Genomic DNA, 50,998 nt, shown 5'->3' with positions numbered 1-50,998 from the left:
TGTGAGAGTAGGTCATCGTCAAGATTAAATTCCGAAACCCCTATCTGCACATGCAGGTAGGGGTTTTGTCTTTTCCGACACTGATAAAGCCTCCCTTCCTACCGGTTCTATTGCAGAGCCTGTCTGCATGAAATTAGCAGGGCCATGGTATGGTTTCCCTCTGCCCGCACTGCCTCAAGGACGTCCCATGCCGCACGTTAACCCACTCCTTCCAGGATTCATGGTGGTACATGGCAATCGCCTGGATGAACTTCGCAGCCTGGTCGTGAGCTGGATGCGCCGCTACCCGCTGGCACCCTTGGAAAACGAGATCGTTCTGGTACAGAGCAACGGTATTGCCCAGTGGCTCAAACTGGCATTGGCGGAAGATCCCGAGGAGGATGACCTGGGTGGCTGCGGAATTGCGGCAGCCATCGAGGTGCAGCTACCTGGTAGCTTTATGTGGCAACTGTACCGACGTGTTCTTGGGCGTGATGAAATTCCGGAAGTTTCCCTGCTGGACAAGGCCCCACTGACCTGGCGGTTGATGCGGCTGTTGCCCGAGCTCATCGATAAACCACATTTCGAACCTCTGCAACGCTTTCTCACTGACGACAGTGACTTGCGCAAGCGCTACCAACTGGCCGAACGCTTGGCTGACCTGTTTGACCAATACCAGGTCTACCGTGCCGACTGGCTCAAGGACTGGGCTGCCGGGCGGCACGTGTTGAACACTGCTCGGGGTGAAACCAGGCCTTTGCCGGCTGCCAACTGTTGGCAAGCCGAGTTGTGGCGTGCGCTGTTGCTCGATGTCGGAGAAGAAGGCATGGCCCAAAGCCGGGCCGGTGTGCATCAACGTTTTATCGAGCGCATCAACAGCATTGAGCAAGCACCGGCAGGACTCCCTTCGCGGGTAATCGTCTTCGGTATTTCCTCCTTGCCGGCCCAGGCCCTGGAGGCCCTGGCTGGCCTGGCGCGCTTCAGCCAGGTCCTGCTCTGCGTGCATAACCCCTGCCGTCACCACTGGGCGGATATCGTCGCTGACAAAGATCTGCTGCGCCACCAGTACAAGCGCCAGCAACGCAAGCAGGGCATGCCCAACCTGATCGATGCCCAGTCCTTGCATCAGCATGCTCACCCATTGCTGGCTGCCTGGGGCAAACAAGGGAGGGACTACATCAACTTGCTGGACAGCTATGACAATCCAGCGAGTTACCGCACGGCTTTCAGTGACGGGCGCATTGACCTTTTCAGTGAGAGTCAGCCGGGTACTTTGCTCAATCAATTGCAGGATGACATTCTTGAGCTGCGCCCCTTGGCCGAGACCCGCGAGTTGTGGCCTGCAGTCAATCCGGTGAAGGATCGCTCGGTCCGCTTCCAGATCGCGCACAGTCCACAACGCGAAGTGGAAATACTTCATGACCAGCTACTCGCCCGCTTCAGCAGCGATCCGGAGCTGCGTCCCCGTGACGTGATTGTCATGCTGCCGGATATCGACACCTACGCTGCGCATATACGCGCGGTGTTCGGTCAGTTGGGCCGTGACGACTCACGGTTCATTCCGTTTACCCTGACCGATCAGGGCCAGCGCGGTCGTGACCCGCTGCTGATTGCTTTAGAGCATCTGCTGAAATTGCCGGACAGTCGCTTTGCCGTCAGCGAGGTGCTTGATTTGCTTGATGTGCCGGCTCTGCGCGCCCGTTTCGCCATCAAGGAAAGCGATTTACCGACCCTGCATCGCTGGATTGAAGGCGCCGGTATTCGTTGGGGCTTGAATGCCGAGCAGCGAGAAAGCCTGGGCTTGCCCGGGGGTTTGGAGCAGAACAGTTGGCGGTTCGGCTTGCGACGCATGTTACTCGGCTATGCCGTAGGCGTCGGTGAAGGCTGCGAAGGGATCGAGCCGTTTGATGAAATCGGCGGACTGGATGCTGCATTGATAGGCCCGTTGGTGGCTTTGCTCGATGCCCTGGAAATTGCCTATCAACAGTTGTCCGAGCCTGCGCCTGCCGCGCAGTGGGGCGAGCGTCTGCATGCCCTGTTGCAGGTGTTTTTCCTGGCAGAAACCGAGCACGACGAATACATGCTGGTGCAGTTGCAGACGTTGCGCGAGACCTGGTTGCAGACCTGTGAGTCAGTGGGCCTTGAAGACTTGCTGCCGTTGACTGTGGTCCGCGAGGCCTGGCTGGCCGGACTCGACCAAGGCCGCCTGTCTCAACGTTTCCTGGCTGGCTCGGTGAACTTCTGCACGCTCATGCCCATGCGTGCTATCCCATTCAAAGTGGTGTGTCTGCTCGGTATGAATGACGGTGATTATCCGCGCGCGCAACCGCCACTGGATTTCGACCTTATGGGCAGTGACTACCGTCCTGGCGATCGCTCGCGTCGCGAGGACGACCGCTATCTATTGCTTGAGGCCTTGCTCTCTGCGCGAGACCAGTTGTACGTGAGCTGGGTCGGACGCAGCATCCGTGACAACAGCGAGCGCCCAGCCTCGGTACTGATCGGACAACTGCGCGATCATATCGCAGCAGGTTGGCAACTGTTCGGCGCCAAGGAAGACAGCAAACTCGATGGTGGTGAACAACTGTTGCATGCCTTGACCGTTGAGCACCCGTTGCAGCCTTTCAGCGCCCGATACTTTTACAAGGGTAACAATCTGTTCAGCTACGCGCGGGAGTGGCAGGCGTTGCACCTGGCAAGCGAGGGGCAGGCCAAGGCAGAGGACGAACTGCTGCCTTACGAAAACGATGAAGCGCTGAGCCTGCCCTTGCTGCAGGACTTCTTGCGTCATCCGGTGCGGCACTTTTTCAGCCAGCGCTTGAACGTCTTTTTCGAGTCGCTGCAAGCGCCGCTGGCAGATGAAGAACCCTTTGTCCTCGATGCGTTGCAGCGTTACAACCTCAGTGAAAGTATGTTGGCCGCGGCGCTGGCTACACCGCAGGAAGTCGACCAGGCACTTGAGCGTCAGGCGCGTCGCCTGCAGGGCTGCGGCATGCTGCCATTGGCCGGTTTCGGTCAAAGCCTGCAAGCTGAGCTGATTGAACCATTGCCAGATCTTTTGCAGCGTCACCAACAACTGCTGCGGCAGTGGCCCACTACGTTGGACAGCGCTTTGCCGATCCGCTTCGAATTTCGCAAGCTCAAACTCGAAGGCTGGCTGGGCCGGGTGTACCAGGGCAACGATAACTCCTTGCTCAGCATCATCACGTTGCCCAATAGCATCAGCAGCGGCCGTTCGCTCAAATGGCATCGGCTTACCTCAACCTGGGTCATGCACCTTGCCGCCTGTGCTGTAGGCCTGCGTTTGCACAGTGCCGTGGTTGCGACTGATATCACGTTGTTGCTCGCGCCCATTGAACAGGCTCGGGCTGCCGATGTGCTTGGTGATCTGTTGCTCGCCCGCCACGCCGGGATGTGCGCACCGCTACCGATCGCAGTCAAGACGGCCTTTGCCTGGCTGGGCCAAGGCGACCCAGACAAGGCCTTGGTCGCTGCTGCCAAGGCGTATGAAGGAGATGGCCAGAACAGTTTTGGAGAACGCAGTGAAAGCACCGCATTGGCACGTCAGTTCACCGACTTCGCGGCCCTGACGGCTAGCGAAGAGTTCGAGGGCTGGTGCGAAGCCTTGTACCGACCGATGTTCGATGCGCCCTGGCAGACCTTGGGCAACGAGGAGAATGCTCAATGAGTCGCAACACGCCACTGGCACTGACCTTCCCACTGCACGGCAGTCAGCTGATCGAGGCCAGCGCCGGTACCGGAAAGACATTTACCATTTCTGCACTCTATTTGCGCCTGGTGCTAGGCCATGGCGGCGAGCAGGGTTTCGGGCGCGAATTGTTACCGCCGCAAATTCTGGTAGTGACCTTTACCGACGCGGCGACCAAGGAGCTGCGTGAGCGAATTCGTACCCGTCTGGCTGAAGCTGCGCGTTTCTTCCGCGGCGAATTGACGGCGGTCGACCCTTTGCTGCAATTGTTGCGTGACGACTACCAAGCGGACCTGTGGCCTGCGTGTGCCAATCGTCTTGATGTAGCCGCGCAGTGGATGGACGAGGCTGCAGTCTCAACCATTCACAGTTGGTGTCAGCGCATGTTGCGCGAACATGCTTTCGACAGCGGCAGCCTGTTCACGCAAACACTGGAAACCGACCACAGCGAGTTGCTCGGACAGGTCATGCGCGATTACTGGCGGCGCTTTTGCTACTGCATGCAAGGTGATGCGCTGGCCTGGGTGCGGAGCAACTGGGTGAGTCCCGATGCTTTACTGCCCCGGGTGCGTGCCCTTTTTGGTCGCCAACGTATCGAGAGCACCACAGAAGAACCGCAGGCATTGATCGAGGCGGTGTTGCAGCAGCGGGCAGAGCAATTGCGCAAGCTCAAGGCTCCATGGGGGCAGTGGTCCGGCGAATTGCTGCAGATTTGTCGAGACGGCTTGGCTGCCAAGCAAGTCGACGGTCGCAAGATGCAGGCGCGTTACTTCGAGCCCTGGTGCGAGAAGCTTGCCCAATGGGCGGCCGACGAACAGGCACTGGAACTTGATCTGGGCACCGGTTTCACTCGCCTTACGCGCTTCGGCATGGCCGAAGCGTGGAAGGGCGAACCGCCAAGTCATCCGGCACTGCAGGCCATGGAAAGCCTGAAAAAGGAACTCACGGCGCTGCCTACTCCCGATGCCTGTCTGCTGGAACACGCTGCCGCCTGGGTCGGCGCGCGCTTCGAGCAGGAAAAGCGTCGTCGTGCAGAGATGGGCTTCGACGATATGCTGGTACGCCTCGATCACGCCTTGCAAGGCGATACGGGTGAGCGTCTGGCGGGTTTGATCCGCGAGCAGTTTCCTGTGGCCTTGATCGATGAGTTTCAGGACACCGACCCTGTCCAGTACCGGATCTTCCAACGTATCTACCGTATCGAAGACAACGTCCGCGATACTGGTTTGTTCATGATCGGTGACCCTAAACAGGCAATCTATGCCTTTCGTGGTGCCGATATCTTTACCTACCTGGGCGCCCGTCGTGCTACCACCGGCCGCTTGCATAGCCTGGACACCAATTACCGTTCCAGTGCGTCTATGGTCGGTGCTGTCAACCATGTGTTCATGCGCGCCGAACTGAGTGAACGTGGCCGTGGCGCTTTTTTGTTCCGCGAGGGCGAAGACAACCCAGTGCCCTTTGTCGAGGTCAAGGCCCAAGGTCGCAGTGAACAGTTTCAGGTTAATGGACAAACACTAGCTGCTTTGAATCTGTGGCAGTTACCCAGCGAGGAACCCGTTTCCGGCGCGGTCTATCGACAGCAATTGGCTGCCAGCTGCGCCAGCCAGGTTGTTGCGCTGCTCAACGGTGGGCAGCAGGGCCATAGTGGATTTCTCCAGGCCGACCAGTCGCTACGTGGCTGCCTGCCTTCAGATATCGCCATCCTGGTGCGCGATGGTCGTGAGGCGCAGTTGATTCGGGCTGAACTGGCCGCTCGCGATGTACGCAGTGTGTACCTCTCAGACAAGGATTCGGTTTTCGCCGCGCAGGAAGCCCAAGACCTGCTGGCCTGGCTCAAGGCTTGTGCCGAGCCGGATGTCGAGCGCCTGCTGAAGGCTGCACTGGCCAGCATCACGTTGAATCTGCCGCTGGCGGATCTGGAGCAATTGAACCAGAACGAGCGGGTGTGGGAGCGCTGGGTCATGCAATTCCGCCAGTACCGGTTGATCTGGCGAACCCAGGGCGTATTGCCGATGCTGCGACGATTGCTGCATGACTTCCAACTGCCGCAGGTGTTGATCGCTCGCAGCGATGGCGAGCGAGTGTTGACCAACCTGTTGCACCTGGCCGAGCTGCTGCAGCAGGCGGCCACGGAGCTGGATGGCGAGCAAGCTTTGATTCGCCACCTGGGCGAGCACTTGGCCAGCGTCGGACAGGCGGGAGAAGATCAGATCTTGCGTTTGGAAAGCGATGAGCAACTGGTCAAAGTGGTGACTATCCACAAGTCCAAAGGGCTGGAGTACCCGCTGGTATTTCTGCCGTTCATCTGTACCAGCAAACCGGTAGATGGCCAGCGCTTGCCGTTGGCCTGGCACGACAGCGACGGGCACGCGCATCTCACCCTGACCCCGGACGCGGAGCAAATCGCCCTGGCCGACGATGAGCGGCTGGCTGAAGATCTGCGTCTGCTCTACGTCGCCCTGACCCGTGCCCAGCACGCGTGCTGGCTAGGCGTTGCAGACCTCAAGCGCGGCGCTGGCAAAACCTCGTTGTTACACCGTTCGGCGCTGGGCTATTTGCTGGGCGGGGGTGCCCCACTGGCAAACTCCAATCAACTCAATGACTGGTTGCAGGCATTGCAAGCCGACTGTTCGGCGATTGCTTGCAGCGCCATGCCCGAGCCAGATGAGCAGGCCTATAGCGCGCCACTCAATCACTCGGAGCTTTTGCCCGTACGTGAGCCCAAGCGTCGTGCTGCCGAGAACTGGTGGATTGCCTCCTACAGTGCCTTACGAATAGGCGAGGACGCGATGACCCTGGCAGCAGACAGCTCTCAGGCTCAACAACTACTGGATGACGAACGACCCGATCCGCAGCAGCTGCGCGAAGTTGCGCCCGGCAGCGGTGATATCCATCGCTTCCCGCGCGGCCCGAATCCCGGGACGTTCCTTCACGGCTTGCTCGAATGGGCGGGGCTCGAAGGCTTTGCGCAGGTGACGGCCAACGACGCAGCGCTCAAGCGTACGGTCGGCCAGCGCTGCAACCGTCGTGACTGGGAGGGCTGGATCAACACCCTCAGCGACTGGCTCAAACAACTGTTACTGCAGCCCATGGCGCTGGAACCGGCCAGTCCGATGCTCGCCTTGAACCAGCTGAGCCAGTACCAGATCGAGATGGAGTTCTGGTTTGCCAGCCATAGGGTCGACGTCGGTCAACTGGATCGCCTGGTGTGTGAGCACACCCATCAGGGCGCGAGCCGAATCGCGGCTCAGCCGGCCCAGCTCAACGGTATGTTCAAGGGCTTTATCGACTTGGCTTTCGAACATGATGGGCGCTTCTATGTGGCCGATTACAAGTCCAACTGGCTGGGCCCCGATGATCTGGCCTACAGCGAGCTGGCCATGGAGTCGGCGATTCTAAGTCACCGCTACGATCTGCAATATGTGCTGTATCTGCTGGCCTTGCACCGTCAGTTGCGTGCGAGGCTGCCGGACTACGACTACGACCGGCATGTGGGCGGTGCACTGTTCATCTTCTTGCGTGGCGTGCACTCGGCGAGCGGTGGCGTGTATTTCGTCAAGCCGCCACGGGAACTGATCGAGCGCCTCGATGCTTTGTTCCGCGGTGTCAGTAAACCGCAGCAACATGACCTGTTCCTGGGAGATGCACCATGAGCCGTACGCTCGATGATCTGCTGCCGACACCGCTGGATGCCCGGCATTTGGCGGCACTTGAGCCATTGAATAACAGTGCCGATCTGCTCGCGCTGCTTGATCGCTGGGTTGAGCGCAATTGGCTGCGCGCCCTGGACCGGGCTTTTGTCGGATTCCTCGAGGAGTTGGACCCGCAAGGTGATTCCCTGGTCCTGCTCGCCGCAGCGCTTGCCAGCCATCAGTTGGGGCATGGCCATGTTTGCCTGGACCTGGGCGAAACGTTGGCCGAGCCTGACTTTGCCCTGTCGTTGCCGCCGGAGGGTGATGCCCTGGCCGGCCCCTTGTTGCTACCGTCGCAATTGCTTGAGCAACTGACCTTGGCAACCTGGTTGCAGCGTCTGGCCGACAGCCGTCTGGTTGCCAATGGTGCCCGGAAGGAAGATGCCGCTCGGCCCTTGGTGCTGAGTGGCCAGCGCTTGTATTTGCGCCGTTACTGGACCTATGAACGACAGATCGACGGCGCCTTGCGCCAGCGCCTTGAACAGGTCGAAGCCATTCCATCCGATTTGCCAGCGCGCTTGGCGCAGTTGTTTGCCACGGGCAGTCAGGCAGGGCAGGTGGACTGGCAAAAGCTGGCCTGCGCCTTGGCCACACGCGGTGGCTTCAGCATCATCACCGGCGGTCCTGGTACCGGTAAGACCACCACTGTGGTGCGTTTGCTGGCCTTGCTTCAGGCGCCAGCGGTAGAGGCCGGACGGCCGCTGCGTATACGGCTGGCAGCACCTACAGGCAAGGCGGCGGCGCGTTTGACCGAGTCGATTGGCCAGCAGGTCGAACGTCTGTCGGTTGACGCCCAGGTGCGGGAAAACATTCCTACCGATGTCTCGACCGTGCACCGCTTGTTGGGCAGTCGCCCCGGATCGCGGCATTTTCGTCATCACGCGGGCAACCCTTTGCCGTTGGATGTATTGGTGGTCGACGAAGCCTCGATGATCGATCTGGAAATGATGGCCAATCTGCTTGCCGCGCTACCCGCTCATGCCCGTCTGGTGTTGTTGGGCGACAAGGATCAATTGGCATCGGTGGAAGCCGGCGCCGTGCTTGGCGATCTGTGCCGCGATGCCGAGGCCGGACGCTACAGCCCCCAGACGCAGGCCTGGCTTGAACAGATCAGTGGTGAGTCATTGGCGGGCAGTGAACTGCAACCTGGCAGCCGTGAGCAATTCCCACTGGCGCAGCAGGTGGTGATGTTGCGCTTTTCCCGACGCTTTGGTGAGAGCAGTGGTATTGGCCGGCTGGCACGCCTGGTCAATTTGCAAGACGCTGAACAGGCCCGGGCATTGCTCAAGCAAACTCAAGATGATGTGTACGGTTTGACCCTGCGCGGCGAACAGGACCGCGCCCTCGACCGTCTGCTGCTTGATGGTCTGGGTAGCAGCGATGGGCCGCAGGGCTATCGCAGCTATTTGCAGGCAATTGGACGCCAGCGCCCTTCACTGGCCACGCCAGCGCTAGACCCACGCTGGGAAGCCTGGGCGATGGCGGTGTTGCAGGGATTTGAAACGTTCCAGCTGCTGTGCGCCGTTCGTAAGGGGCCGTGGGGCGTCGAAGGGTTGAACCAGCGTGTTGCTCGGGTATTGGGTGCCGCCGGATTGATCGATGTCGATCAGCCTTGGTATGAGGGGCGCCCCGTACTCATGACGCGCAACGACTATGGCCTCGGCTTGATGAATGGCGACATCGGCATAGCCTTGCGCCTGCCGGATGAGCAACAGCCTGGTCAGCAGGTGCTGCGGGTAGCCTTTGCTCGAAATGACGGCCGCGGCGGCGTACGGTTTGTACTGCCTAGTCGCCTGAACGATGTGGAAACCGTGTACGCAATGACCGTGCACAAATCCCAGGGCTCCGAGTTCGACCATACTGCCCTGGTGCTGCCTGATGTTCTCAATCCGGTGTTGACCAAGGAGTTGATTTACACCGGTATTACCCGGGCAAAAAGCTGTTTTACTTTAATCGAGCCGCGTCAGGGAGTGTTTGAAGACGCAGTGCGTCGCAAGGTCAAACGTATCTCCGGACTCATGCTGGAGCAGGTATGAACAGGGTGAATCGGACTTTGAGCGGATTTTCAGGAGGGCGTTCCCTCACTGGGAATATGGCCATTGTGCTATCGTTGCGACATGATTTTCTAGCGTTCTGAGATTTCCTTCATGAAAGTGGCCGCCTCGACATCGGGACGTGTAACGAGTCCTGGGCGCTCGCTGGTGGCCGCTTTTTCCTTGCTGTTTGCCACCCTGGCCTGCGCCGAATCAACGCAGACTTCAAGTATGGCCGAGCAACGTGCTTCTGCCGTAACTCAGGTAGTGCTGGGCATACTCAGCTACGCGCGCTGGCCGGTGGAGCCGACGCAGCTGCGTTTGTGTCTGGTTGGCCCCACCGAGTACACCGACGACCTGGTAAAGGGCACCACGCAGGCTACAGGCCGTGCATTGGTGGTAAGGCGCTTGCTGGCCGGGGATCCGCGCATTGCCAATGAATGCGACGCGGTTTATCTCGGCCAGATGAGCGAGGATGAACGACACCAGTTGTTCAGTGCCATTGCTGGTCATCCGGTCTTGAGCATCAGTGAGGCCGACGACCTTTGCACCGTCGGCAGTGTGTTTTGCCTGCGTGTTAGCGACCAGCAGGTGGCGTTCGACGTCAATCTTGATTCAGTCTCGCGTAGCGGCGTACGCATCCACCCCTCTGTGTTGCAATTGTCGCGTCGGCGGGCGGCAGATCCATGATCGGTTTTGGCTGGGGAAACCAGCGTCCGACCTTACGTGCGGTGCTTGGGCGTCGCCATTTGAGCGTGGCCTTGCTGGCCGTCGGCTTGGCGGGTATTTCCCTGACGTTGCTCGGGGTGCTGGCGTTACGTTCATATGCTAACCACAACCTGCACTTGATCGCGCGCTCGATCAATTACACGGTCGAAGCTGCCGTGGTGTTCAATGACAGCAGCGCGGCCAATGAAGCTCTGGCCTTGATCGCGTCCACCGAAGAGCTGGCCGACGTCAAGGTGTTCGATGACAGCAACGATCTGATGGCGAGCTGGCATCGCAGTGAAGACAGCCTGTTGGCGCGGATGGAACAACAAGTTGCGCATATGTTGCTGGATGAGCCGGTCACTTTGCCGGTAATGCATCAGGGACAGCAGGTCGGTCGCATCGAATTGATCGGGCAGGGCGGGAGCTTGATGCGCTTTCTGCTCAGTGGCTTGGCCGGCATCATTTTTTGCACAGCGCTCAGTGTTGGGGGGGCGTTGTACCTGTCGCGGCGCATGTTCGGCGATATCGTCGGGCCTTTGCGCAGCCTGGCAACGGTGGCCCACGCTGCGCGCCGCGAGCGCAGTTTCGACCGCCGCGTACCGTCAGCACAGATTGCCGAACTCAATGAGTTGGGCAACGACTTCAATGCTCTGCTCGACGAACTGGAAAGCTGGCAGAACCACCTGCAGCGCGAGAACCAGAGCCTGGCGCACAAGGCCAGTCACGACAGTCTGACCGGTTTGCCCAATCGAGCCTTTTTCGAAGGCAGGCTCAGCCGCACGTTGCGCAATGCCAACAAGTACCAGGAGAACATGGCGCTGCTGTTTCTCGACAGCGACAACTTTAAGGACATCAATGACAGCCATGGCCATGCCGCGGGCGATGAAGTACTGGTGAGTGTTGCCAACCGGGTGCGCTCACAACTGCGCGAGAGTGACCTGGTGGCCCGTTTGGGGGGCGACGAGTTTGCCGTGCTGCTGGCGCCGCTGCACAGTCGTGAAGATGCCATGCGCATCGCCGAGAAAATCATTGCCAGCATGTATGTGCCGATTCACCTGTCGGCAGGACAAAGTATTGTCACCTCGTTGAGTGTCGGTATTGCCTATTTCCCGGATGATAGTCTGACGCCATCGGACTTGCTTCAAGCCGCCGATGCGGCGATGTACCAGGCCAAACGCAACACCCGAGGCCAGTGGCAAACGGCAGAGACGGAGCACTCTGCCAATCAAGTAAAAAACAGGAGCTGAACCGTGACACACCTGAGTCAATATCTACGTTCTCACTTTATCTGGCTGGCCCTGATGCTGCTGGCCCTGGCGGGTTGCCAGAGCACACCACCCAAAGGCCTGACTGCTGAGCAGATCGCCATGCTCAAGCAACAAGGATTTCAATTGACCGATGAAGGCTGGGAGTTCGGCTTGTCGGGTAAAGTATTGTTCGGTAGTGACCTGGACTCACTCAACAGCGAGAGCCGAGCCATCGTCGAGCGTATTGGTACGTCGCTGTTGTCAGTGGGCATCCAGCGCGTGCGCGTTGATGGTCACACCGATTCTTCCGGCAAGGCGGCCTATAACGAGCAGCTGTCGCTGCGTCGAGCCAAGAGCGTCGCCAACGTGCTCACCGCCATTGGCATGCGCGCGGAAAACGTCGAAACCCGAGGCTTGGGCAGTCGCGTACCGGTGGCCAGCAATGACACCCGCGCCGGCCGAATGGAAAACCGCCGGGTCGCCATCATTGTCGCCTCCGACTAATCGGCGAAGCTCATCGTGCGCGACTCGCCCATCAACAGTGGCGCGTTGCGCTCCGTCACCCCGCGGATGTAATCCCGCAACAGGGTAATCCGCTTCTAAGTCCTATCACTACAGACGCAATGGCAGATCGTGTTTCTCATGGGCTCTACGAATTTTTCAGTGAGTTCCATGCATTCGCTCACAATCCATTCGTTAGTCTTTGAATCCCGGCAGGCCCTGAGCAGCACGCCATTCCTTCACCACCCGCGTGACGTCTTGCGCCGATCCGCTTGATCCATTTTCTGGGTAGTAAATGAGGTCGGTACCATCTGGATGACCGGTAACTTCACAAAATTGGTCCAGCAGAACATCTAACACGTCATCAGTTGCTGATTTGTTTTCAGCCAGCAGCTTGAGCATGAAGCTGATGAATTCGTCTTCGGTGCAGTCGCTGATATCTTTTTTCATTATCAGTGTTAACCGTTTCTATAAATATCGATGTGGTGTTTGGGGGTTACGACGTTCGTGTTGTTTGATTACACCTCCAGCCGTGCGCACGACGCACCGTTGCGCTTGCTGGAACGCTATCGCGGGTATGTCAGGACCGACGATTACACAGGCATAATGTGTTGGCGTTGCCCCCGCGTCCCGCGACTCGCCCATCAGCAATGGCGTGATGCGCTCCGTCACCCCGCGGATGTAATCCCGCAACAGGGTAATCCGCTTCCAAGTCCTATCACTACAGACGCAATGGCAGAGTGTGTTTCTCATAGGCTCTACCAATTTTCAGTGAGTTCCATGCGCTCGCTCGCAATCCATTCGTCAGTCTTTGAATCCCGGCAGGCCCTGAGTAGCACGCCATTCTTTCACCGTTTGCGTAATGCCAGCCGCTGAATCATCGGCATCGTCTTCTGGGTAGAAAATCAAATCAGACCCAGCAGGGTGCTCGCTCACCTCTTCAAAGTGGAACACTAGCTTGTCCACTTCCGGCTGCGTGTCATCGTGACTAATGATGCGCTGTAGCAGGTCTACAAATTCGTTTTCTGTGTAGTCGCTGATTGTGTTTTTCATGGTTTCTACCAATTAATTCAGCGAGTTCCATGCGCTCACTTACAATCATTCGTTAGTCTTTGAATCCCGGCAGGCCCTGAGCAGCACGCCATTCCTTCACAATCTGTGCCACGCCTTTAGGGGAGTTGTCTGCACCGCTACCTGATTTGTTGAAGAGCTATCAGTCGGCGAAGCTCATCGTGCGCGACTCGCCCATCAACAGCGGTGCGTTGCGCTCGGTCACCCCACGGATGTAATCCCACAACAGGGTAATCCGCTTCAACTTGCGCAAGTCCTCGCGGCAGTACATCCAGAACGACAAAGAGGGAAAGGGTTAACCCAGTGATTACAAGGGCTTAACCACCATGAACACCCTTCCACAGGAGCACCCTGTCACAAGTGCTGTCACAAACCGGACGTTGTCCTTGAAACCACTTTGCCGGTTGGCGAGTCCCTATCATTACCGACGACACGGTATCTACTACCTACGCCTTCGCATGACTGGCAGTGTGAATCGCACGGTATCTGTCTCTCTGAAGACTACTGATCGCAGATGGGCTATGCAGACATCTGGTCATCTCACGTCATCGATACAGGCATTCCACTTGGATCATCCTAATGCCTCATGGAACGATCTTCGGGAGCATCTGCTGACGTTGGTGAGTAGTACGCTGATGTCTGCTGATGACGGCCAACCATTACGCCATTGGGGTGACATGTACCGGAACGTTGGTGTTACCCCCTCGCCGGTGTTCGCACTGTATGGGGAGGTTACGAACGCGGCAGCAGAACCAGTGATTGCCCCGATGCCTTTCAAGGTGCTTTCACAGCTTTACATGGCTGATCGTGGCGGGGAGCAGAAGCCCACGACCTTGAAAGAGACGACCCTGTGCCACAAGGTTATCTCTGAACATCTGGACGGATTGGATTTGAGAAACCATTCCAGAGAAGACCTTGTGGCATTCCGGGAACGTTTGTCAGAAGGTCGTATGCCCTCGACTGTGAACAAACTGATTGTGAAACTTTCGGCTGTACTCGCGTGGGCGGTAGAGAATGGACACCTAACCAAAACCTATGACAAAAAGCTGAAGCTGACCAAGGGTCTTGAATCTACGCGCAAAGCCTTCTCTCAGGCTCAGGTGATGGAGCTTGTCGGATATGCCAACAAGTTGCTTGAGTCATCATGGAAGCGTTGGCTGCTCACCCTTGGGGCTGTGACTGGTGCAAGGTTGAACGAGGTTTCTCAACTTACTACTTCTGACATACTGACACTTGAATCGGGGATCGTTGCCATCCACATCAACGAGAACGGTGAAGGTAAGTCGATTAAGAACAAACAAAGCGAGCGTATAGTGCCTCTGATTGATGGTGCATACGGGTTTAATCTTGGAGCATTCCTGCGATATGTCGAAACTTGTAAGAGTAACCAAGTAAAGGCACTTGCACAGATTGGGTACAGAGCAGGTGGTGAATGGGCAAACCAGCATGCGATCCCTGAAGCTCTTGGTGCTACGCACAAGGCTGGCTTGACATATCATTCAATGCGACATTCTTTGGCAACCCTTATGCAGGTAAAGGGAGTGCCAGTACTCCATGCCCAAGCATTACTGGGACACGCTTCAGGGACGATCACCTTTGACACCTATGGGGCTGGGGTTCCTGTAGAAGTGATTGAGAAAATGTTGAGGGTGGTGTTGTGCCCAAGCTGATCTGGATTATCTCTTGGTAAAAAAGTTGGTGGAAAGTGCAAGAACATATGTAACAGGTGTTGACAAATGAGAATCATTATCGTATAATGTCGGTATTGGTAGTGGAAAAAGCCTACACTTTCGGGTGTAGACTTATTGGAAGTCGGACACCTGCTTTTCTTACCAACTCAAATCCTCGCATCGTACCCTCGATGCTGTGAGTGGTTGTATTGTGCCTTCCTTCACCGTGCAACCACTCACCGTCACCGGTCCTCTCTAAGCCGGTGACATTTATTCTCTCCTTGCTCTCGCACATCTCATCAGGTGGGCGAGAGCTTTCTTATGTCTACAGATAAATCTGTTCAAATAAATAAACAATTAATACCGTGGAGGTGCCAATGGTACAAAATCGGCTGTGCGCAATTTGTAATTCTTCAATCAACAATCTTCGACGGGACGCAAAAACATGCAGCAGCAGCTGTCGCGGTAAACTCTTTAGAGCCAATCAGGCAAAGTATGTAGTTGTACGTTTCAATGTGCCGCAATCTGCTTACACTGATTTAATTATCAAGGTGTTTACCGCAGACAAGACAATTGATTCTTACCTCTGTGACTTGGTGATGAAGGCATGAGTGATACATTTATTCGTGGTTTCAATCTCGCCATTGCTCGGAGCAAAAAGAAGAACCAGCAACGACACCATGTCACCAGCATCAAACCAAGACAAGCCAAAGCAACCGAACAAGTCACCGCTGACTTCAATGAGAGCGCATATCGAACAATGATCATCAGCAAAATGATCAACCTTATCATCAGTCGAAAGGAAATAATTAAATGAACGAGAAGAAAATTTCCATAAAAGGAACTCCACCAGCATGGGATCAAGCAGAGTTTGAGAGGCGGGTCGCTGATTGGATTAATGTGTATCGTGGTACCGAACAATCAATGGAGTTGGTGAAAGCAAACTTTGAACATGAGCTGCTGCTTGCAGTGATTGACAAGTCGATACAGGGATACACCGTTTCCACTAGCAAGCGTGTGTACCATGCCGAACTTGATCATTCGGTTTGGATGGTGAAACCAGAGTCTCAGCAAGCTGATGACATTGCAGCTATCAAAGTCAAAGTTAAAGCTGAGTATATTACATGGTTGCAATCCGAACGCGCTCGGTACCAAGACCTGTTGCGTGAGCAACTGATCCAAGCGCAAAAGGAAAAGGAACTGAAAGCTCAGCGTGAAAAAGAAGAGAAACAACTCGTTGAAATTGAAAGGCAAGTCCAAGGTTGTTACAAGTCGCTAGTGATTCCAGGCTAATTACATCAAGAGTTAAACATGAAAATAACAGGCGGCTCCCATTGATTAATCTCAGTGGGAGCTTTTTTCTTGTCTACAGAAAGCTAGCTGATGATCCGATTTTCATTGGGTATGGCTGGTGTTGGTGCTAAACACAACTTTCTGTTCCGACAAGAAACTATTCTAATTGAACTGTTTGAACAGTTATTTTTTGATAAAGAGTCTAGCATTACTTCCATCGCGGTTTTGGGAGGCTCTGCAGGCGCGTTTCTGGGCGTTTTCTTGGTCTCGACATGAAATTATGGCGGGTAATGATGGTCATCGCTGTAATCGCTTCTTATGACACCAGGGATGGTTGGGGATTTCTTGCGGAGAAATGTACTTTTACGACTTCTCTAAGCGATTTCGTTTAGACAATCTGTCAAGACGTTTTCATGTTTTGGAATTGCTGTATGATTCGCACCCTCATCCAGTACGCCACCTTCCACACGACCGCTTTTGTAAATGAATTGCGCATCGTAGGGGGCTTCGTCGTGTCTACGGTTTGAGAAGTTACACCACACTGAAATGGCACCACCGAGAGGAAATGCCTATGAATTGAACTGACACAGGAGAATTAAGTAATGGCAAATATTGGTGCTACATATGGGGTCGAGCTTGAGAATGAAGTAGTACGACTGTACGAACTGAACGGCTTGTCGATTGCAAAGATCGTAAGCACTACTGGAGTACGGGAACGCCGCGTCAAGCAACTAATCAATGGTAAGATTAAAGGTGCTGGCGTGCTGACCAATTTGGACAAGGCATCTGCTGCTGTCTATGATAATGCAGTTTCAAGTTGCGGCATTTCAAATGATGAAGTCAGAACCATTTGCCATGGTGTCTACGGAGTAACTTGGAACTCCAATACTGGGAAGTATGATTCCAACCTGACTCAAACTGATATTGATAAAGTGAAACGTAAGGTTAGAGACTTGGCAGGTGCGAACAGTGAAGTGGCGACATTTCGACCAAGTTGGATGAACCCTCTACACGCCACTGACTGCTGGAAGTGGATGGAGTCTTTTGCTCTCGAAATGCGAGCCCGCTATGAAGAGGGTATGAACGAGTTTATGGAGCGGTTTGCAGTTCCTGTTGTAGACTCGGTCGAAGGCGACCTGCTGCGAAAAAAGCAATATTACAGCGGGATGCGTCATATTGCTTATTTAAGTACCGGCCTTGGGTCAGAGCCTGTTGAGACACTACTAAGTCGAACAAAGGGTATTGCTGATCGAATCGACGGTACGGAAGATTTGCCAGCACCGGCTAGGCCGCAGGGAAAGCTGCGACAACTGATTCCTGAGCCAAAGCGGGAATGCTATGATCCATTCTTTGAGGAGATTGATCGGATGTAGCTCAGCAGTACACCGTCTGTACAAACGTCCCGTCCTGTTGACCTTATTAGGAGTCGGACGGCTCGGACGACGAATAATAAGGGCTCTGCCTTCTGTGGAGATTCTCCACAGGATAGGTTTTCTTCAAGGTGAAACCTTGGATAGGTTACTAGAGAAATTGGAGGGAGAAGGGACAAAGCTCCCTTCAAAACCCAAGGAAGTGTAATGTCCTGTGCTATGCACAGAATAGTAATGATATCTTGAATAACTATTCCTGAGCTAAGCTCAGAATACATTGCTCAAGATAATCAAGATCAAGAGCGGGTCGGACTGTCTGTCCTGTACCCCAAAGGCATTCACTCACTCCGTTCGCTCACCTGCGATCACTGATGTATATGAGAGTGATGATGTTCTGATTGTCAATCAGTGATCGCCAAGGAAACCGGTAGGTTGACGTTCTTGAGGATTCATCCTCGATAATCATTCTTCAGCGTCAACGCTGAATAGGGTAATCATAGATCATCCGAAAGTGAGGAAGAGGAACGAACCCACAAACACCGTGTCATCATCTTCACCGTCGAACGGTGATAACTACAACTTCCCTTACGCGTCCAAAAAATTCGTCAGTAAGACGATGGACGAATGTCCAACATTGGTTGGAATGCAATGCGGAATGTTTGGCTTTCACCAACTTCAATCCATGTCGCCACTTCTCTCTTGTAGCGACTGTTACCGGAGCAATTTCCTGCTCCTTGCGGATCAGAGCCCACACCTACAAGCCTTCTGCCGGGCTTCACATGGAAGGTGGCTTTCTCATTATTATCCAGTCGGGCTACAAGCTTTCCGTCCAAGTAGATACCAAAGAAGCAGTGACCAGCTTGTATTGCACTTTCCCGCACGACGGTCACGGTAGCATCTTTGCCATGTTCCTCGGCTTGAAGTGCCAGCAATCGGTTGTCTGGAGCAGGTACAGCCTCGCCAACAGTTGGTGGTGCAGCGCAGCCGGCCAGCATCGCAATTGCTGCAACGGCAAACAGTGGTCGCATCAGTTTCGTCCTTGGTGTCATGAAAGCATAAAGCTATCATCGCACTTTTCACACGCCAAGCGCAGACCTGACTATCAAATGACTCTACTCAAACGGGAGTGGCAGTCCTATTTGATAGTCACTATCAAAATACCTATTGAAGATAGCTATATGATTGATTATCATAGGTCCATCGATTTGCTAGGTAAAGGATAGTGAGTATGAAAGCCCATCTGTATCTCCGTGCTTCCACCAAGGATCAGGACGCCAACCGAGCACGCCAGATGCTTGAGGCTTTCGCCAGTGATCATAGCCTGACCATTGCAGACGTATACGCTGAGAACATCTCAGGAACCAAGCTGGAGCGTCCTGAGCTTTCCCGTTTGCTTGATGCTGCTCAAGCGGGTGACGTGCTGGTAGTGGAATCGGTAGACCGCCTCTCACGCTTGACCAGTTCTGAGTGGGACTCGCTGAAGAGTACTATCGAGGGCAAAGGACTTCGTTTGGTCGTGATCGATCTACCCACCTCTCACCAGTTGGTTGACGGTAACGGCATCACAGGTGCGATCATGAAAGTGATTAACAACATGCTCCTAGACCTCATGGCAACCATGGCACGGCTCGATCAAGAGAAACGTGTGGAGCGTATCAAGCAGGGTATCGAGAATAAGAAGGCCGCTAACCCTGAATGGAAACCAGCGGGCAAAGGTAAGAATGCTGCGATGTGGGAGAAGGTGACTAACATCATGGCCAAACACCCAACCATGACCGCCGACGATGTAGCCAAGCTGGCAGAGTGCGGAGTTGCCACGGTCTACAGAATCAAGAAGGAACTGAAAGCAGGTGGTTAAAACTAGTCCCATACAGCCGTTTACAGCCTTGCCCGTGGGGTAGGGTGGACATGCACTCAAAAGCCTTGCTGTGAGCCCAATCTGAGCTTGTGGCAAGGCTTTTTGTTTGTATCTGCACGGATTTTGAAATCATAAAGTTTTTCCACCCGTTCTGTGGTCTGGCCCTACTGAACATGGGTGCCCTACCTCAGGGGATTTTCACTTACAACTTGGTCGGATTCCATCACCAATTGGGATTTTGATTTGGGGGATGGTAAATTGAACTGAGGTAGTAGCAGCTCGATGTAGCAACTCCTTACCAAGTAGCGTCACTTTTGATAATGTCGGCAAGAACATCATCCATTCCGAATACCTTTTCTTTAACGACTGTATAGAGCTCTCTAAGAGAGTCTTTAGCTTCCTTGGTTCCTAAATCTTTTGAGTTGTAGGAAACCATTCCCCTAAATTCATGCCAAGCCTCTTCGGGCCACGAGGCTAAATCCTCAACTTTATACTTCGCTGGATAATAGTGGAGATAAAAATCGCCAGCATCATTTCTCAGAATTGACCAATTATGTTTCTTGTCGTATCTAAAGAAAACCTCGGGTTCATAAATGCCTTGGTATGTCGAATCTATCTTGTCTTGATTCGAAATCATCACATTCACAGCTTCAACGATTTTGCTCATGCCCTTTCGTCTCCAATCAAACTATCGATATTTGCGACATTTAAATTTCTGAGCCTTTCACGTAGTTCGCTTACTACTGCTCGCTTCTTCGGCTCAGTGAGCTTCTTCCTATTAGAGGCAAGCTCTTCCATTCTATCTGTCAGCTCAGAGAAATGGCCGCGAAGCTTATCATTTCCGCGAATTTGCCCAATTATTTCATGAAAGATGTTTTCTATTATTTCGCAGCTTTCCTGATCCTTTGCATTGTAGTCGTTTAAACGCTCAAGCTTTTCTTTAATTTCAGAAAGAGACATTTGAAAGGTGTAGTTTACCAAAAGCGAAAATACTGAGGATATTTCTTTGCGCTTGGCAAAAAACAAGTAAATCGCAATAGATGATGCTGCGATGGTTAGCAAATTAGAGCCAAATGATGCAGCATCTATAATGAATTTCACACAACATTCTCCGACACCGGTTGCCTCCGAACTCTTTAATTCTATTCGAGTTCTATTGGGGTGTTATGATTATATGGCAATCAAATAGGCGCTGACGCCGTACTATCGCCACCCGAACCAAAAGCTATTCCCGCTGCAAAAGCTTGTTGCGAGCGTCATTATACTCTTGCTCGCTAATATGGCCATCCTCTTTCAGTTTTGCCCATTTAATCAATTCATCAGCTACAGAAAATGATTTCATTCTCTCGCCCTTGATGATATCTATATCAGATGAGTGCGTATTTGTCTTAGGCTTGTTGCTGAATATGCCATTATCAGCAACCCATGTTTTATGCTGGAGAAGAGGTTTGTAGAAAAGCGCGTTCAAGATAAACAAGTAGAAGAGTACTATGCCAACTGCAAAGCATGAGACTATAAACTCTTCTCCCTGTCGATCCCAGCGATTATAAGCACCCAGCGTAGTAGCGAACCACGCAGTACAGACTCCAGCGATGGCTAATGCGATATACAGGTAGATTTTGGCATTCCTGACAGCTGTGGAAATATGAGAGAAGTCATTGTTCTTCTTCATCATAAATACACCAAACAGCAGGAATACAGCTGGTGCAACACCAACAAAGAAACCAATGATTGGCAGCATGAGTAAGGCAAAGACAAGAATCTTACTATGGTCAGAACTGGTTAAGGGTGTATTTTCCATGTGGCAAGCACCTTACAAGGATTTAATGACAATCAATTGAAGAGTAATCACAACCACAGACCATACAATGAATATGCGGCGGCGCGAAGTAGAGTTCCGCTTTGATTTGAATAAGGAAGCAACCAATACATGAATAGCAGGAAGCCCGATGCTACCGCCCAATGCTTGAAATATGTAGCTTTGGAATACTACAGGCTCACCTATTACCGATGAGATGCCCGACATTCCATAATCTTTACCAATAGTGGCAATAAAAACAAGAACAGTAGATGCAATTGTTAAAGCAGAAGCCCACAAAAGCAATGATGTTTTCGCTTGATGAATTTTTGGTCTTTGGCTTGCAGCAACTTCCATATCCAATCCTTATGGTGTTCAACAGACCGTAGGTGACGGACAACCCCAATATCGGTTGCCTACTCGCGGTGGCTGTAGATTCTACACTCAGATAGGTGGCTTATGGCCAGTGATCAGTAGGTTGGTCACACATGCCGACGGCTGATGCTCATTGAAGTGATACTGCTCAGCCGGTCACCGAGCAGCAGGGCGATAAACTGTCACAAGCGGTGTTACAAATCCTGTCACAACCCTTGTCACAAGTGGTGTTACAAGGCGTTGCTTTCAGCCCCTTGCGGTAGGTAGGATGAGCAACCCTTACTCCTTGTCGATCTACCCCTCGTTGAACCGCATCTCCCGGGTTTCGCCCATCAACAGTGGCGCGTTGCGCTCGGTCACCCCACGGATGTAATCCCACAACAGGGTAATCCGCTTCAACTTGCGCAAGTCCTCGCGGCAGTACATCCAGAATTGCCGGGTAATCTCCACCTCATCGGGCAGTATCGCTACCAGGCGTGGGTCTTGTGCGGCCAGAAAGCAGGGCAGGATCGCCAGCCCACGGCCCTGTTGAGCCGCCACGTACTGGGCGATCACGCTGGTGCTGCGCAGATTGGCACTGGCGGAGGGAATCAGGTTGGCCAGGTACAGCAACTCCGAGCTGAAGGCCAGGTCGTCGACGTAGCTGATGAATTGATGACGCGCCAGGTCGCTGCTGCGGGTGATTGGTTCATGGCTGTCCAGATATTCCTGGGTGGCGTATAGGCGCAGGCGGTAGTCGCACAATTTGCAGCATACGTAGGGACCGTGCTCTGGTCGTTCCAGGGCGATGACGATGTCTGCTTCGCGCTTGGACAGGCTGATGAAGTGCGGCAGTGGCAGGATGTCCACCGAGATAGCCGGGTAGGCATCGACGAAGTGGCTCAACTGCGGTGTAACAAAAAAACTGCCAAAGCCTTCGGTGCAGCCCATGCGCACATGCCCGGACAGCGCCACGCCGGACCCCGATACCTGTTCGCAGGCCATGTGCAGGGTGCTTTCGATCGACTCGGCGTAGCTGAGCAGGCGCTGGCCTTCAGCGGTCAGGACAAAGCCGTTGGTCCGCGATTTCTCGAAGAGCAGGGTGCCCAGTGCGCTTTCCAGCGAACTGATGCGTCGGGACACCGTGGTGTAGTCCACCCCGAGGCGCTTGGCCGCGCTGCTGGCCTTGCGGGTACGGGCTACCTCCAGAAAAAACTTCAGGTCGTCCCAGTTCAAAGCGCCTAGCGAAGTGATGTTTTTTTGCATGTTGGTCCGGCTTTTATGTGCGTTTTTATTGGATCTTTGCACATCTATACTCCAAAACAAGCCCTAGACCCAAGCGCCCGTCGTGGTTGTCCCGGCGGCGTCGATCTCTCCCTAACAACAATTTCAGGAGAACGCACATGAACGCATCCCTTACTCCCGGCCAAACCAAGGTCGAGCAGGTCAAGCTGCTGATCGACGGCCAATGGGTCGAATCGAAGACCAGCGAATGGCGCGACGTGGTCAATCCGGCCACGCAACAAGTGCTCGCCCGGGTGCCGTTCGCCACTGTCGAAGAAGTTGATGCAGCCATCGCTGCCGGCCAGCGTGCTTTCAAGACCTGGCGCGACACGCCGATCGGCGCACGCATGCGCATCATGCTCAAGCTCCAGGCGCTTATCCGTGAGCATTCCAAGCGTATCGCTGTGGTACTGAGCGCCGAGCAAGGCAAGACCATCGCCGATGCGGAAGGCGATATTTTCCGCGGCCTGGAAGTGGTCGAGCATGCGTGCAGCATCGGCAGCCTGCAAATGGGCGAGTTCGCTGAGAACGTCGCTGGTGGTGTCGATACCTATACTCTACGTCAGCCAATTGGGGTGTGCGCGGGCATTACGCCGTTCAACTTCCCGGCGATGATTCCGCTGTGGATGTTCCCGATGGCCATCGTCTGCGGTAATACCTTCGTCCTGAAACCGTCCGAGCAGGATCCGCTGTCGACCATGATGCTGGTGGAGCTGGCTCTGGAAGCCGGTGTTCCGGCCGGTGTGCTGAACGTGGTACATGGCGGCAAGCAGGTGGTCGACGCCCTGTGCACTCACACTGACATCAAGGCCATTTCCTTTGTCGGTTCCACCGAGGTGGGCACCCACGTCTACAACCTCGCAGGCCAGCACGGCAAACGCGTGCAGTCGATGATGGGCGCGAAGAACCACGCCGTGGTGCTGCCGGACGCCAACCGTACGCAAACCCTGAACGCCCTGGTCGGTGCCGGTTTCGGCGCGGCTGGCCAGCGCTGCATGGCGACTTCGGTGGCGGTCTTGGTCGGCAAGGCGCGTGAGTGGCTGCCTGATCTCAAGGCGCTGGCTGCCAACCTTAAGGTCAACGCCGGTAGCGAACCTGGCACCGACGTCGGCCCGCTGATTTCCAAGCGTGCCAAGGAGCGTGTGCTGGGCCTGATCGAAAGCGGCATCAAGGAAGGCGCCAAGCTTGAACTCGATGGTCGTGATGTGAGTGTGCCAGGCTTTGAGCAGGGCAACTTTGTCGGTCCAACCCTGTTCTCCGGGGTGACCACCGACATGCAGATCTACACCCAGGAAATCTTCGGCCCCGTACTGGTGGTGCTGGAAGTCGACACCCTCGACGAAGCCATTGCCCTGGTCAACCGCAACCCGTTTGGTAACGGTACTGGCCTGTTCACCCAAAGTGGGGCGGCGGCACGCAAGTTCCAGAACGAAATCGACGTCGGCCAGGTCGGAATCAATATCCCGATTCCCGTGCCGGTCCCGTATTTCAGCTTCACCGGTTCGCGTGGTTCAAAACTTGGCGACCTGGGCCCGTACGGCAAGCAAGTGGTGCAGTTCTACACTCAGACCAAGACCGTCACCAGCCGCTGGTTCGATGACGACAGTGTCAACGACGGTGTGAACACCACTATCAGCCTGCGCTAAGGAGTTCATCATGCGTATTGCATTCATCGGCCTTGGCAACATGGGCGCGCCAATGGCCCGCAACCTGATCAAGGCCGGACACCAGCTGCAGCTGTTTGACCTGAACAAAACCGTGCTGGCCGAGCTTGCCGAACTCGGCGCCCAGATCAGCAGCTCGCCGCGTGATGCAGCGCAGCAGAGCGAACTGGTCATCACCATGTTGCCTGCCGCCGCCCATGTGCGCGGTGTGTACCTGAACGAAGACGGTGTGTTGGCAGGCGTGCGTGCCGGCACCCCGGTGGTTGACTGCAGCACCATCGACCCGCAGACCGCCCGAGATGTCGCCGCTGCGGCGGCCAAGCAGGGTGTGGATCTGGCCGACGCACCGGTATCAGGCGGTACCGGCGGTGCGGCCGCGGGCACCCTGACGTTCATGGTCGGTGCCAGCGAGGCGCTGTTTGCCACGCTGCAACCGGTACTGGCGCAGATGGGGCGCAACATTGTTCATTGCGGTGAGGTAGGGACTGGCCAAATCGCCAAGATCTGTAACAACCTGCTGCTGGGCATTTCGATGGTCGGGGTTTCCGAAGCCATGGCCCTGGGCAATGCCTTGGGAATCGACACGAAAGTGCTGGCGGGCATTATCAACAGCTCCACGGGGCGCTGCTGGAGCTCCGATACCTACAACCCCTGGCCGGGCATTGTCGAGACCGCGCCAGCGTCACGGGGTTATACCGGTGGCTTTGGTGCCGAGTTGATGCTCAAGGACCTGGGCCTGGCTACCGAAGCTGCGCGCCAGGCGCATCAACCGGTAATCATGGGCGCCGTGGCCCAACAGCTTTACCAAGCCATGAGCCTGCGCGGTGATGGCGGCAAGGACTTCTCGGCGATTGTCGAAGGCTATCGCAAATCCGAGTAACCAGGCATCGCTAGCAAGGCGGGCTTCCACAGGTACTGCGCACACCTGATTCTGTGGGAGCTCGCCTTGCCAGCGACGGGTTGTTTGGCCGCCCGGATGTCATCAGGCAAAAACGAAATATTTGCGCACCGTCTCCACCACCTCCCAGGTGCCTTTCATTCCCGGCTCGATCACGAATACATCACCTGCCTTCAGGTGAATCGGTTGCTCGCCTTCCGGCGTGATCACGCAGTAGCCGTCGAGGAAATGACAGTATTCCCACTTCTCGTAATTCACCTCGAACGTACCCGGGGTGCAGATCCATGTGCCCATGATCTTGCTGCCATCTGTGGAGAGGTAGGCGTTGAGGTTCACGGTGTGCGGGTCGCCGGCAATGCGTTTCCACTTGGTTGCATCCAGTACCGGGGTCGGGCAGGTGTTGCGTAGAACGGTGATGAAGTCGGACATGTCAGCTCCAAACGGTCTGATGAGAGGTCCGTTACCATAGGTCCGATCTAGTCGCTGGAGTTGTCTGGGCTCGACCTCGAGCGCTCGATCTGCGCCGCTTGCTGTTGGGCTTGCAGGTGCCGCACCAACGCTTGGCCATGCCCAGGCAGGCTAGCGAAGTCACGCGCACACAACAGCAATTGACGCTGGGCCCAGGGTTCTTCGAGGCTCATGCTGCGCAAGGCCAGTACGCCCTGCCAGCGCCGCACGGCTGCCAGCGGCACCACCCCCAATCCTGCGCCATGGGCCACCATGCGGATCATGCCATCGAAGCCTTCGGCCCGAACTCTCACCTGGAGTCGCTGGCCAAGGTGCAGGGCTTGCTCTTCAAGATGCAGGCTCAAGGCACTGTCCGTCGACAGGCCCACGTAGCCATGGGCGAGAGTGTCGGCAAAACGCAGGTGGGTGTGGACGGCCAAGGGATGTTCGGGCGCCATGATCAGCACGAGCGGGTCGTCACGAAAAGCGCGCGTTTGCAGGTGCTCGCTGGTAACGGCGGTAGAAATGATGCCGATATCCGCCGCGCCCTGGGTAATAGCCTGGACAATACGCAAACTCGGCAGTTCCTGGACGTCAAGGGTGATGGCCGGATGCCCGGCCAGAAAGCCTGCGAGCAGTTCAGGCAGGTATTCGCTCAATGCTGCGGTGTTGCACAGCAAGCGTACCTGGCCTTGCAGGCCCAGGGCATATTGGGCCAGATCGAACTGCAAGCGCTCGACCTGTTGGCCTATCAGTCGCGCATGCTGGAGCAGGGCCTGACCCGCCGGGGTCGCTTGTACGCCACGGCGGTTTCGCTCGAGCAGTGCTGTACCAAGGGATGCCTCCATGGCACGAATACGCGCACTGGCTGCTGGCAGGGAAAGATGGCTGCACTGCGCACCTGCAGTGATGTTGCCGCATTCCAGCGTGTGCTGGAAAAGTCGCAGGTCAATCAGATCGAAATGCATGAGCCTCTGCCTGGGCAATAGTCTGGCTCAGTATATGGCAGATTTTCAGCGGTCGGCGCGGCAGGCACCATGACCCCCATGACAAACTTAATTGGCTTTTATCAGGAAATTGGCCCGGCTCTGTCGCTGCTGGTACTGCTCACTTTTGTTCTGGCGGGCGCGGTAAAGGGCGTGATCGGCCTGGGTTTGCCGACCGTCGCCATGGGCGTGCTCGGCGTGGCTATGTCCCCGGCACAGGCTGCGGCGCTGCTCATCGTGCCCTCAACCTTGACCAATCTTTGGCAACTGGCTGCGGGCGGGCATTTGGCGGCGTTGTTGCGGCGCTTGTGGCCGCTGTTGCTGATGACCTTTGTTGGCACCGTCGTGGGCAGTGCCTGGCTGGGAATCAACAGTGGCGCGTGGGCAGCCCACGCTTTGGGTGGGGCGCTGCTGGTGTATGCAGTGTATGGATTGGTCGCTCGTGGCTTCGCGACGCCGGCCTCATGGGAACGCTGGTGCGCCCCCGTGTGCGGTTTGCTCACCGGAATAGTTACCGCCGCCACAGGCGTCTTCGTCATTCCTGCGGTGCCTTACTTGCAGAGTCTGGGCCTGAGCCGCGACGAGATGGTTCAGGCTTTGGGCCTGTCTTTCACGGTGTCGACGCTGGCATTGGCGCTGGGCCTGACTGGTCAGGGTGCACTCGGTTCGCAGGCGCTGGCAGCGTCCTTGCTGATGCTGGCGCCGGCGCTGCTGGGCATGCTGGCGGGCCAATGGTTGCGCCAACGCATCAGCGCCGCGCTGTTCAAGCGCTGTTTCTTTGTCGGCCTGGCGCTGCTTGGCGCGCACCTGTTGCTTAACGGCTAGCGGAGGACGGGCTGAGCATATCGATCAATTGAATGTCGAAGTCGCGCTCCAGATAGTCCATGCGTTTGTCGAAGAACGCCTGCATGTGCGGCAGGGCCGAGTGCACATCCAGCGCGGCTTTGCTGGCCCAGATCTCGTAGAACACGAACAGGCTCGTATCCTCCTTGTCGCGCAGCATGTGGTACTCAATGCAGCCGGGTTCGGCGCGGCTGGGTTGCACGTAGGCGCGGAACAGTGCTTCGAAGGCCTCGGCTTTTTCCGGACGGGTTTTGGCTTTGAGAATGAAGCCGTAGGGTTCGCTCATGGTGCACCTCTGGTTTGGGGTGAACTGATTTTATTTCATTAATGTGTGTTGTATTCGTGCTTTTAGGACAAAAGTAATTTGCGTGGGCGATGGTTTTTCTGCCGTGTTTCTACCTCTAATCTGCCGCCATCCAAATTGATCCGATCCGACGGCCAAGACGCCGTAGTTGATCGCACGACAGATGAGGCAAGTGATGAAAAAAGTTCTATTGCTCAACGGCGGTAAAAAATTTGCTCACTCCGATGGCCGCCTGAACGAAACCTTGCATGAGGCCGCCCTAGCGTTCCTCGATCGTGCCGGTTTCGACGTCAAGACCACCTACATCGATGGCGGTTATGACAACGCCGAAGAAGTGCAGAAGTTCCTCTGGGCTGATGTCATCATCTATCAAATGCCAGGTTGGTGGATGGGCGCTCCATGGACGGTGAAGCAGTACCTGGATGAAGTGTTCACAGCAGGTCACGGCAGTCTCTATGCCAACGATGGGCGCACACGTTCCGATGCGTCGCAGAAGTATGGCAGCGGCGGCCTGATTCAGGGCAAACAGTACATGCTTTCGCTGACCTGGAACGCACCGCAGCAAGCGTTCGATGACCCGGATGATTTCTTCGAAGGCAAGGGTGTGGACGCGGTGTACTTTCCCTTCCACAAGGCCAATCAGTTTCTCGGTATGAGCGCGCTGCCGACCTATCTGGCGGTAGATGTAATGAAGCGTCCAAACGTCGAGGCCGCAGTTGCTGCCTATGAGCAGCACCTTGCCCAGGTTTTCCAGATCCAGGCCTGATGAAACCTTGCGTTGCCTGCTACAAGCGGCTATCTATCACGGCTGTCGTTCACCCCGAGGTACAGCCGTGAAAGCCAGATCCGATGAATTGCAGGTGTTCGTCTCGGTCATCGAGTGCGGCTCTATTTCCGCGGCGGCCGAGCAGGGCGGGCAGACGCCTTCGGCGATCAGTCGCACCTTGTCGCGCCTGGAGGCCAAGCTTGGCACCACGCTGATCAACCGCACCACCCGGCGTATGGACCTTACCGAAGAAGGACGGTTTTTCTTCGAGCGGGCCAAGTCGATCCTGCAGCAGATGGACGATCTCGAAGAGCACCTGTCGGTCCATCACCAGACACCTTCAGGACGCCTGCGCATCAATGCTGCCTTGCCCTTCATGCTGCACGCAATCGTGCCCTGGGTGAGTGAGTTCCGCACGCTGTACCCGCAGATTCAGTTGGAGCTCAATACCAGCGACTTGATCATCGATTTGATCGAACAGAGTACGGATGTGGCCATTCGTATTGGTGACTTGGCCGACTCCAGCCTGCATGCGCGCTCGTTGGGGTGCAGTCCACTGAACGTCTTGGCCAGCCCGGACTATTTGGCGCGCCATGGTCAGCCCAAACGAGTCGAAGACTTGTTGGAGCATTCGCTGCTGGGCTTCACCCAAACCGAAACGCTCAACCATTGGCCGATACGTCATGCCGAAGGGGATCGCCTGCTGATCCGTCCGAGCCTGTCTGCTTCCAGCGGTGAAACCCTGCGTTCACTGGCCTTGGCCGGAGAAGGCATTGCTTGCCTGTCGCACTTCATGACGCATGAAGACATTCGAACGGGGCGCTTGCAGGTGGTGCTGCCCGAATTCAACAGCGGCTATCGTCAGCCAATCAACGCCGTGTACTACCGTAACTCGCAGTTGGCCCTGCGCATTCAGTGTTTTCTCGATTTCATTCAGCACAAGCTGGCGATCTACGCCTGCTGATTGCTTCAAGCGCGACAAAACCTTCCTGCAAACGGCGATTTTTCCGGCGCTGTTTGATTAGTTTTCGGACATCAGCCTTAATGGCTGTTCAACGAAAACAACACCAAGGAAGCTCTCATGCGCGTTGTGATGTTCCGAACCCTGGGCCTGAGTGCCGCGATAATCGCCAGCTCATCGGCCTACGCTGTGACGTTGGAGGGTGGCGCGGTAGCCGCCCCCGATCAATATGGTGCACAGGTAGCCGCTGAAGTGCTCAAAAAAGGCGGTAACGCGGTAGACGCCGCCGTCGCCACCGCCTTTACCCTGGCGGTGACCTACCCTGAAGCCGGGAACATCGGCGGGGGTGGTTTCATGACTCTGTACATGGATGGCAAACCCTACTTCCTCGACTACCGCGAAGTAGCGCCCAAAGCTGCCAGTCGCAACATGTACCTGGACGAAAAGGGCGAGATCATTGAAAACCTGAGCCTGGTCGGTTCCCGCGCAGCCGGGGTACCAGGCACGGTGATGGGCTTGTGGGAGGCGCATCAGAAGTTCGGCAAGTTGCCTTGGGCCGAGTTGATCACCCCGGCAGTGGGCTACGCGAAAAACGGTTTCAAAATTGCTGCCAAGCAGTACCAGTATCGCGAAGATGCCTTGGGATTGTTCAAGGACAGCACCAACTTCAATGACTACTTCGGCAGCATGAAAGTTGGCGAAACCTTCAAGCAGCCTGAGTTGGCGCAAACGCTGGAGCGCATAGCCGACAAGGGCGTCAGCGAGTTCTATCAGGGCAAGACTGCCGATCTGCTGGTCGCGCAGATGCAGGCCGACAACGGCTTGATCAGCAAGGACGACCTCAAGGACTACAAAGCTGTATGGCGTGATCCGATGGCGATCGAGTGGCGCGGCAACATGGTCTATACCGCTCCGCTGCCAAGCTCGGGTGGCGTAGCCCTGGCACAGCTGCTAGGCATCAAGGAAAACCGTGCAGCGGACTTCAAGGGCGTCGAGCTCAACTCTGCCCGCTACATCCATCTGTTGGCAGAAATCGAGAAGCGTGTGTTTGCCGACCGTGCCGATTACCTGGGAGACCCGGCGTTCTCCAAGGTGCCTGTGGATAAGTTGATTGCCAAGGACTACCTGGTAAAACGCGCCCAAGAGATCAACCCGACGGCAATTTCCGAAACTGAAAAAGTCCGGCCGGGCCTGGAACCGCATCAGACCACTCATTTCTCCATCGTCGACAAGGAGGGTAACGCGGTCAGCAACACCTATACCCTGAACTGGGACTATGGCAGTGGCGTAGTGGTCAAGGGGGCGGGCTTCCTGCTCAATGATGAGATGGACGACTTCAGTTCCAAGCCAGGCGTGGCCAATGCGTTCGGCGTGGTGGGCGGCGATGCCAATGCCATCGAGCCGGGCAAGCGCATGCTCTCGTCCATGGCGCCGACGCTGGTCACGCGCGATGGCAAGGTCACGTTGGTACTGGGCACGCCGGGCGGCTCGCGGATTTTCACTTCGATCTTCCAGGTGTTGAACAACCTGTATGACTACAACCTGCCACTGGAAAAAGCCGTAGCCGCACAACGTGTCCATCACCAACTGCTGCCTAAGGACACTATCTATTTCGATGCCTACGCGCCGCTGACTGGCAAGGTTGCCGAAGAGCTGAAGAAGATGGGTTACATCCTTGAGGATCAAGGTTGGGAAATGGGTGATATCCAGGCGATCCGCGTCAATGGCACGACGTTGGAAACCGCTTCCGACCCACGTGGTCGTGGGGTTGGACACGTTATCAAGTAAGCACCACCGCTCCTGCAGATCATGATCTGTAGGAGCGGCTCGGTTTTATGCTCAGACGCGGAAGTGGCTGACCAAGGTTTGTAGCTGGTTGCCAAGTCGAGCCAGTTCAACGCTGGAGGCCGCAGTTTCATCGCTGGCCGCCGCGGTCTGCTCCGAGACGTCACGCACATTGAGGATGCTGCGGCTGATCTGCTCGGCCACTGCGCTCTGCTGTTCGGCTGCCGCTGCAATCTGCTGGTTCATCGACTGAATGCTCGACACGGTGCGCGTGATGCTTTCCAGCGAAGCCCCGGCCTTGCGCGTCAGTTCAACACTGCTTTCGGTCAAGTTGCGGCTGCCGTGCATCACATTGGCCACCTGTTGAGTGCCGCTCTGCAGGCCGGCCACCAGTTCTTCAATCTCTTCGGTGGACTTCTGCGTGCGTTGAGCCAGGCCGCGAACTTCATCGGCAACAACCGCGAAGCCACGTCCGGCTTCACCGGCGCGAGCTGCTTCGATCGCTGCGTTTAGCGCCAGCAGGTTGGTCTGTTCGGCAACCGACTTGATGACATCCATGACGCTGCCGATCTTCTGGCTTTCCTGCTGCAACTGCCCCATGGCTTCGGTGGAGCGGCGCACTTCTTCAGCCAGGCGTTCGATCTGGCCGATCGCCTCGGCAACCACCTGGTCTCCGGCGCGTGCCTGAGCGTCGGCATCGGTAGCGGCAGAGGAGGCGTGTTCGGCGTTGCGTGCGACTTCTTGCACGGTGGCAGCCATTTCGTGCATGGCGGTAGCGACCTGGTCGGTCTCGACTTTCTGGCTGTTGACCCCGGCGCTGGTTTCTTCGGTCACCGCCGACAGCTCTTCGGCAGCGCTGGCGATCTGAGTTACGCCATCGCGGATACCGCTGATGAGGTCACGCAAGGTCGCGCCCATGCGCTGGATGCCTTGTTGCAGTACGCCCAATTCGTCGCGACGGGTAATGTGCAGATTGTGGGTGAGGTCACCGGAAGCGATCTTGTCCACTACGGCCAAGGTCTCGCGCAACGGGCGAGTGATCTGGCGGGTGATGATCACTGCAGCCAGTATGCCGACCAACAACGCCAGCAGCGTAGCGGTGACCTGCAAGGTTCGGGCCTGGGCACTTTCGCTGTCTCGACGATCAAGCTGGATTTTGTACAAGGCATCACTGGTTTTGACGATCGTCGCGCCTTGTACGGTCATTTCCTGGCGAGCGACAGCGACATCGGCAGTCGCATCGCGGAACTGGCGCACGGCATCACGGTAAGCCAACACGGCACTTTCGAACTGCTGAATACGCGCTGCCTCATTCGGCATCTCACGGTTCAGGCCGGCAATTTCGGCGAGCGCACCATCCAACTGACGCAGGGCCAGTTGTTCGGTTTCGCTGCTGATGTCGGCGATGTAGCTGCGCACTGCCAGGCGTACCTGAAACAGCTGTTCTTTGGCCTGAGTGATGGTGCGAAATTGATCCAGACGGCTAGCATCGCTTTCAGGCAGGGCGAGAATATCGCGGTTGATCGCCTCCACCAGCTCGATGGCGCGTGAGGCTGCCAGGTTCATCGCGTCTCGTGCGGCAAGACTGGTTTTGTAGCCCGCGCGCATTTTATTGATCGAAACCTGGTACTCGCTGATGGTCTGGCCCAGGTCCTGGAGCAACTTGACGTTTTCCGGGCTCTTGAAGCTCTTAAGCAGCTTCTGTTGTTGTTCACTGAAGGCATTCAACTTGACCTGTACGTTGCCGGCGGCGGCATCGTCGCCATTGGTCAGCATGTATTGCAGGCGGGTGATGCGCAGGTTGGTCAAGTCGCTGTTGAGCTGGGTGATGTCGCTCATCCAGTTGCTGCGATTGATCAATCCACCCATGCTGTTCCAGCCGGTCAAGGCCAGCAGACTGGTGAGCAGCAGCACCAGGCCGAAGCCCAGGCCAAGTTTCAGGTTGACGCTGATGTTGGCGAACCAGCTATTCATACAGTCCCTCCAGGAACGTTGTGCTTCTTGATCCATATCGCTGGAAGGTTGTTTTTTTTGAAGGCCAGTCGATGCTTTGAGCAGGGTTTATCGGCGGCTAGCGCCGGAGCTGAAACGCTTTTTCAGCAAATATGCTCAATGGTCGTTTCGAGGTGTTGCCGCGGCAGACCAAAGGCTCCCGCGGCAACAGAAGCGAGGGCTACAAGGCGCGGGCAGCGAAGGTGTCACACTGGTTGATATCACCCTTGGCGAATCCGGTTTTAAACCAGCGAACACGCTGCTGGGACGTGCCGTGAGTGAACGAGTCCGGTACCACCCGACCCTGACCTTGTTGTTGCAGACGATCATCACCAATCGCGTTGGCGGCGTTCAAGGCTTCCTCGATGTCACCTGGCTCCAGCCAGTTCAGACGTTGCTGCGCCTGGTAGGCCCAGACACCGGCCAGGCAGTCGGCCTGTAACTCCTGACGAACCAGCAGGCCGTTGTCGCCCTCCATACGTTCGCCCCGCTGGCGCGCGGCCTGGACTTTGGCCGAAACACCCAGCAGGGTCTGCACGTGGTGGCCGACTTCATGGGCAATAACATAAGCCTGGGCGAAATCACCGGCAGCAGAGAAGCGCTGCTCCATTTCGCGGAAGAAACTCATGTCCAGATAGACCTTTTGATCGGCCGGGCAATAGAACGGACCGACAGCCGACGAAGCGAACCCGCACGCCGAATTGATCTGGCCGCTGAACAGGGTCAGGGTCGGGTCTTTGTATTGACGACCCGCCTGGGCGAAGATCGCCCGCCAGGTGTCTTCAGTGTCGCCCAGAATCGAGGCGACGAATTCTGCTTGTTCATCGTTGGCAGGGGGAGCTTTGGCCGGGCCAGTACTGACCGGTGCGCTTTGCTGATCCATCTGTCCAGCCAACTGGCCGAGGATCTGCAGAGGATCCTGCCCGGTAACCCAGCCGATGCCGACGATCAACAGGATCGCGCCTATGCTCAGGCCCTTGCCACCGCCGAAGCGCATGCCGCCGCCACCCTCACCACGGGCATCGACCACATTGTCGCTACGCCTGCCTTTTCGCCATTGCATGAGTGCTCTCCCGCGCTTGGAAACATGAGCTCAAAGATTAGTTCACCCGCCATTGCTCTGTCAGGTCCTGCGTTAAGCATAACCATTTGGTTATGTTAGCCCGGCCTCTTTTCAATGTTATCTGCAGCCTGCTTGTCGGAAACTGCAAGCTCGCCTGTCACGACCAGGCGCTCCAATAATTCCAAGACAGGAGAACGGCATGTCTGCGCAAGACAACAGTCGCTTCGCTATCCGTGATCGCAACTGGCATCCGAAAGCCCTTACCCCAGACTACAAAACCTCCATTGCCCGTTCGCCACGTCAGGCACTGGTGAGCATTCCCCAGTCGATCAGCGAAAGCACGGGTCCGGATTTCTCCCATTTGAAGTTTGGTCAGCACGATCATGACTTGCTGCTCAATTTCAACAATGGCGGCTTGCCGATTGGCGAGCGGATCATTCTTGCTGGCCGCGTCTGCGATCAGTATGGAAAGCCGATTCCGCACACCTTGGTAGAAATCTGGCAAGCCAACGCCGGCGGCCGCTACCGCCACAAGAACGACCGCTATCTGGCGCCGCTGGACCCCAATTTCGGTGGTGTCGGCCGCGCCTTGACCAACAGCGAAGGCTATTACAGTTTCCGCACGATCAAGCCGGGCCCGTACCCCTGGCGCAATGGTCCAAACGACTGGCGCCCGGCGCACATCCATGTGTCGATCAGCGGCCCGTCGATTGCCACGCGCTTGATTACCCAGCTGTACTTTGAGGGTGATCCATTGATCCCGATGTGCCCGATCGTCAAATCGATCGCCAACCCTGAAGCAGTGCAGAGCCTGATCGCACGCCTGGACATGAGCAACGGCAACCCGATGGATTGCCTGGCTTATCGTTTTGACATTGTCTTGCGCGGCCAGCGCAAAACCCATTTTGAAAACTGCTGAGGAGGTGACTATGCCCGTTCAATTGCTGCCAGAAACCCCTTCGCAAACTGCTGGCCCGTATGTCCACATTGGCCTGGCCCTGGAAGCGGCCGGTAACCCTGGCCGTGATCAGGAAATCTGGAACCGCATGGCACGCCAGGATGCGCCCGGTGAGCATATTCTGGTGTTCGGCAACGTCTACGACGGCAATGGCCACTTGGTGCGCGACTCGTTCCTGGAGTTCTGGCAGGCAGATCACAATGGCCAGTATCAGAGCGATTTTGATCTGGAAAAGCCCTTCAACAGCTTTGCCCGTACCGCCACCACCTTTGATGCGGGTGAATGGACCCTGCATACCGTCAAGCCAGGTGTGGTCAACAATGGCGCAGGCGTACCCATGGCGCCACATATCAATGTCAGCCTGTTCGCCAGGGGGATCAACATCCATCTGCAAACGCGCCTGTACTTCGATGACGAGGCCCAGGCCAACAGCCAGTGCCCAGTGCTCAACCTGATCGAGCAACCGCAACGACGCGAAACACTGGTGGCGACCCGTTGTGAAGTTGATGGCAAGTTGGCCTATCGCTTCGACATTCGCATTCAAGGTGAAGGCGAGACGGTGTTTTTCGACTTCTAAGGTGAGTGGACCTGGTCGCGGGGCAACTTGAGACGCCCCGCCATTATCGGCGCCTTGGCCGTGGCTCTTTGGCATCGGTACATATCCCAGGGATCGAACCCATGGCTGGCAGTCAGATCCAACGCGCCTTCAATCTTCTTGAGCGGCTCACCAGCGAGCCACGCGGGTTGCCCATGCAAAATAACCCTATAGACTGAGCCGTCCAGCCCGCTGCTGTTGCAGCGCTATCCTGCGAGCCGAGCAAATGCCCCGTCCTACCTCGCTCACCGATACCAGCCAGCCATTACGGGGCATTTTGCTGGTGGTGTTGGCAACGTTCCTGTTTGCCAGTCACGACGCATTGTCCAAGTACCTGGCCGGGTTTTATCCGATCCTGTGGGTGGTGTGGGCGCGTTACCTGGTGCATACCCTGCTGATGATGGTGATTTTTCTGCCGCAGTCCGGGCTGCGCGTGTTGCGCACCAAACGGCCGGGCCTGCAGACCCTGCGGGCCTTGTGCCTGCTGGGCACCAGCCTGTTGTTTACCACCGCCTTGCAATACATCCCGCTCGCCGAAGCCACGGCGGTCAACTTCCTTGCGCCATTGCTGGTGACAGCGCTGTCGCTACCCTTGCTGGGCGAGAAGGTCACTCGTGGGCAGTGGGTGGCAGTGTTGGTGAGCTTCGTCGGGGTGACGGTGATCATTCATCCAGGCGGCGAACTGTTCAAACCTGCGGTGTTGCTGCCTTTTGGTTCGGCCTTGTGTTTCTGTTTCTACCAATTGCTGACCCGCAAACTCAGCGGCATCGATAGCCCCACCACCAGCAACTTCTTTACCGGCTTGCTCAATACGCTGGTGATGAGCGCTGTGGTACCGATGTTTTGGCAGACGCCGAGCCTGATTCACGGGTTGATGGCCGTGGCACTGGGTACTTTCGGGATGACCGCGCACCTGTTTTTGACCCAGGCTTTCCGACATGCGCCACCGGCCATGCTGGCGCCGTTCAGTTATTGCCAGATCGTGTTTGCTGGAATTCTCGGTCTGGTGCTGTTCGGACACAGCCCGGACATAGCCGGGCTGGTTGGTATTGCCTTGATCTGCTTGAGCGGACTCGGTGCAGCCTGGTTGCAACGCAGTCGTTAAGCTTCGACTTTCGGCACTTTGCGTGGTGCCAGCAGGTACATCCAGATCAACGCAAGGAAGTACATGGCCGGGATCAGGGTGAACAGCACCGTGTAATTGTTATTGGTGGTAGTCAGGATATAGCCCACCAACTGGGTCATGAACATCCCGCCAATGGCGGCGCACATCCCGCCAAAACCGAATACCGTACTCATCATGTGCTTGGGCGTGTAGTCCATCACCAGGCTCCAGATATTGGCAGTCCAGGCCTGGTGTGCGGCAATAGCCAGGGCAATGGCCATCACTGCTACCCATAAGCTGCTGGCACCTGCGGCAAAGATCACGCCGATGATGGTGACGGCGAACAACAGCATCGACAGCAGTCGGGCCTTGACCGCTGCCATGCCACGGCCGATCAGGAACGACGAGAGAATGCCGCCGCCGATGCTGCCGAAGTCGGCGCTGATGTAGATGACGATCAGTGGAATACCCATCTGCGTCACGTTGATTCCCAGGCTGTACTGCTGGTTGAGAAAAGGCGGCAGCCAGTACAGATAGAACCAGAACACTGGCGCTGTCATCGAATAGGCCAGCGCGAATGCCCAGGTGCCGCGCATGCGTAGGATGCGTGAGAACGGTACACGAGCCTGATCGGGTTCAACTTCACTCTGCACGTAGGCCAGCTCTTCTTTGCTGACGGTTGGGTGGTCTTCTGGATTGAAGTACTTCAAGCCCCAGAAAATCACCCAGACCAGACCGAGCGCCGCCATGCCTAAAAAAGCGGCTTGCCACCCCCAGACGGTGAGAACCAGTGGTAATAGCATTGGCGTGAACATCGCCCCGACGTTAGTCCCGGCATTGAATATGCCTGTGGCCACTGCCCGTTCGCCTGCCGGGAACCACAAGCGCGTGGTTTTGACACAAGCGGGGTAGTTGGCCGCCTCGGTCACGCCAAGAATGAATCGGCAAACCATGAAGCCTGCCGCTGAAGTGGCCAGGCCATGGGCGCCGGTAGCCAGGCTCCAGAGCAGCACGGCGCAGAAGAACACACGCTTGACGCCGATGCGGTCGATCAAGCGCCCCTGGAGGACGAAGCCGATGGCGTAGCCGACCTGGAACCAGAAGTTGATGTTGGCGTAGTCCATCGCCGTCCAGCTCATTTCCTTGGCCAGGATCGGCTGCATGACGCCGAGGGCGGCGCGGTCGATGTAGTTCAGGGTAGTGGCAAAAAATACCAGGGCAAGCATGGACCAACGGGTCTTGCCGACCGCCATGGCACCTCGAATCTTGTCGCCGATACCGGCGTGCGCAGTACTGACCATTGGCTGGGCTATGCGGGTGCTTTGCGAATGAATCATGGGAAGGTTACCCGTATTTTTATGTTTATGGGTCAAGCCTGGTGACGCAATGCTCAAAGCCGCCGGGGTGCCCGGCTGTCGATTGAAACGGCAAGCGTCAATGAGCTTTTGGCCCGTGGATCGCGTTGCCCTGTGTCGAAATGGTGCGCCTGTGGTCAAAAACGGGTCAATTCGTGGATCGCTATTATGGGCGATAATCGAACACAAAACTAACCAGTTAGTCCCTTTTTTGTTGAGCAATAAATGCGCAGCTCCAATAATCGCAATATCCGGGTTTTGCCTGCCCATCGGAGCCATAAAAATGCAGCGTTCGATTGCCACTGTATCCTTGAGCGGTACCCTGCCAGAGAAACTTGAAGCTATCGCCGCGGCGGGCTTCGATGGTGTCGAGATCTTTGAAAATGACCTGCTGTACTACGCCGGCAGCCCTCGAGAAATCCGTCAGCGCTGTGCCGACCTGGGTCTGAGCATCAGCCTGTTCCAACCGTTTCGAGATTTTGAAGGCTGCCGTCGTAATCGCCTGGAGCGCAATCTGGATCGCGCCGAGCGCAAGTTCGACTTGATGCAGGAACTGGAAACCGACCTGGTGCTGGTGTGCAGCAATGTCGCTGCCGACTCTTCGGGCGAGCATCAGTTGCTGGTTGATGATCTGCGTCTGCTGGCGGAACGAGCAGGTGCGCGCGGCCTGCGAATCGGTTACGAGGCGCTGGCCTGGGGGCGCCATGTAAATACCTGGCAGCAGGTCTGGAAAATTGTCCAGGCTGCGGATCACCCAAGCCTGGGGATGATTCTCGACAGTTTTCATACCTTGTCGCTCAAGGGGGATCCTTCGGCGATCGCCCAGGTGCCTGGGGACAAGATTTTCTTCGTGCAGATGGCCGACGCGCCGATCCTGGCGATGGACGTGCTGGAGTGGAGCCGCCATTTTCGCTGTTTCCCGGGGCAGGGTGAGTTCGATCTGGCAGGCTTTTTGGCACCGATTCTGGCAAGTGGCTACCGTGGGCCCTTGTCGCTGGAAATCTTCAACGATGGCTTTCGCGCCGCGCCGCCGCGGGCCAATGCAGCCGATGGCTTGCGTTCGCTGCTGTACCTTGAGGAAAAGACTCGCCAGCGCCTTGAACTGCAGGCTCGACAGCCGCTCGACGATCTGTTGTTCGCGCCCCCTGCGGCCGATGCCTACGATGGCGTCGAGTTCCTTGAGTTCGCGGTGGATGATGCCCTCGGAGCCAAGCTTGGCAATTGGCTGCAGCGTCTTGGGTTCAGCCGCGCTGGTGCGCACCGTTCGAAGAATGTCAGCTTGCTGCGCCAGGGCGATATCAATCTGATCCTCAACGCCGAGCCCTATTCGTTTGCGCACAACTTTTTCGAAAGCCATGGTCCGTCGTTGTGTGCCACCGCAATCCGGGTCAAGGACAGTGCACAGGCTTTGGCACGTGCGGTTGCTTACCAGGGCCAACCTTATCGTGGTCTGGTCGGCCCCAATGAGCGTGAACTGGCAGCTGTACGTGCTCCAGATGGTAGCCTGATCTACCTGGTCGATCAGGATGCGCAGGGTCGAACCATTTACGATACCGATTTCAGCCACGTGCAAGCCGCGGGCAAAGGCCTGGGTCTCAAGCGCATCGATCACATGGCCCTGGCGTTGCCCGCTGATGGCCTGGACAGCTGGGCGCTGTTCTACAAAAGCGTGCTGGATTTCACCGCCGATGACGAAGTGGTGTTGCCCGATCCCTATGGCCTGGTCAAGAGCCGTGCTTTGCGCAGTCGTTGCAGCTCGATACGTCTGCCCTTGAACATCTCGGAGAATCGCAATACTGCCATTGCCCATGCGCTATCTCACTATCGCGGCTCGGGTGTGCACCACATCGCCTTTGAGTGCGATGACATCTTTGCTGCGGTAAAACAGGCCAAAGAGGCCGGCGTGGCCTTGCTCGACATTCCGCTCAACTATTACGACGACCTGGCTGCACGCTTCGACTTCGATGATGCGTATCTCAGCGAGCTGGCCTACTACAATGTGCTTTACGATCGTGATGCTCAGGGAGGTGAGCTGTTTCACGTCTACACCGAGCCGTTCGAGGAGCGCTTCTTCTTTGAGGTGTTGCAGCGGCGCGATGGCTACAGCGGTTATGGCGCAGCCAATGTTGCGGTGCGTCTGGCGGCCATGGCCAAAGCGCGCACAGGCACGCAGTTACCAGCACGTTTGTAGAGGGTGGGGTTGCAGGCTTTCTTCCTTGCCCCCTGCAGCTCATAATCGCCGGGTTAATTGTTGGCCACGAGTCCCGTATGACAACTACTCCAGCACTCTGCGCCGCCTCTACACCAGGGGCGCGTAAGGGGCGCAAGAACAATCCGGAAAAGACCCGCGAGAATATCCTTCAGGCGGCTATCAGCGAGTTTGTCCAAGAGGGCCTCGCCGGGGCGCGGGTCGATGCCATTGCCGAGCGCACGCAAACCTCCAAGCGCATGATCTATTACTACTTCAACAGCAAGGAGCAGCTGTACGTGGAGGTGCTGGAGAAACTCTACGGTGATATACGCAATACCGAGAGCAGCTTGCACCTGGCTGAGCTGGAGCCGCGTCAAGGCATCCGGCGCCTGGTGGAGTTCACGTTTGATCACCATGATCGCAACGTCGATTTTGTGCGGATCGTGTGCAACGAAAACATGCATCACGCCGAGTACGTGAAGCGCTCATCGGCCATTCGCTCGATGAACAGCACCGTACTGGCGGCACTTGACGAAGTACTGTGCCGCGGGGCTGCCGAGGGGGTATTTCGCCAGGGCCTGGAGGCGTTGGATGTGCACTTGCTGATCAACTCTTTCTGCTTTTATCGCGTTTCAAATCGCAACACCTTTGGCGAGATGTTCCAGGTCGATTTCGAAGATGCGACGCTCAAGGCGCGGCACCGCGAAATGATTTGCGAGGCAGTGCTCAAGTTTTTGCAGGCCTGACCTTTTGCAACCGCGGAGCAGGTCAACCTGGCTTGCTCCGCGCTGTACCTCACCTTCCCATATTGTTGAAGTGTTCCAGCATGCGCGCCGCATCCGGCTTCAAGCCGCTGAACAGCTCAAACGCTTTCACCGCCTGAAATACGGCCATGCTCGACCCATCCAGGGTGCGGCAACCCAAGGCTCGGGCATCACGCAAGAGCTCGGTTTGCAATGGGAAATAGATAATTTCCGCAATCCACAACTCAGGTCGCAGCAGGGCTTTGGGTACAGGAGTACCCGGAAGTTTGGCCATGCCCAGAGGCGTGGTATTGACCAGACCATCAGCGTCGCCCAACACGCTTGGCAAGTCATGCCCGATGCGTGCCCGGGCACCGCGAAAATGCGCATTGAGGTTGTCCACCAACGCTTGTGCTCGGGCTGTCTCGAGGTCAAACACGAACAACTGCTCGACACCTTCTGCCAGTAGCGCATGGGCTACCGCTGCGCCAGCGCCACCGGCTCCCATCTGCACCACGTTGCCACGTGCAGCATCGGCCAGGCCTCGACGGAAGCCTTCAGCAAAGCCCAGGCAGTCAGTGTTGTGGCCGATGCGTTTGCCATCCTTGAGCACCACGGTATTGACCGCACCAATGCCGCGGGCTTCTGCAGACAACTCGTCGAGCAGCGGCAGGATTGCCTGCTTGCAAGGGAAGGTGATGTTCAAACCGGTAAAGCCCATGCATTCGGCGGCGCTGAGCAGCTGTTCAAGGGCGCTGCTGTCAAGCTTCAGGCTGTCCAGGTCGATCAGGCGATACAGGTAGTTCAGACCTGATGCACGGCCTTCGTGCTCATGCAGTGCCGGGGTACGTGAGGCCTGGATGCCTGCACCGATCAGGCCGGCAAGAATGCCGGGAGAAGTAGCCGGATTCATCGGGTTGACTCCATTGTTGTTCTTGGGCAGAGACGCGCCTTGCAAAAATGTACCGGATGGTTAATTCGGTCAATTGGTCAAAGCGCCGCGTCCCACTTTTCTGTGCGCTGATCGCACAGCCTGTGCTACACCTGTTCTGCACTTGACCACGGAGGGAGACACGGCGATGCCGCTCAGAGACTCGCAGTTGATGGGGGAGACCTGGCCAGGTCTGGCAAACCTGACCCAATCGATCTTTGCCGCGCTGGGAGGGCGGGGTTTACGTAACAATTTTCGACTCGACCGCTCCCAAGCGACCTGCTTGCTGTTGATCGACGGCTTGGGCTGGAATCTGTTGCGGGCTCATGCCCGGTATGCGCCGTTTCTGGCCTCGTTGATGCAACCGGACTCGCACTTTCGTGTGGGCTTCCCGGCTACGACTGCCTCCAGCCTTGCCTCGGTAACTTCCGGGCTGGGCAGTGGTGCCCATGGCATAGTCGGCTGCAGTTTTGCCCTGGACGAGCAGACCGAGTTGTCGCCGCTGTCCTGGACCACTACAGCTCTGCGCGCCGACGTGCCGCCCGCTGCAGCACCCTCACCGGAGTCCTTCATTGTGCCTCCCGCCGCCTGGAGCCTGGCCAGCGACCAGGGCATAGCCATCAGCACCGTCATGCTTGGTCGTTATGCCAATTCGGATTTCAGCAGGGCGATCTACAAAGCCGGACGGATTCTTCCGGCGCCTGCTTACGACGCCTATCCAGACTTGATCAACGCAGCCCTGGAAGGTGGCGAACCGTCTTTTTGCTTTGCCTATTTCGGTGATCTGGACTTTGCCGGGCATTTGTTCGGGCCGGGGTCGCCAGCGTGGCACAAGCAACTGGAAATTGCTGATCAGTTGGCGCAAGCCATTGTCGGTAAATTGCCGGAGCGGGTGCAGGTCATGGTGATCGCGGATCATGGAATGCTGGCGCTCGATAGCGAGCAGGTGCGCGACTTCGACTCAGATCCGGTGTTGCAGGAGGGCGTGCGCGCGATTGCGGGGGATGTTCGCGCACGTTATTTATATGTTCCTGCTCAGCAGGACCGGGTCCACGAACGTTGGCAAAATCGTCTGGGTGACAATTATCGGGTGTTTTCCAAGGCCCAGGCCATCTCTGCAGGACTGTTCGGTGATGTACTGCTCAGCCATGCAGAGGCGCGGATTGGCGACCTGATCGTGGTGCCAACAGGGGCCGGTGGAATTATTCGCAGTGAAATGGAAAAACACGCCAGCCAGTGGCGTGGGCACCACGGGGCGTTGACCGATGACGACCAGTTGGTGCCGTTGCTGATGTGTTCAGGGGCGCTGCGCTAACCCACGTCTGCGCGGATTATCGCGGGAGGCGCGGGCTTGCCCCGCGCTTACCGATTTAGCGTCGAACCAGCAACACGCCACTTTCCATGTGGTGGGTATACGGGAACTGATCGAACAGGGCGCAGCGCTCGATGCGGTGGGTGTCGTGCAATTGGGCGATGTTCGCCGCGAGGGTTTCCGGGTTGCACGAGATGTACAGGATATTGTCGAAACGTCGGGTCAGTTCGCAGGTATCCGGGTCCATGCCGGCACGCGGCGGATCAACGAAGACGCTGCCAAACTGGTAGCTCTTCAGGTCAATGCCTTCGAGACGACGGAACGGACGCACTTCGTTCAGCGCTTCAGTCAGCTCTTCGGCAGACAGTCGCACCAGGCGCACGTTGTCCACACCGTTGTCATCGAGGTTGTGCAAGGCGGCGTTGACCGAGGTCTTGCTGATCTCGGTGGCCAGTACCTTGCGCACCCTCGTTGCCAACGGCAGGGTGAAGTTGCCGTTGCCGCAGTACAACTCAAGCAAGTCGTCCTGACGCTCACCGAGCGCCTCGTAGGCCCAGTTGAGCATCTTCTGGTTCACCATACCGTTAGGTTGGGTGAACGCGCCTTCGGGCTGACGATAACGGAAGCTACGGCCGGCGACCTGCAGTTCCTCGACCGCGTAGTCGCGGCCTATCACCAGGCGTTTGCCCTTGGAGCGACCGATGATGCTTACGTCCAGGTCTTTGGCCAGTTGCTGCGCCGCCGCCTCCCAGTGCTCGTCCAGAGGACGGTGATAGCACAGGGTGATCATCGCGTCGCCGGCCAGTGTGGTCAGAAACTCCACCTGGAACAGCTTGAAACTCAGTGCCGAACTGGCTTGCCATGCAGCCTTGAGCCGCGGCATCAAATCATTGATGCGCAGGCTTGCAATCGGGAAGTCTTCGATCAGGATCGGCGTGTGCTTCTCGCCCGGGGCGAACATCGCATAGAAGCGTTGTTCGTTCTCACGCCACAGGCGAAATTCGGCACGCAGGCGATAGTGCTCGCGTGGCGAATCGAACACCGCAGGCTCGGGTGCATCAAAAGGCGCCAGCAACTCGCGCAGGCGTGCAGCCTTGGCGTCGAGTTGCTGGGTGTAGCTTGAAGGGTCTAAAACAGCACTCATGCGTTGAACCAGCCCAGCTTGATGACAAACAGGATCGAAAGAATCACCAGGGCTGCGTTCAGGTCATGGCGACGACCAGAGAGCAACTTGATCGCGGTCCAGGAAATGAAACCGAAAGCGATGCCGTTGGCAATCGAGTAGGTCAGCGGCATGGCCAGCGCGGTCACGACCACGGGGGCTGCCTCGGTAATGTCGTCCCAGTTTATTTCAGCCAGGCCCGAGGCCATCAAAACGGCGACGAACAACAGGGCCGGAGCGGTGGCGAAAGCTGGAACACTGCCGGCCAGTGGGGCGAAGAACAGCGCCAGGAGGAACAGCACGGCAACCACGATGGCGGTCAGGCCCGTGCGTCCGCCAGCACTCACGCCCGCAGCCGATTCGATGTAGCTGGTGGTGGTCGAGGTGCCCAGCAGGGAACCGGCCATGGCCGCAGTACTGTCGGCGATCAGCGCACGTCCCATTTTCGGCATGTGGCCGTCTTTGCGCATCAGACCGGCACGCTTGGCGACGCCGATCAGGGTGCCGGAGTTGTCGAACAGGTCAACGAACAGGAAGGCGAAGATGACGCTGATCAGACCAACGTCCAATGCACCCTTGATGTCCAGTTGCAGGAAGGTCGGAGCCAGCGATGGCGGCATCGACACGACGCCATTGAACGGGGTGACACCCATGACGATCGACGCCACAGTCACCGCCAGAATGCCGATCAACACGGCACCACGCACTTTCATCGCCTCCAGAGCGACGATCAGGAAGAAGCCCAGGGTGGCGAGGATCGGTGCGGGTTGCTTGAGATCGCCCAGGCCCACCAGGGTCGCAGGGTTATCGACCACGATACCAGCGTTGTGCAAGGCGATCAGTGCCAGGAACAGGCCGATACCCGCCGCAATTGCCGAGCGCAGGGGCAGGGGGATGCTGTTGACGATCCATTCACGGATGCGAAAGATCGACAGCAGAAAGAACAGCACGGCCGAAATGAACACCGCCCCCAGCGCAACCTGCCAGGTGTGTCCCATATGCAGGACCACGGTGTAGGTGAAGAAGGCGTTCAAGCCCATGCCCGGCGCCAGGGCGATCGGATAGTTGGCGATCAGGCCCATGGTCGTCGAACCGATGGCGGCAGCCAGGCAGGTAGCGACGAACAGTGCACCTTTATCCATGCCTGTCTCGCCGAGAATGCTCGGGTTGACGAACAGGATATAGGCCATGGCCAGGAAGGTAGTGACGCCCGCGAGAATTTCGGTGCGGACATTGGTGTTGTGTGCTTTTAGTTGAAACAGCCTTTCCAGCATGCCTGCTCCCCGTGGCGCGCCCCGGCGCCGTGAATGTATCGACCCCATCAGCAAAGCACAGACCGTACCGGACGGTATGTGGATTTTGAATGGGCCGCAAAAAAGCCGCGCATCATACCAGCATGCTCGGCGAGCGGTAATTAATGTCGCGATACACTACAGATATCTACAAATTCTGCACCGATCCCTCCATCACCCCATGAGCAGCCGCTGTGCAACTGATTGACTACCGTGACCTGAGCCAGACCCAGCGTGATCAACTGATCGACATCGAAGTCAGCGCAGAGCAGCGACGCTATGCCGGGGATATTTCCAGCGCGTTGTACATTCTTTTAAGTATCGACAGTGATGACATGCGCGGTGTGGCGTTGTTGCTCGATAGCGTGCCACGAGGGTTCCTGTTGCTCCAGCGTGGCGCGTTTCTTCCGCCTTGGGCCGCTGCCGATGCGGCGGCGATCAACGCCTTGCAAGTGGATCGAAGGGTTCAGGGCCGCGGCTTGGGGCGATTCTGCATGCAGGCCATTCCCGATCTGGTTCGCGATTTGTGGCCCGGTGTGCGCCGCCTGCAATTATCGGTGGAGCCCAACAACGACGCAGCGCTGGCACTTTATCGGGCCACCGGTTGGGTTGATTCTGGCAATGGCTATCGGGCTCGCCAGGGCTACGAGTGCCAGTTGACCCTCATGCTGTGAGCGGCAGTGCGCTGTTCAGGCTTAGCGATTTGTTCCAGCTGCCAGGCTGTGCAGATGATCCCGTCCCGCCAGGCTCGGGAACAGTTTTATCCACACCCCGGTGACTACCAGGGTGCCCACCCCGCCCAGGACCACCGCCGGTACGGTGCCGAACCAATGCGCTGTCAGCCCCGACTCGAACTCGCCAAGCTGATTGGAAGCGCCGATGAACAACCCGTTCACCGCACTTACTCGGCCACGCATTTCGTCGGGCGTTTCCAACTGCACAAAGGCCCCGCGGATAACCATGCTGATCATATCCGCGGCTCCCAGTACCGCCAGTACGGCCAGGGAGAACCAGAACGAGGTCGACAGGCCGAAGGCTATTGTCGCCACACCGAAAATGCCGACGGCGGTGAACATCACCCGACCCACCTTGCGCTCTACCGGAAAGCGCGACAGCCACAGCGACATGAGCAGGGCGCCAACCGCCGGCGCCGAACGTAGCAACCCCAACCCCCAAGGGCCGGTGAGCAGGATGTCCTTGGCAAATACCGGTAGCAAGGCCGTCGCGCCGCCCAGCAGCACAGCGAATAGGTCCAGGGAGATGGCCCCGAGAATGTCTGGGCGACTGCGAATAAAGCGAATTCCGGCCAGCAGTGACTCCAGGTTGGCGCGGCCCTGCAGCGGGCGTTGCCGGGGAACGTTCAAGCTCAGGGTCAACAGGCAGGCGATCAGGTACAACAATACCGTTGGCCCATAGACCCAGATACTGCCAAATGCGTAGAGAAAACCGCCTACAGCGGGTGCGACGATGGTTGCAGCCTGCATCGCTGACGCGGAAGCGGCCACTGCCCGGGGAAACAACTGGCTGGGAACCACGTTAGGCAGCAGCGCCTGGGTGGCTGGCACCTCGAAGGAGCGAGCACTGCCAAGCAGGAAGGCAAGGACGAAGATCAATTCGCGGCTGACATTGTTTGTGCTGCTACCCACCACCAGCGCCAGGGCGATCAAGGCCTGAGCAGTTTGGCACACAGCGGCGACCCGGCGTCGGTCATAGCGGTCGGCGACATGCCCGGTGTGCAGCATGAACAACACCCGCGGCGCGAACTCCACCAAGCCCACTAGGCCCAAATCAAGCACGTTGCCAGTCAGTTGGTAGAGATGCCAGCCAATGGCCACGGTCAGCATCTGGAAACCGCTGGCGGTACACACCCGGGCCAGCCAGAAGGCGAGGAAGGGACGATGGTGGCGCAACAACAGTGGCTGATGGTCTGACATCGGCGAAGTAGAGCCTCTGTAAAGAAATCGGCGTGCAGATTAACACCAGTTTGTAACAGTAGGTTGCAGGAACCGCGAGCGAGGGACTTTTTGCGCACTGTTTTGGGGCGCGCAAAATCAGTGACAACTGATCTGCGGCAATCAACCACAGAACTGTGCAGGGCTTTCAGGACTATCCTTTCTGGCAATCGTTGATTTGGATCAATAGTTTCATTTGCAACGGTGGGCCCGACGGCCGAATTCCCTGCGAAGTGAAGTTTTTAGAACAATTCCAACTAGCCGCACTCAACTACCGTGGGGGCAGTTGGCGCCAAGGCCTTCGCCTGACGCCGGTTTACCTGACAGAGGAAGCACTATGTTCGGATTAGAGGCTCTAGATCTCGCCCGAATCCAGTTCGCATTTACCGTGTCGTTTCACATCCTGTTCCCGGCCATCACCATTGGTTTGGCGAGCTACCTTGCGGTGCTTGAAGGGTTGTGGCTCAAGACCAACAACAGCGTCTACCGTGATCTTTACCACTTCTGGTCGAAAATCTTTGCCGTCAACTTCGGCATGGGTGTGGTTTCCGGTCTGGTCATGGCCTATCAGTTTGGGACCAACTGGAGCAAATTCTCCGATTTTGCCGGGTCCATTACCGGACCGCTACTGACCTATGAAGTGCTTACCGCTTTCTTCCTCGAGGCCGGATTCCTCGGCGTCATGCTCTTTGGCTGGAACCGTGTTGGTCGAGGCCTGCACTTCTTCGCCACGGTCATGGTGGCCCTCGGAACTATCATTTCCACCTTCTGGATTCTTGCGTCCAACAGTTGGATGCAAACCCCCCAAGGTTACGAAATCGTCAATGGCGTAGTGATCCCGGTGGATTGGTTCGCGGTGATCTTCAACCCGTCGTTCCCTTATCGCCTGGCACACATGGCTACTGCGGCATTTGTCGCCACCGCATTTTTTGTCGGCGCTTCGGCGGCCTGGCATCTGCTGCGTGGGCGTGACAACCCAGCGATTCGCAAGATGTTGTCGATGGCGATGTGGATGGCCTTGATCGTTACGCCGATTCAAGCGGTGATCGGTGACTTCCACGGACTCAACACCCTAAAGCACCAACCTGTAAAAATCGCGGCAATTGAAGGTCATTGGGAAAACGTCGGCGACGAGCCGACCCCGCTGATTCTGTTCGGGATTCCCGACATGGAAGCCGAGACCACTCGCTTCAAGTTGGAAATTCCGGCGTTGGGCAGTTTGATCCTGACTCACAGCCTGGACAAGCAAGTCCCGGCGATGAAGGAGTTTCCAAAGGAAGACCGGCCAAACTCTACCGTGGTGTTCTGGTCGTTCCGAGTGATGGTTGGCTTGGGGATGCTGATGATCCTTGTTGGTGTGTGGAGCCTTTGGCTGCGCAGGGGTGACAAGCTCTACAGCTCGCGGCCATTCCTTTATCTGACCCTGTGGATGGGGCCTTCCGGCCTGATCGCGATTCTCGCCGGCTGGTTCACCACTGAGATCGGTCGTCAGCCTTGGGTGGTCTATGGCCTGATGCGTACTGCCGATGGGGTCTCGAATCACAGTTATGCCCAGTTAGGGATAACCCTGGTGATGTTCGTGGTGGTCTATTTCGCCCTGTTTGGTGCGGGCTTGGGCTACATGATGCGTCTGGTGCGCAAGGGACCGAAAATCGGCGAAGGTGATGAAACCACGCCGGGTGGTCCTGGCCAGAAACGTACGCCAGCACGGCCGCTGTCTGCTGCTGATGACGAACACGCCAGCCTGAGCAAGGGGAACTGAGTCATGGGTATTGATCTTCCGCTTATCTGGGCCGTGATCATCATCTTCGGCATCATGATGTACGTGGTCATGGATGGCTTTGACCTGGGAATCGGCATTCTCTTTCCCTTCGTCAAGGGCGAGCAGGACCGTGATGTGATGATGAACACCGTCGCACCGGTCTGGGACGGCAACGAAACCTGGTTGGTACTGGGCGGTGCCGCGCTGTTTGGCGCCTTTCCGCTGGCCTATGCAGTCGTCCTTTCGGCGCTTTATCTACCATTGATGCTGATGCTGGTCGGCCTGATCTTTCGCGGTGTGGCTTTCGAGTTTCGCTTCAAGGCAACGGCTGAAAAACGTCACCTTTGGGACAAGGCGTTCATCGGGGGCTCGCTGACCGCTACATTCTTCCAGGGTGTGGCCCTTGGCGCCTTTATCGAAGGCTTCAACGTGGTCGACCGCAGCTACGCCGGTGGCTCCCTTGACTGGTTGACTCCGTTCAGCCTGTTTTGTGGTCTGGGTTTGATCGTTGCCTATGCCTTGCTTGGCTGTACCTGGCTGATCATGAAAACTGAAGGCAAGTTGCAGTTGCAGATGCACGACCTGGCCCGGCCGTTGGCCCTGGTGCTGTTGGCTGTGACCGGTATCGTCAGTATCTGGACGCCGCTTGCGCACCCGGAGATCGCCACGCGCTGGTTCACGTTGCCGAACCTGTTCTGGTTCCTGCCGGTCCCAATCCTGGTGCTGGTGACCCTGTACGGTTTGTTGCGGGCCGTGGCACGCAATGCCCATTACACGCCGTTCCTGCTGACCCTGGCGCTGATCTTCCTGGGCTACAGTGGCCTGGGCATCAGCTTGTGGCCGAACATCATTCCACCATCAATCTCGATCTGGGACGCTGCTGCACCGCCGCAGAGTCAGGGCTTCATGCTGGTGGGGGCGCTGTTCATCATTCCATTCATCCTCGGTTACACCTTCTGGAGCTATTACGTGTTCCGCGGCAAGGTGACCCATGAAGATGGCTACCACTAGGAGGGCCTGAAATGACTGGCAAACAAACCTTTGAGGAAGAGAAAAAGCCGCTCTGGCAGCGCCTGGGTTGGCTGGTCGTGATCTGGGCAGGCAGCGTGACCGCCCTGGGTATTGTGGCCTGGCTGATGCGTATGTTCATGGCTGCCGCAGGCCTGAGCACGCACTGATCGTATTTCCCATCCCGCCTTGCGGCGGCTTTAGCGCCCTTCGCAGCTCAGGTTGCGAAGGGCTTTTTTTTGGTTCTTCACGAAATCCCAGGGGCATGATCTTTGGGCTGGGCTGGGCTGGGCTGGGCTGGGATTTGAGGCTGTGAGCTTATCCATTCGATGCGGCGGCGCTGTTGGCCC

45 protein-coding genes and 5 pseudogenes are annotated in these 50,998 nt (G+C 56.8%); 29 read left to right on the top strand and 21 right to left on the bottom strand.

All coding sequences use genetic code 11. The features are described from left to right. Positions 1-187 precede the first annotated feature (187 nt). From recC to V0R60_RS25710, 6 genes are all read left to right on the top strand, one after another. Positions 188-3,667: an exodeoxyribonuclease V subunit gamma gene (recC, locus tag V0R60_RS25735; protein WP_330080901.1), complete on the top strand. Its 3,480-nt coding sequence runs from the start codon at positions 188-190 to the stop codon at positions 3,665-3,667. Then, on the top strand, positions 3,664-7,344 hold the full coding sequence (recB, locus tag V0R60_RS25730; RefSeq protein ID WP_330080902.1) for an exodeoxyribonuclease V subunit beta: 3,681 nt from the start codon (positions 3,664-3,666) through the stop codon (positions 7,342-7,344). The genes recC and recB overlap by 4 nt, the downstream gene beginning before the upstream one ends. Then, positions 7,341-9,419: an exodeoxyribonuclease V subunit alpha gene (gene recD, locus V0R60_RS25725; RefSeq protein WP_330080903.1), complete on the top strand. Its 2,079-nt coding sequence runs from the start codon at positions 7,341-7,343 to the stop codon at positions 9,417-9,419. Before recB ends, recD begins: the two co-directional genes overlap by 4 nt. Positions 9,420-9,530: 111 nt before the next feature. Continuing rightward, positions 9,531-10,106 carry a YfiR family protein gene (locus V0R60_RS25720; protein WP_330080904.1) on the top strand — a complete coding sequence of 192 codons (576 nt, stop codon included), beginning with the start codon at positions 9,531-9,533 and terminating at the stop codon, positions 10,104-10,106. After that, positions 10,103-11,374, top strand: a complete 1,272-nt coding sequence (locus V0R60_RS25715) for a diguanylate cyclase domain-containing protein (protein ID WP_330080905.1) — start codon at positions 10,103-10,105, stop codon at positions 11,372-11,374. The genes V0R60_RS25720 and V0R60_RS25715 overlap by 4 nt, the downstream gene beginning before the upstream one ends. Before the next feature lie 54 nt (positions 11,375-11,428). After that, on the top strand, positions 11,429-11,878 hold the full coding sequence (locus V0R60_RS25710; protein WP_136479031.1) for an OmpA family protein: 450 nt from the start codon (positions 11,429-11,431) through the stop codon (positions 11,876-11,878). On the opposite strand, the pseudogene V0R60_RS25705 reads toward V0R60_RS25710, so the two are convergent. Both V0R60_RS25705 and V0R60_RS25700 read right to left on the bottom strand, forming a co-directional pair. Then, a pseudogene (locus V0R60_RS25705) lies at positions 11,875-11,973 on the bottom strand (LysR family transcriptional regulator); the annotation flags it as partial. The gene V0R60_RS25710 and the pseudogene V0R60_RS25705 overlap by 4 nt on opposite strands. A 97-nt stretch (positions 11,974-12,070) precedes the next feature. Beyond that, positions 12,071-12,325, bottom strand: coding sequence for a bacteriocin immunity protein (locus V0R60_RS25700; protein WP_136478267.1), 255 nt, complete (start codon positions 12,323-12,325; stop codon positions 12,071-12,073). 57 nt (positions 12,326-12,382) lie between these two features. Between V0R60_RS25700 and V0R60_RS27110 the strand changes: the two are divergent. Next, positions 12,383-12,517: pseudogene (locus V0R60_RS27110) on the top strand (hypothetical protein); the annotation flags it as partial. A 162-nt stretch (positions 12,518-12,679) separates the two neighbouring features. On the opposite strand, the gene V0R60_RS25690 reads toward V0R60_RS27110, so the two are convergent. The 3 genes and pseudogenes from V0R60_RS25690 to V0R60_RS25680 all read right to left on the bottom strand — a co-directional run. After that, on the bottom strand, positions 12,680-12,928 hold the full coding sequence (locus V0R60_RS25690; RefSeq protein ID WP_136478265.1) for a bacteriocin immunity protein: 249 nt from the start codon (positions 12,926-12,928) through the stop codon (positions 12,680-12,682). A gap of 52 nt (positions 12,929-12,980) precedes the next feature. Further along, a pseudogene (locus V0R60_RS25685) lies at positions 12,981-13,058 on the bottom strand (bacteriocin immunity protein); the annotation flags it as partial. 30 nt (positions 13,059-13,088) lie between these two features. After that, a pseudogene (locus tag V0R60_RS25680) lies at positions 13,089-13,223 on the bottom strand (LysR family transcriptional regulator); the annotation flags it as partial. A gap of 244 nt (positions 13,224-13,467) precedes the next feature. On the opposite strand from V0R60_RS25680, the gene V0R60_RS25675 reads away from it, so the two are divergent. The 4 genes from V0R60_RS25675 (at position 13,468) to V0R60_RS25660 (ending at position 17,282) form a co-directional block, all read left to right on the top strand. After that, a complete protein-coding gene (locus tag V0R60_RS25675; RefSeq protein ID WP_330080906.1) occupies positions 13,468-14,616 on the top strand; it encodes a tyrosine-type recombinase/integrase in 1,149 nt (382 codons plus the stop codon). Between the two features lie 607 nt (positions 14,617-15,223). Further along, the gene (locus V0R60_RS25670; protein ID WP_330080907.1) at positions 15,224-15,433 is read left to right on the top strand and encodes a hypothetical protein; all 210 of its coding nucleotides are present in this window, start codon (positions 15,224-15,226) and stop codon (positions 15,431-15,433) included. Beyond that, positions 15,430-15,909, top strand: coding sequence for a hypothetical protein (locus tag V0R60_RS25665; RefSeq protein ID WP_330080908.1), 480 nt, complete (start codon positions 15,430-15,432; stop codon positions 15,907-15,909). The genes V0R60_RS25670 and V0R60_RS25665 overlap by 4 nt, the downstream gene beginning before the upstream one ends. A gap of 602 nt (positions 15,910-16,511) precedes the next feature. Beyond that, positions 16,512-17,282 (top strand): hypothetical protein, encoded by a 771-nt coding sequence (locus V0R60_RS25660; RefSeq protein WP_330080909.1) that lies wholly within the window; start codon positions 16,512-16,514, stop codon positions 17,280-17,282. A gap of 602 nt (positions 17,283-17,884) precedes the next feature. Here the strand turns inward: V0R60_RS25660 and V0R60_RS25655 are convergent. Next, on the bottom strand, positions 17,885-18,307 hold the full coding sequence (locus tag V0R60_RS25655) for a YajG family lipoprotein (RefSeq protein ID WP_330080910.1): 423 nt from the start codon (positions 18,305-18,307) through the stop codon (positions 17,885-17,887). Between the two features lie 200 nt (positions 18,308-18,507). On the opposite strand from V0R60_RS25655, the gene V0R60_RS25650 reads away from it, so the two are divergent. Beyond that, positions 18,508-19,137, top strand: a complete 630-nt coding sequence (locus tag V0R60_RS25650; RefSeq protein ID WP_203585144.1) for a recombinase family protein — start codon at positions 18,508-18,510, stop codon at positions 19,135-19,137. Between the two features lie 295 nt (positions 19,138-19,432). Here the strand turns inward: V0R60_RS25650 and V0R60_RS25645 are convergent, their stop codons facing one another. From V0R60_RS25645 to V0R60_RS25625, 5 genes are all read right to left on the bottom strand, one after another. After that, on the bottom strand, positions 19,433-19,804 hold the full coding sequence (locus V0R60_RS25645) for a hypothetical protein (RefSeq protein ID WP_330080911.1): 372 nt from the start codon (positions 19,802-19,804) through the stop codon (positions 19,433-19,435). Continuing rightward, the gene (locus tag V0R60_RS25640) at positions 19,801-20,238 is read right to left on the bottom strand and encodes a hypothetical protein (RefSeq protein WP_203585142.1); all 438 of its coding nucleotides are present in this window, start codon (positions 20,236-20,238) and stop codon (positions 19,801-19,803) included. Before V0R60_RS25640 ends, V0R60_RS25645 begins: the two co-directional genes overlap by 4 nt. Before the next feature lie 124 nt (positions 20,239-20,362). Continuing rightward, the gene (locus V0R60_RS25635; RefSeq protein ID WP_203585141.1) at positions 20,363-20,938 is read right to left on the bottom strand and encodes an SHOCT domain-containing protein; all 576 of its coding nucleotides are present in this window, start codon (positions 20,936-20,938) and stop codon (positions 20,363-20,365) included. A 12-nt stretch (positions 20,939-20,950) separates the two neighbouring features. After that, complete coding sequence (locus V0R60_RS25630) at positions 20,951-21,292, bottom strand: hypothetical protein (RefSeq protein ID WP_203585140.1); 342 nt, start codon at positions 21,290-21,292, stop codon at positions 20,951-20,953. A gap of 312 nt (positions 21,293-21,604) precedes the next feature. Then, positions 21,605-22,555: a LysR family transcriptional regulator gene (locus V0R60_RS25625; RefSeq protein WP_330080912.1), complete on the bottom strand. Its 951-nt coding sequence runs from the start codon at positions 22,553-22,555 to the stop codon at positions 21,605-21,607. 137 nt (positions 22,556-22,692) lie between these two features. Here V0R60_RS25625 and V0R60_RS25620 point away from each other — a divergent pair, with 137 nt between their 5' ends. Next, entirely contained in the window at positions 22,693-24,219 is a 1,527-nt protein-coding gene (locus V0R60_RS25620; RefSeq protein WP_330080913.1) for a CoA-acylating methylmalonate-semialdehyde dehydrogenase, read from the top strand. Between the two features lie 10 nt (positions 24,220-24,229). Beyond that, on the top strand, positions 24,230-25,117 hold the full coding sequence (gene mmsB, locus V0R60_RS25615; protein WP_330080914.1) for a 3-hydroxyisobutyrate dehydrogenase: 888 nt from the start codon (positions 24,230-24,232) through the stop codon (positions 25,115-25,117). Between the two features lie 102 nt (positions 25,118-25,219). On the opposite strand, the gene V0R60_RS25610 is transcribed toward mmsB, so the two are convergent. Then, positions 25,220-25,564 carry a cupin domain-containing protein gene (locus V0R60_RS25610; RefSeq protein WP_136478261.1) on the bottom strand — a complete coding sequence of 115 codons (345 nt, stop codon included), beginning with the start codon at positions 25,562-25,564 and terminating at the stop codon, positions 25,220-25,222. 47 nt (positions 25,565-25,611) lie between these two features. Continuing rightward, positions 25,612-26,550 carry a LysR family transcriptional regulator gene (locus V0R60_RS25605; RefSeq protein ID WP_330080915.1) on the bottom strand — a complete coding sequence of 313 codons (939 nt, stop codon included), beginning with the start codon at positions 26,548-26,550 and terminating at the stop codon, positions 25,612-25,614. A gap of 78 nt (positions 26,551-26,628) precedes the next feature. Between V0R60_RS25605 and V0R60_RS25600 the strand changes: the two genes are divergently transcribed. After that, positions 26,629-27,393 carry a sulfite exporter TauE/SafE family protein gene (locus tag V0R60_RS25600; RefSeq protein WP_330080916.1) on the top strand — a complete coding sequence of 255 codons (765 nt, stop codon included), beginning with the start codon at positions 26,629-26,631 and terminating at the stop codon, positions 27,391-27,393. Here the strand turns inward: V0R60_RS25600 and V0R60_RS25595 are convergent. After that, complete coding sequence (locus tag V0R60_RS25595) at positions 27,383-27,697, bottom strand: putative quinol monooxygenase (protein ID WP_330080917.1); 315 nt, start codon at positions 27,695-27,697, stop codon at positions 27,383-27,385. The two genes, V0R60_RS25600 and V0R60_RS25595, sit on opposite strands and share 11 nt — an antisense overlap. Before the next feature lie 193 nt (positions 27,698-27,890). Between V0R60_RS25595 and V0R60_RS25590 the strand changes: the two genes are divergently transcribed. From V0R60_RS25590 to ggt, 3 genes are all read left to right on the top strand, one after another. Then, complete coding sequence (locus tag V0R60_RS25590) at positions 27,891-28,481, top strand: NAD(P)H-dependent oxidoreductase (protein ID WP_136478257.1); 591 nt, start codon at positions 27,891-27,893, stop codon at positions 28,479-28,481. Positions 28,482-28,548: 67 nt separating this feature from the next. Continuing rightward, positions 28,549-29,445, top strand: coding sequence for a LysR family transcriptional regulator (locus V0R60_RS25585; protein WP_136478256.1), 897 nt, complete (start codon positions 28,549-28,551; stop codon positions 29,443-29,445). A gap of 117 nt (positions 29,446-29,562) precedes the next feature. Next, on the top strand, positions 29,563-31,230 hold the full coding sequence (gene ggt / locus V0R60_RS25580) for a gamma-glutamyltransferase (protein WP_330080918.1): 1,668 nt from the start codon (positions 29,563-29,565) through the stop codon (positions 31,228-31,230). A gap of 51 nt (positions 31,231-31,281) precedes the next feature. On the opposite strand, the gene V0R60_RS25575 is transcribed toward ggt, so the two are convergent. Continuing rightward, positions 31,282-33,201, bottom strand: a complete 1,920-nt coding sequence (locus tag V0R60_RS25575) for a methyl-accepting chemotaxis protein (RefSeq protein WP_330080919.1) — start codon at positions 33,199-33,201, stop codon at positions 31,282-31,284. 199 nt (positions 33,202-33,400) lie between these two features. Further along, positions 33,401-34,282: a KPN_02809 family neutral zinc metallopeptidase gene (ypfJ, locus tag V0R60_RS25570; protein WP_330080920.1), complete on the bottom strand. Its 882-nt coding sequence runs from the start codon at positions 34,280-34,282 to the stop codon at positions 33,401-33,403. Positions 34,283-34,481: 199 nt separating this feature from the next. On the opposite strand from ypfJ, the gene pcaH reads away from it, so the two are divergent. The 4 genes and pseudogenes from pcaH to V0R60_RS25550 all read left to right on the top strand — a co-directional run bounded on the left by pcaH (position 34,482) and on the right by V0R60_RS25550 (position 36,940). Beyond that, on the top strand, positions 34,482-35,201 hold the full coding sequence (gene pcaH / locus V0R60_RS25565) for a protocatechuate 3,4-dioxygenase subunit beta (protein ID WP_330080921.1): 720 nt from the start codon (positions 34,482-34,484) through the stop codon (positions 35,199-35,201). Positions 35,202-35,211: 10 nt separating this feature from the next. Further along, positions 35,212-35,817, top strand: coding sequence for a protocatechuate 3,4-dioxygenase subunit alpha (gene pcaG, locus V0R60_RS25560; protein WP_330080922.1), 606 nt, complete (start codon positions 35,212-35,214; stop codon positions 35,815-35,817). Positions 35,818-35,918: 101 nt separating this feature from the next. Then, a pseudogene (locus tag V0R60_RS25555) lies at positions 35,919-35,996 on the top strand (IclR family transcriptional regulator); the annotation flags it as partial. A gap of 65 nt (positions 35,997-36,061) precedes the next feature. After that, positions 36,062-36,940 carry a DMT family transporter gene (locus tag V0R60_RS25550; RefSeq protein WP_136478250.1) on the top strand — a complete coding sequence of 293 codons (879 nt, stop codon included), beginning with the start codon at positions 36,062-36,064 and terminating at the stop codon, positions 36,938-36,940. Here V0R60_RS25550 and V0R60_RS25545 read toward each other — a convergent pair. Then, positions 36,937-38,277, bottom strand: a complete 1,341-nt coding sequence (locus tag V0R60_RS25545) for an MFS transporter (protein ID WP_375547302.1) — start codon at positions 38,275-38,277, stop codon at positions 36,937-36,939. The two genes, V0R60_RS25550 and V0R60_RS25545, sit on opposite strands and share 4 nt — an antisense overlap. 301 nt (positions 38,278-38,578) lie before the next feature. Here V0R60_RS25545 and quiC point away from each other — a divergent pair, with 301 nt between their 5' ends. Both quiC and V0R60_RS25535 read left to right on the top strand, forming a co-directional pair. Further along, positions 38,579-40,486: a 3-dehydroshikimate dehydratase QuiC gene (gene quiC / locus V0R60_RS25540; protein ID WP_330080923.1), complete on the top strand. Its 1,908-nt coding sequence runs from the start codon at positions 38,579-38,581 to the stop codon at positions 40,484-40,486. Positions 40,487-40,563: 77 nt separating this feature from the next. After that, positions 40,564-41,232, top strand: a complete 669-nt coding sequence (locus V0R60_RS25535) for a TetR/AcrR family transcriptional regulator (protein WP_136478247.1) — start codon at positions 40,564-40,566, stop codon at positions 41,230-41,232. A 49-nt stretch (positions 41,233-41,281) separates the two neighbouring features. On the opposite strand, the gene V0R60_RS25530 is transcribed toward V0R60_RS25535, so the two are convergent. Beyond that, the gene (locus tag V0R60_RS25530) at positions 41,282-42,142 is read right to left on the bottom strand and encodes a shikimate dehydrogenase (RefSeq protein WP_330080924.1); all 861 of its coding nucleotides are present in this window, start codon (positions 42,140-42,142) and stop codon (positions 41,282-41,284) included. 166 nt (positions 42,143-42,308) lie between these two features. On the opposite strand from V0R60_RS25530, the gene V0R60_RS25525 reads away from it, so the two are divergent. Further along, positions 42,309-43,475 carry an alkaline phosphatase family protein gene (locus V0R60_RS25525; protein ID WP_330080925.1) on the top strand — a complete coding sequence of 389 codons (1,167 nt, stop codon included), beginning with the start codon at positions 42,309-42,311 and terminating at the stop codon, positions 43,473-43,475. 55 nt (positions 43,476-43,530) lie between these two features. Here the strand turns inward: V0R60_RS25525 and trmA are convergent, their stop codons facing one another. Both trmA and V0R60_RS25515 read right to left on the bottom strand, forming a co-directional pair. Continuing rightward, a complete protein-coding gene (gene trmA / locus V0R60_RS25520; protein WP_136478244.1) occupies positions 43,531-44,616 on the bottom strand; it encodes a tRNA (uridine(54)-C5)-methyltransferase TrmA in 1,086 nt (361 codons plus the stop codon). Beyond that, complete coding sequence (locus V0R60_RS25515; RefSeq protein WP_136478243.1) at positions 44,613-45,908, bottom strand: NCS2 family permease; 1,296 nt, start codon at positions 45,906-45,908, stop codon at positions 44,613-44,615. Before V0R60_RS25515 ends, trmA begins: the two co-directional genes overlap by 4 nt. Before the next feature lie 212 nt (positions 45,909-46,120). Between V0R60_RS25515 and V0R60_RS25510 the strand changes: the two genes are divergently transcribed. Further along, positions 46,121-46,600 (top strand): GNAT family N-acetyltransferase, encoded by a 480-nt coding sequence (locus tag V0R60_RS25510; protein ID WP_203480408.1) that lies wholly within the window; start codon positions 46,121-46,123, stop codon positions 46,598-46,600. Between the two features lie 21 nt (positions 46,601-46,621). Here V0R60_RS25510 and V0R60_RS25505 read toward each other — a convergent pair whose 3' ends face one another. Then, positions 46,622-47,860 (bottom strand): MFS transporter, encoded by a 1,239-nt coding sequence (locus tag V0R60_RS25505; protein ID WP_136478241.1) that lies wholly within the window; start codon positions 47,858-47,860, stop codon positions 46,622-46,624. A 355-nt stretch (positions 47,861-48,215) separates the two neighbouring features. Between V0R60_RS25505 and V0R60_RS25500 the strand changes: the two genes are divergently transcribed. The 3 genes from V0R60_RS25500 to V0R60_RS25490 are packed head-to-tail and all read left to right on the top strand — an operon-like array spanning position 48,216 to position 50,818. Further along, positions 48,216-49,640: a cytochrome ubiquinol oxidase subunit I gene (locus V0R60_RS25500; protein ID WP_136478240.1), complete on the top strand. Its 1,425-nt coding sequence runs from the start codon at positions 48,216-48,218 to the stop codon at positions 49,638-49,640. 3 nt (positions 49,641-49,643) lie between these two features. Then, on the top strand, positions 49,644-50,651 hold the full coding sequence (gene cydB, locus V0R60_RS25495) for a cytochrome d ubiquinol oxidase subunit II (protein ID WP_136478239.1): 1,008 nt from the start codon (positions 49,644-49,646) through the stop codon (positions 50,649-50,651). An 11-nt stretch (positions 50,652-50,662) separates the two neighbouring features. Further along, positions 50,663-50,818, top strand: coding sequence for a DUF2474 domain-containing protein (locus V0R60_RS25490; RefSeq protein ID WP_136478238.1), 156 nt, complete (start codon positions 50,663-50,665; stop codon positions 50,816-50,818). Positions 50,819-50,998 lie beyond the last annotated feature (180 nt).

Source organism: Pseudomonas auratipiscis, from assembly GCF_036324085.1.
Classification (GTDB): Bacteria; Pseudomonadota; Gammaproteobacteria; order Pseudomonadales; family Pseudomonadaceae; genus Aquipseudomonas; species Aquipseudomonas auratipiscis.
Note: the sequence above shows the minus strand (reverse complement) of the source record. Positions and strands in the feature narration are given on the sequence as shown.

Excerpts from the sequence above, each read along its gene's own strand:
- recC (WP_330080901.1), top strand. The coding sequence starts at position 188 with ATGCCGCACGTTAACCCACTCCTTCCAGGATTCATGGTGGTACATGGC.
- recB (WP_330080902.1), top strand. The coding sequence starts at position 3,664 with ATGAGTCGCAACACGCCACTGGCACTGACCTTCCCACTGCACGGCAGT.
- recD (WP_330080903.1), top strand. The coding sequence starts at position 7,341 with ATGAGCCGTACGCTCGATGATCTGCTGCCGACACCGCTGGATGCCCGG.
- V0R60_RS25720 (WP_330080904.1), top strand. The coding sequence starts at position 9,531 with ATGAAAGTGGCCGCCTCGACATCGGGACGTGTAACGAGTCCTGGGCGC.
- V0R60_RS25715 (WP_330080905.1), top strand. The coding sequence starts at position 10,103 with ATGATCGGTTTTGGCTGGGGAAACCAGCGTCCGACCTTACGTGCGGTG.
- V0R60_RS25710 (WP_136479031.1), top strand. The coding sequence starts at position 11,429 with ATGCTGCTGGCCCTGGCGGGTTGCCAGAGCACACCACCCAAAGGCCTG.
- V0R60_RS25700 (WP_136478267.1), bottom strand. The coding sequence starts at position 12,325 with ATGAAAAAAGATATCAGCGACTGCACCGAAGACGAATTCATCAGCTTC.
- V0R60_RS25690 (WP_136478265.1), bottom strand. The coding sequence starts at position 12,928 with ATGAAAAACACAATCAGCGACTACACAGAAAACGAATTTGTAGACCTG.
- V0R60_RS25675 (WP_330080906.1), top strand. The coding sequence starts at position 13,468 with ATGCAGACATCTGGTCATCTCACGTCATCGATACAGGCATTCCACTTG.
- V0R60_RS25670 (WP_330080907.1), top strand. The coding sequence starts at position 15,224 with ATGAGTGATACATTTATTCGTGGTTTCAATCTCGCCATTGCTCGGAGC.
- V0R60_RS25665 (WP_330080908.1), top strand. The coding sequence starts at position 15,430 with ATGAACGAGAAGAAAATTTCCATAAAAGGAACTCCACCAGCATGGGAT.
- V0R60_RS25660 (WP_330080909.1), top strand. The coding sequence starts at position 16,512 with ATGGCAAATATTGGTGCTACATATGGGGTCGAGCTTGAGAATGAAGTA.
- V0R60_RS25655 (WP_330080910.1), bottom strand. The coding sequence starts at position 18,307 with ATGCGACCACTGTTTGCCGTTGCAGCAATTGCGATGCTGGCCGGCTGC.
- V0R60_RS25650 (WP_203585144.1), top strand. The coding sequence starts at position 18,508 with ATGAAAGCCCATCTGTATCTCCGTGCTTCCACCAAGGATCAGGACGCC.
- V0R60_RS25645 (WP_330080911.1), bottom strand. The coding sequence starts at position 19,804 with ATGAGCAAAATCGTTGAAGCTGTGAATGTGATGATTTCGAATCAAGAC.
- V0R60_RS25635 (WP_203585141.1), bottom strand. The coding sequence starts at position 20,938 with ATGGAAAATACACCCTTAACCAGTTCTGACCATAGTAAGATTCTTGTC.
- V0R60_RS25630 (WP_203585140.1), bottom strand. The coding sequence starts at position 21,292 with ATGGAAGTTGCTGCAAGCCAAAGACCAAAAATTCATCAAGCGAAAACA.
- V0R60_RS25625 (WP_330080912.1), bottom strand. The coding sequence starts at position 22,555 with ATGCAAAAAAACATCACTTCGCTAGGCGCTTTGAACTGGGACGACCTG.
- V0R60_RS25620 (WP_330080913.1), top strand. The coding sequence starts at position 22,693 with ATGAACGCATCCCTTACTCCCGGCCAAACCAAGGTCGAGCAGGTCAAG.
- mmsB (WP_330080914.1), top strand. The coding sequence starts at position 24,230 with ATGCGTATTGCATTCATCGGCCTTGGCAACATGGGCGCGCCAATGGCC.
- V0R60_RS25610 (WP_136478261.1), bottom strand. The coding sequence starts at position 25,564 with ATGTCCGACTTCATCACCGTTCTACGCAACACCTGCCCGACCCCGGTA.
- V0R60_RS25605 (WP_330080915.1), bottom strand. The coding sequence starts at position 26,550 with ATGCATTTCGATCTGATTGACCTGCGACTTTTCCAGCACACGCTGGAA.
- V0R60_RS25600 (WP_330080916.1), top strand. The coding sequence starts at position 26,629 with ATGACAAACTTAATTGGCTTTTATCAGGAAATTGGCCCGGCTCTGTCG.
- V0R60_RS25595 (WP_330080917.1), bottom strand. The coding sequence starts at position 27,697 with ATGAGCGAACCCTACGGCTTCATTCTCAAAGCCAAAACCCGTCCGGAA.
- V0R60_RS25590 (WP_136478257.1), top strand. The coding sequence starts at position 27,891 with ATGAAAAAAGTTCTATTGCTCAACGGCGGTAAAAAATTTGCTCACTCC.
- ggt (WP_330080918.1), top strand. The coding sequence starts at position 29,563 with ATGCGCGTTGTGATGTTCCGAACCCTGGGCCTGAGTGCCGCGATAATC.
- V0R60_RS25575 (WP_330080919.1), bottom strand. The coding sequence starts at position 33,201 with ATGAATAGCTGGTTCGCCAACATCAGCGTCAACCTGAAACTTGGCCTG.
- ypfJ (WP_330080920.1), bottom strand. The coding sequence starts at position 34,282 with ATGCAATGGCGAAAAGGCAGGCGTAGCGACAATGTGGTCGATGCCCGT.
- pcaH (WP_330080921.1), top strand. The coding sequence starts at position 34,482 with ATGTCTGCGCAAGACAACAGTCGCTTCGCTATCCGTGATCGCAACTGG.
- pcaG (WP_330080922.1), top strand. The coding sequence starts at position 35,212 with ATGCCCGTTCAATTGCTGCCAGAAACCCCTTCGCAAACTGCTGGCCCG.
- V0R60_RS25550 (WP_136478250.1), top strand. The coding sequence starts at position 36,062 with ATGCCCCGTCCTACCTCGCTCACCGATACCAGCCAGCCATTACGGGGC.
- V0R60_RS25545 (WP_375547302.1), bottom strand. The coding sequence starts at position 38,277 with ATGATTCATTCGCAAAGCACCCGCATAGCCCAGCCAATGGTCAGTACT.
- quiC (WP_330080923.1), top strand. The coding sequence starts at position 38,579 with ATGCAGCGTTCGATTGCCACTGTATCCTTGAGCGGTACCCTGCCAGAG.
- V0R60_RS25535 (WP_136478247.1), top strand. The coding sequence starts at position 40,564 with ATGACAACTACTCCAGCACTCTGCGCCGCCTCTACACCAGGGGCGCGT.
- V0R60_RS25530 (WP_330080924.1), bottom strand. The coding sequence starts at position 42,142 with ATGAATCCGGCTACTTCTCCCGGCATTCTTGCCGGCCTGATCGGTGCA.
- V0R60_RS25525 (WP_330080925.1), top strand. The coding sequence starts at position 42,309 with ATGCCGCTCAGAGACTCGCAGTTGATGGGGGAGACCTGGCCAGGTCTG.
- trmA (WP_136478244.1), bottom strand. The coding sequence starts at position 44,616 with ATGAGTGCTGTTTTAGACCCTTCAAGCTACACCCAGCAACTCGACGCC.
- V0R60_RS25515 (WP_136478243.1), bottom strand. The coding sequence starts at position 45,908 with ATGCTGGAAAGGCTGTTTCAACTAAAAGCACACAACACCAATGTCCGC.
- V0R60_RS25505 (WP_136478241.1), bottom strand. The coding sequence starts at position 47,860 with ATGTCAGACCATCAGCCACTGTTGTTGCGCCACCATCGTCCCTTCCTC.
- V0R60_RS25500 (WP_136478240.1), top strand. The coding sequence starts at position 48,216 with ATGTTCGGATTAGAGGCTCTAGATCTCGCCCGAATCCAGTTCGCATTT.
- cydB (WP_136478239.1), top strand. The coding sequence starts at position 49,644 with ATGGGTATTGATCTTCCGCTTATCTGGGCCGTGATCATCATCTTCGGC.
- V0R60_RS25490 (WP_136478238.1), top strand. The coding sequence starts at position 50,663 with ATGACTGGCAAACAAACCTTTGAGGAAGAGAAAAAGCCGCTCTGGCAG.